Source organism: Agromyces sp. Soil535 (assembly GCF_001428255.1).
Lineage (GTDB): Bacteria > Actinomycetota > Actinomycetes > Actinomycetales > Microbacteriaceae > Agromyces.
The window spans coordinates 115069-171808 of the sequence record NZ_LMRW01000028.1 but is presented as its reverse complement, the minus strand read 5'-3'; the positions used below and the strand labels follow the sequence as shown (position 1 = coordinate 171808).

Annotated in this window: 54 protein-coding genes and 1 tRNA gene (2 of these 55 running past the window's edge); 25 read left to right on the top strand and 30 right to left on the bottom strand. The window is 70.3% G+C overall.

The features are described 5' to 3' along the window. Nucleotides 1-867, top strand: the 3' portion of a protein-coding gene (locus ASG80_RS21485) for a beta-propeller fold lactonase family protein (RefSeq protein WP_056734600.1). Its footprint begins 171 nt before the window's first position; 867 of the gene's 1038 nt are visible here — the last part of the coding sequence; its start codon lies off the left edge, out of view; the stop codon is at nt 865-867. Between the two features lie 263 nt (nt 868-1130). On the opposite strand, the gene ASG80_RS21480 is transcribed toward ASG80_RS21485, so the two are convergent. The 4 genes from ASG80_RS21480 to ASG80_RS21465 form a co-directional block, all read right to left on the bottom strand. Further along, nucleotides 1131-2051, bottom strand: coding sequence for a CHAP domain-containing protein (locus ASG80_RS21480; RefSeq protein WP_156402008.1), 921 nt, complete (start codon nt 2049-2051; stop codon nt 1131-1133). Between the two features lie 134 nt (nt 2052-2185). Next, on the bottom strand, nt 2186-2683 hold the full coding sequence (locus tag ASG80_RS21475; RefSeq protein WP_056734596.1) for an HNH endonuclease: 498 nt from the start codon (nt 2681-2683) through the stop codon (nt 2186-2188). A 359-nt stretch (nt 2684-3042) separates the two neighbouring features. Then, entirely contained in the window at nt 3043-3903 is an 861-nt protein-coding gene (locus ASG80_RS21470; RefSeq protein WP_056734595.1) for a C40 family peptidase, read from the bottom strand. A 208-nt stretch (nt 3904-4111) separates the two neighbouring features. After that, entirely contained in the window at nt 4112-4804 is a 693-nt protein-coding gene (locus tag ASG80_RS21465; protein WP_056734593.1) for a metal-dependent transcriptional regulator, read from the bottom strand. Nucleotides 4805-4873: 69 nt separating this feature from the next. Here ASG80_RS21465 and serC point away from each other — a divergent pair, with 69 nt between their 5' ends. Further along, a complete protein-coding gene (gene serC / locus ASG80_RS21460; RefSeq protein ID WP_056734591.1) occupies nt 4874-5989 on the top strand; it encodes a phosphoserine transaminase in 1116 nt (371 codons plus the stop codon). A 5-nt stretch (nt 5990-5994) separates the two neighbouring features. After that, nucleotides 5995-6261 (top strand): DUF2530 domain-containing protein, encoded by a 267-nt coding sequence (locus ASG80_RS21455; protein WP_056734589.1) that lies wholly within the window; start codon nt 5995-5997, stop codon nt 6259-6261. Here the strand turns inward: ASG80_RS21455 and ASG80_RS21450 are convergent. Together ASG80_RS21450 and ASG80_RS21445 are read right to left on the bottom strand one after the other, a co-directional pair. Next, nucleotides 6237-7094, bottom strand: a complete 858-nt coding sequence (locus ASG80_RS21450) for a DUF3027 domain-containing protein (protein ID WP_082590843.1) — start codon at nt 7092-7094, stop codon at nt 6237-6239. The genes ASG80_RS21455 and ASG80_RS21450 overlap by 25 nt on opposite strands. Continuing rightward, nucleotides 7087-7467, bottom strand: coding sequence for a cold-shock protein (locus ASG80_RS21445; protein WP_056734587.1), 381 nt, complete (start codon nt 7465-7467; stop codon nt 7087-7089). The genes ASG80_RS21450 and ASG80_RS21445 overlap by 8 nt, the downstream gene beginning before the upstream one ends. Nucleotides 7468-7577: 110 nt before the next feature. Between ASG80_RS21445 and ASG80_RS21440 the strand changes: the two genes are divergently transcribed. The 5 genes from ASG80_RS21440 to ASG80_RS21425 all read left to right on the top strand — a co-directional run bounded on the left by ASG80_RS21440 (nt 7578) and on the right by ASG80_RS21425 (nt 12528). Further along, a complete protein-coding gene (locus ASG80_RS21440; protein ID WP_056734585.1) occupies nt 7578-7853 on the top strand; it encodes a hypothetical protein in 276 nt (91 codons plus the stop codon). A 10-nt stretch (nt 7854-7863) separates the two neighbouring features. Beyond that, on the top strand, nt 7864-9729 hold the full coding sequence (locus tag ASG80_RS21435) for a helicase-associated domain-containing protein (protein WP_056734584.1): 1866 nt from the start codon (nt 7864-7866) through the stop codon (nt 9727-9729). Nucleotides 9730-9795: 66 nt separating this feature from the next. Further along, on the top strand, nt 9796-11439 hold the full coding sequence (locus tag ASG80_RS21430) for a DNA repair helicase XPB (protein ID WP_056734582.1): 1644 nt from the start codon (nt 9796-9798) through the stop codon (nt 11437-11439). Nucleotides 11440-11515: 76 nt separating this feature from the next. Then, a complete protein-coding gene (locus ASG80_RS23805) occupies nt 11516-11683 on the top strand; it encodes a hypothetical protein (protein ID WP_156402007.1) in 168 nt (55 codons plus the stop codon). A gap of 242 nt (nt 11684-11925) precedes the next feature. Further along, nucleotides 11926-12528, top strand: coding sequence for a dihydrofolate reductase family protein (locus ASG80_RS21425; RefSeq protein WP_056734579.1), 603 nt, complete (start codon nt 11926-11928; stop codon nt 12526-12528). A 52-nt stretch (nt 12529-12580) separates the two neighbouring features. Here the strand turns inward: ASG80_RS21425 and ASG80_RS21420 are convergent, their stop codons facing one another. The 3 genes from ASG80_RS21420 to ASG80_RS21410 are packed head-to-tail and all read right to left on the bottom strand — an operon-like array spanning nt 12581 to nt 15434. Then, entirely contained in the window at nt 12581-13309 is a 729-nt protein-coding gene (locus tag ASG80_RS21420) for a pyrimidine reductase family protein (RefSeq protein ID WP_162256664.1), read from the bottom strand. Continuing rightward, nucleotides 13306-14181, bottom strand: coding sequence for a dihydropteroate synthase (gene folP / locus ASG80_RS21415; protein ID WP_056734575.1), 876 nt, complete (start codon nt 14179-14181; stop codon nt 13306-13308). The genes ASG80_RS21420 and folP overlap by 4 nt, the downstream gene beginning before the upstream one ends. Continuing rightward, nucleotides 14178-15434 (bottom strand): NAD(P)/FAD-dependent oxidoreductase, encoded by a 1257-nt coding sequence (locus tag ASG80_RS21410; protein ID WP_056734573.1) that lies wholly within the window; start codon nt 15432-15434, stop codon nt 14178-14180. Before ASG80_RS21410 ends, folP begins: the two co-directional genes overlap by 4 nt. 87 nt (nt 15435-15521) lie before the next feature. Here ASG80_RS21410 and ASG80_RS21405 point away from each other — a divergent pair, with 87 nt between their 5' ends. The 3 genes from ASG80_RS21405 (at nt 15522) to ASG80_RS21395 (ending at nt 18510) form a co-directional block, all read left to right on the top strand. Then, entirely contained in the window at nt 15522-16214 is a 693-nt protein-coding gene (locus tag ASG80_RS21405) for a response regulator transcription factor (RefSeq protein ID WP_056734571.1), read from the top strand. Nucleotides 16215-16245: 31 nt separating this feature from the next. Beyond that, nucleotides 16246-18093, top strand: coding sequence for a HAMP domain-containing sensor histidine kinase (locus ASG80_RS21400; RefSeq protein ID WP_056734569.1), 1848 nt, complete (start codon nt 16246-16248; stop codon nt 18091-18093). Between the two features lie 126 nt (nt 18094-18219). Next, nucleotides 18220-18510, top strand: coding sequence for a WXG100 family type VII secretion target (locus tag ASG80_RS21395; protein ID WP_056734566.1), 291 nt, complete (start codon nt 18220-18222; stop codon nt 18508-18510). Nucleotides 18511-18600: 90 nt separating this feature from the next. Here the strand turns inward: ASG80_RS21395 and groL are convergent, their stop codons facing one another. From groL to ASG80_RS21370, 5 genes are all read right to left on the bottom strand, one after another. After that, the gene (groL, locus tag ASG80_RS21390) at nt 18601-20220 is read right to left on the bottom strand and encodes a chaperonin GroEL (protein ID WP_056734565.1); all 1620 of its coding nucleotides are present in this window, start codon (nt 20218-20220) and stop codon (nt 18601-18603) included. Nucleotides 20221-20425: 205 nt separating this feature from the next. After that, the gene (locus ASG80_RS21385; RefSeq protein ID WP_082590841.1) at nt 20426-21481 is read right to left on the bottom strand and encodes a DUF3048 domain-containing protein; all 1056 of its coding nucleotides are present in this window, start codon (nt 21479-21481) and stop codon (nt 20426-20428) included. Between the two features lie 189 nt (nt 21482-21670). Beyond that, nucleotides 21671-21874: a cold-shock protein gene (locus ASG80_RS21380; RefSeq protein ID WP_056734561.1), complete on the bottom strand. Its 204-nt coding sequence runs from the start codon at nt 21872-21874 to the stop codon at nt 21671-21673. A gap of 207 nt (nt 21875-22081) precedes the next feature. Further along, a complete protein-coding gene (locus ASG80_RS21375; RefSeq protein ID WP_056734558.1) occupies nt 22082-22627 on the bottom strand; it encodes a LytR C-terminal domain-containing protein in 546 nt (181 codons plus the stop codon). A 28-nt stretch (nt 22628-22655) separates the two neighbouring features. Continuing rightward, nucleotides 22656-22955, bottom strand: coding sequence for a DUF3263 domain-containing protein (locus ASG80_RS21370; protein ID WP_056734679.1), 300 nt, complete (start codon nt 22953-22955; stop codon nt 22656-22658). Between the two features lie 194 nt (nt 22956-23149). Between ASG80_RS21370 and msrB the strand changes: the two genes are divergently transcribed. Next, on the top strand, nt 23150-23551 hold the full coding sequence (gene msrB / locus ASG80_RS21365; RefSeq protein WP_056734557.1) for a peptide-methionine (R)-S-oxide reductase MsrB: 402 nt from the start codon (nt 23150-23152) through the stop codon (nt 23549-23551). Nucleotides 23552-23553: 2 nt separating this feature from the next. Beyond that, nucleotides 23554-24108 (top strand): nitroreductase family protein, encoded by a 555-nt coding sequence (locus ASG80_RS21360; RefSeq protein ID WP_056734554.1) that lies wholly within the window; start codon nt 23554-23556, stop codon nt 24106-24108. A 96-nt stretch (nt 24109-24204) separates the two neighbouring features. Here ASG80_RS21360 and ASG80_RS21355 read toward each other — a convergent pair. Both ASG80_RS21355 and ASG80_RS21350 read right to left on the bottom strand, forming a co-directional pair. After that, nucleotides 24205-24277 (bottom strand) — tRNA-Thr (locus ASG80_RS21355). 73 nt (nt 24278-24350) lie between these two features. Further along, nucleotides 24351-25280: a thioredoxin domain-containing protein gene (locus tag ASG80_RS21350; RefSeq protein WP_056734552.1), complete on the bottom strand. Its 930-nt coding sequence runs from the start codon at nt 25278-25280 to the stop codon at nt 24351-24353. 269 nt (nt 25281-25549) lie between these two features. Between ASG80_RS21350 and ASG80_RS21345 the strand changes: the two genes are divergently transcribed. Then, nucleotides 25550-26650, top strand: a complete 1101-nt coding sequence (locus ASG80_RS21345) for an ABC transporter ATP-binding protein (protein WP_056734550.1) — start codon at nt 25550-25552, stop codon at nt 26648-26650. A gap of 97 nt (nt 26651-26747) precedes the next feature. Further along, on the top strand, nt 26748-28064 hold the full coding sequence (locus ASG80_RS21340) for a DUF4032 domain-containing protein (protein ID WP_056734548.1): 1317 nt from the start codon (nt 26748-26750) through the stop codon (nt 28062-28064). Between the two features lie 34 nt (nt 28065-28098). Here the strand turns inward: ASG80_RS21340 and rlmB are convergent, their stop codons facing one another. From rlmB to ASG80_RS21320, 4 genes are all read right to left on the bottom strand, one after another. Then, nucleotides 28099-29124, bottom strand: a complete 1026-nt coding sequence (rlmB, locus tag ASG80_RS21335; RefSeq protein ID WP_056734546.1) for a 23S rRNA (guanosine(2251)-2'-O)-methyltransferase RlmB — start codon at nt 29122-29124, stop codon at nt 28099-28101. Then, nucleotides 29121-30545, bottom strand: coding sequence for a cysteine--tRNA ligase (gene cysS / locus ASG80_RS21330; protein ID WP_056734544.1), 1425 nt, complete (start codon nt 30543-30545; stop codon nt 29121-29123). Before cysS ends, rlmB begins: the two co-directional genes overlap by 4 nt. A gap of 64 nt (nt 30546-30609) precedes the next feature. Further along, nucleotides 30610-31854 carry a 2-C-methyl-D-erythritol 4-phosphate cytidylyltransferase gene (gene ispD / locus ASG80_RS21325; RefSeq protein ID WP_056734542.1) on the bottom strand — a complete coding sequence of 415 codons (1245 nt, stop codon included), beginning with the start codon at nt 31852-31854 and terminating at the stop codon, nt 30610-30612. A gap of 70 nt (nt 31855-31924) precedes the next feature. Then, complete coding sequence (locus tag ASG80_RS21320) at nt 31925-32407, bottom strand: CarD family transcriptional regulator (RefSeq protein WP_056734541.1); 483 nt, start codon at nt 32405-32407, stop codon at nt 31925-31927. Between the two features lie 162 nt (nt 32408-32569). On the opposite strand from ASG80_RS21320, the gene ASG80_RS21315 reads away from it, so the two are divergent. Then, a complete protein-coding gene (locus ASG80_RS21315; protein ID WP_056734539.1) occupies nt 32570-33052 on the top strand; it encodes a hypothetical protein in 483 nt (160 codons plus the stop codon). Nucleotides 33053-33080: 28 nt separating this feature from the next. Here the strand turns inward: ASG80_RS21315 and ASG80_RS21310 are convergent, their stop codons facing one another. Next, on the bottom strand, nt 33081-33761 hold the full coding sequence (locus ASG80_RS21310) for a response regulator transcription factor (RefSeq protein WP_056734537.1): 681 nt from the start codon (nt 33759-33761) through the stop codon (nt 33081-33083). Next, the gene (locus ASG80_RS21305; protein WP_082590839.1) at nt 33758-35053 is read right to left on the bottom strand and encodes a cell wall metabolism sensor histidine kinase WalK; all 1296 of its coding nucleotides are present in this window, start codon (nt 35051-35053) and stop codon (nt 33758-33760) included. Before ASG80_RS21305 ends, ASG80_RS21310 begins: the two co-directional genes overlap by 4 nt. 187 nt (nt 35054-35240) lie before the next feature. On the opposite strand from ASG80_RS21305, the gene phoU reads away from it, so the two are divergent. Beyond that, a complete protein-coding gene (gene phoU / locus ASG80_RS21300; protein ID WP_056734534.1) occupies nt 35241-35900 on the top strand; it encodes a phosphate signaling complex protein PhoU in 660 nt (219 codons plus the stop codon). 72 nt (nt 35901-35972) lie between these two features. On the opposite strand, the gene ASG80_RS21295 is transcribed toward phoU, so the two are convergent. After that, nucleotides 35973-36719 (bottom strand): phosphoglyceromutase, encoded by a 747-nt coding sequence (locus tag ASG80_RS21295; RefSeq protein WP_056734532.1) that lies wholly within the window; start codon nt 36717-36719, stop codon nt 35973-35975. A gap of 308 nt (nt 36720-37027) precedes the next feature. On the opposite strand from ASG80_RS21295, the gene ASG80_RS21290 reads away from it, so the two are divergent. Next, nucleotides 37028-43132, top strand: coding sequence for a ThuA domain-containing protein (locus tag ASG80_RS21290; protein WP_056734531.1), 6105 nt, complete (start codon nt 37028-37030; stop codon nt 43130-43132). A 64-nt stretch (nt 43133-43196) separates the two neighbouring features. On the opposite strand, the gene ASG80_RS21285 is transcribed toward ASG80_RS21290, so the two are convergent. The 4 genes from ASG80_RS21285 to ASG80_RS21270 form a co-directional block, all read right to left on the bottom strand. Beyond that, nucleotides 43197-44276 carry an aromatic acid exporter family protein gene (locus ASG80_RS21285; RefSeq protein ID WP_056734529.1) on the bottom strand — a complete coding sequence of 360 codons (1080 nt, stop codon included), beginning with the start codon at nt 44274-44276 and terminating at the stop codon, nt 43197-43199. Beyond that, the gene (locus tag ASG80_RS21280; protein ID WP_056734526.1) at nt 44273-45430 is read right to left on the bottom strand and encodes a folate-binding protein YgfZ; all 1158 of its coding nucleotides are present in this window, start codon (nt 45428-45430) and stop codon (nt 44273-44275) included. The genes ASG80_RS21285 and ASG80_RS21280 overlap by 4 nt, the downstream gene beginning before the upstream one ends. Then, nucleotides 45430-46038, bottom strand: coding sequence for an FABP family protein (locus ASG80_RS21275; protein WP_056734525.1), 609 nt, complete (start codon nt 46036-46038; stop codon nt 45430-45432). The genes ASG80_RS21280 and ASG80_RS21275 overlap by 1 nt, the downstream gene beginning before the upstream one ends. A 139-nt stretch (nt 46039-46177) precedes the next feature. Next, nucleotides 46178-46492, bottom strand: coding sequence for a hypothetical protein (locus ASG80_RS21270; RefSeq protein ID WP_056734523.1), 315 nt, complete (start codon nt 46490-46492; stop codon nt 46178-46180). A 77-nt stretch (nt 46493-46569) separates the two neighbouring features. Between ASG80_RS21270 and ASG80_RS21265 the strand changes: the two genes are divergently transcribed. The 7 genes from ASG80_RS21265 (at nt 46570) to pstB (ending at nt 54645) form a co-directional block, all read left to right on the top strand. Next, a complete protein-coding gene (locus ASG80_RS21265) occupies nt 46570-47262 on the top strand; it encodes a response regulator transcription factor (protein WP_056734521.1) in 693 nt (230 codons plus the stop codon). A gap of 45 nt (nt 47263-47307) precedes the next feature. Further along, nucleotides 47308-49482, top strand: a complete 2175-nt coding sequence (locus ASG80_RS21260) for an RNA degradosome polyphosphate kinase (protein WP_056734519.1) — start codon at nt 47308-47310, stop codon at nt 49480-49482. Next, nucleotides 49479-50414: an NUDIX hydrolase gene (locus tag ASG80_RS21255; RefSeq protein WP_056734517.1), complete on the top strand. Its 936-nt coding sequence runs from the start codon at nt 49479-49481 to the stop codon at nt 50412-50414. Before ASG80_RS21260 ends, ASG80_RS21255 begins: the two co-directional genes overlap by 4 nt. 198 nt (nt 50415-50612) lie before the next feature. After that, nucleotides 50613-51704: a phosphate ABC transporter substrate-binding protein PstS gene (gene pstS / locus ASG80_RS21250; RefSeq protein ID WP_056734515.1), complete on the top strand. Its 1092-nt coding sequence runs from the start codon at nt 50613-50615 to the stop codon at nt 51702-51704. 100 nt (nt 51705-51804) lie between these two features. Beyond that, nucleotides 51805-52743: a phosphate ABC transporter permease subunit PstC gene (gene pstC, locus ASG80_RS21245; RefSeq protein ID WP_056734514.1), complete on the top strand. Its 939-nt coding sequence runs from the start codon at nt 51805-51807 to the stop codon at nt 52741-52743. Further along, entirely contained in the window at nt 52743-53843 is a 1101-nt protein-coding gene (gene pstA / locus ASG80_RS21240) for a phosphate ABC transporter permease PstA (protein ID WP_200952652.1), read from the top strand. The genes pstC and pstA overlap by 1 nt, the downstream gene beginning before the upstream one ends. Before the next feature lie 22 nt (nt 53844-53865). After that, nucleotides 53866-54645 carry a phosphate ABC transporter ATP-binding protein PstB gene (gene pstB / locus ASG80_RS21235; protein ID WP_056734513.1) on the top strand — a complete coding sequence of 260 codons (780 nt, stop codon included), beginning with the start codon at nt 53866-53868 and terminating at the stop codon, nt 54643-54645. A gap of 3 nt (nt 54646-54648) precedes the next feature. Here pstB and ASG80_RS21230 read toward each other — a convergent pair whose 3' ends face one another. The 3 genes from ASG80_RS21230 to ASG80_RS21220 all read right to left on the bottom strand — a co-directional run. Continuing rightward, entirely contained in the window at nt 54649-55536 is an 888-nt protein-coding gene (locus ASG80_RS21230; RefSeq protein ID WP_056734512.1) for an aminodeoxychorismate lyase, read from the bottom strand. 250 nt (nt 55537-55786) lie between these two features. Then, a complete protein-coding gene (locus ASG80_RS21225; protein WP_056734511.1) occupies nt 55787-56425 on the bottom strand; it encodes a hypothetical protein in 639 nt (212 codons plus the stop codon). 10 nt (nt 56426-56435) lie between these two features. Further along, nucleotides 56436-56740: the 3' portion of a hypothetical protein gene (locus ASG80_RS21220; RefSeq protein WP_156402004.1), read on the bottom strand. Its footprint extends 163 nt past the window's final position; only the last 305 of its 468 coding nucleotides appear in the window; the start codon falls outside the window, past its right edge; its stop codon occupies nt 56436-56438.

The window sequence follows — 56740 nt, the reverse complement described above, 5'->3', positions numbered from 1 at the left end:
GCAACGGGCATGCTCGGCATCGTGCACGAGCAGGCCGACGGCCTCGTCTCGACGTGGACCATCGAGGATGACGTGGTGAGCGCATTCGGAGCGCCGGCCCGAACCGGCGCCGGCGACCCGTGCCATCTCGTCTTCGATGAGACCGGCGGGTGGATCTTCGTCGCGAACTACTCGGGCAGCCGCCTCTCGGCGCACCCGGTGGCTTCGGACTCGTCGACCGCACTCACGGCCGACTTCGACGGCTCCGGCCCTGATCGCCACCGGCAGGAGGCGTCGCACCCGCACCAGGCCGTGATCGACGTCGCCCGCGACCGCCTGCTCGTGCCCGACCTCGGGGCCGACCGGATCCGGGTCCTGAGCCTCGCGGGACTCCCCGCAGAGCTCGCCCATGACGGTGCCGACGACATCGCGCTGCACGCCGGCGCCGGACCACGCCATCTCGTCGTCTCGGGCGACCTCGCGATCGTCGCGAACGAGCTCGACCGCACGGCGAGCATCGTCGACCTCACTGCGGGCCTCGAACTCGCCCCGTTCCCCGTCGACGCCTCGGTCGAGGCGCGCGGCCTCGGGCTCTCCGCCATCCGGCTCACGCGCGACGGCATCGTGCTCATCGGCGACCGCGACGCCGACGCGCTCGTCGCCCTCCGGTTCGACGCCGACGCACGCACACTCGAGCACGTCGCCTCGGTGCCGACCGGCGGGCGGCATCCGCGCGACCTGCACGTCACGCACGACGAGCGGTTCGCGCTCGTGGCCGACCAGGGCTCCGACTCGATCGCGGTCATCGCGCTCGATGGCGGCGTGCCGACCGAGGTCCTTGCGACGCTCGAGACACCGGCGCCGGCGTGCCTTGCGCGGATGCCATAACGACACGGTCGGCGGCTGCGGGTGGAGCGCTGCTCAGTTGTAACCGAGGACGACGATCGCGGAGGTCGTCGGCGCAAGCTCGTCGACGAACCCGATCTCTTCGAGTCGTGCCTCGTCCAAGGGGTGCGTCATCGCGGTCACCTGCTCCTTTGTGGAATGGGGTCCCACGTTACCGGCAGGGCGGCGACGGGGTCACTGTCCGACTCGTCCAACAATGCATGCAGAAGTCGCCACGCTGTCGACAACGACCGGCACAGCCCCCATCAGACGGGCGGGTAGAGGTACAGCGCCGACCCCGCCGGAATGGTCCGCACGTGGTACGAGTGGTCGCTGTTCTGGTTGTACTCCTCGATCGTGACGGTCCCGTCGGCATTCACCGCCTGCACGTACGCGACGTGGTTGTAGGGGAACCATGCGACCGACCCCACGATCGGCGTGTCGCTCGTGGCGCGACCGCGGGCCACCCATTCGTCGGCCCACGAATAGGCGCTCCCCGACGCGAGGTTCGACCAGTCCCACTTCCACGGCGCTGAAGTGACCCCGGCGTCACGGTTCAGGCGCCAGGCGACGAAGTCGACGCACTCGCGGAAGTAGTAGCGGAGCGGCGAGAGGCCGCCGCCGTAGTCGTCGGGGGTCTCGTTCCACCACGGGTAGTCGTCGCCCTCGGCCTGCTGGGCTGGAATGTAGTAGGCGCCGTCGCTGCTGCCCGGCAGCGAGGCGGCCTCGGCCTCCTCAGCGGCGCGGTCGATCTCCTCCTTGGTCGTCACGGCGAACGCGTCGCTCGAGAGCGGTGCGCCGCTCGCGAGGGCCGAGACGTCGACGTCCTGCGCCTCGGCGACCGAGAGACTGAAGACGCCGGATGCCTCGAAGCCGCCGCCGCCCGGCATCAACGCGTAGGCGGGCAGGGCGACCGTGCCGACGATCGCGGGCACCACGAGCACGGTGGCGAAGACACGAGCAGGGCCGTTGCGCCGCGTGCGGTGCGGCGCGGTCACGACGGCCCGGGCGCCATCGCCCGATGGCGCGCGGCGTGCAGGTGCGACCGGCACGGATGCCGCGGCATCCGCTCGATCGGAGCGCGTTCGGCGCTTCGGCTTCGAGGAGGGTCGACGGGAACGGCCGCGGTCGGCCTCGCGCCGTTCCGAGCGTGTGAGCTCGTGGACGCCGTTCTCGTCACCGTGCAACAGCTGAACCTCCGGACCCCGTCGGAGGCCGCAGTGCAGCCCGGAACGGGTTGGCTTCATTGGTCGTCGCGGAGGTCGGGCCCTCCGGACTCGTTCCACCATAGGGCACGCCCGCGGCGCTTGTCACGAACCGGTCAGGCCGCCATCGCGAGGTACTCGTCCCACTGGGGCAAGGGCCGCTCGAATCCGCGGACGATCCAGCTGCGCCCCTGGGGCATCCGGGGTGTGAACCGCAGCTCCCAGCCCATCTCGGCCGGCGTGTGGTCGCCCTTGGTGTTGTTGCAACGCAGGCAGCACGCCACCAGGTTCTCCCAGGTGTCGCGGCCGCCGCGCGAACGGGGCAGCACATGGTCGATCGTGGCCGCAGAACGGGCGCAGTACGCGCACCGGTGCTCGTCGCGCCGCAGGACCCCACGACGGCTCACGGGCACCACGTGCACGCGCGGTGTTCGCACGTAACGGGTGAGCACGATGACGCTGGGGCGTTCCCACGAGCCGCTCGCGGCGCACACCGGATTGCCCTCCTCGTGGAGGATCACGGTGGCCTTCTGGTTCATGACGAGCAGCAGGGCGCGTTTGAACGAGACGACGGCGAGGGGCTCATATCCGGCGTTGAGCACGAGTGTGCGCATGGAGTGCCTTTCGATCGGTGCTGGATGGCTTCCAGCCGCGTGAACGGATCGACGCGCCGAGCGCACGACGGCAGACCGGCGGGGAGGACGCAGCCGAGCTCGCACGACCCCGGAAACGAGGAACGGGCACCGTCATGATGACGGTGCCCGTTGGCGCGTTCGCGCGGATCATGCTCTGCTGACTACTGCGCCGTTGGTGGAATTGCGCGCGCGCACCCGTGGAATGGGTGCTGCGCGTCTCGGCCATCGGCTTCCCCTGCCCGGTTCTCGGATCGTCAGGCTACAAGGCTAAGGCAAGAATGGCGCACCGGATGCCTCCGGCGCGCCATTCTTGCGTCGCGTTACGCGATGTTCACAAATCAGATGCCGATGCGCACGATGTAGTAGTCGCTCGTCCAGATCGGCTGGACCCGCACGGATGCCCCTTCATACGGCGCGTGCAGGATCATGCCGCTGCCGGCGTAGAACCCGTCGTGGCCGTCCATGATGACGAGATCCCCGGGCACGGCGTCGGCCTCGGAGATGACGGTGCCCATGGCGCCCTGCCCCGAGGACGAGTGGGGCATGCTGACGCCGAACTGGGCGTAGACGTACATGACGAAGCCCGAACAGTCGAAGCCGGCGGGGGTCGCACCGCCGTAGACGTATGGAACGCCGATGTATTGCGTCGCGACGTTGTAGACGCTCGCGAGGTCGAAGTTCGGGTACGGCGGGTTCGCGAGCAAGTCGCTGACCGACGGGCCGCTGTACGAGGCGGCGTACGAGGCCATCTGCGCTTCGGCGGCCTGGCGGGCGGCTTCGGCGGCCGCGGCGGCCGCGGCGGCCTCGGCTGCGGCGCGGATCTCCTCGCCGGTCGTCGCCGAGAACGCGTCCTTCGTGACCGGGGCGGCGATGACGTCGTCGGTCACCTCGACCGACTGGGCCTGTGCCTTGGTGAGCTTGGTCTCGGCCGAGGTGCCGAACTGCGGGCCCTCGCTGCCGGGCGCGAACGCGTAGGCGGGGATCGCCAGCGTGCCGACGAGGCCGGCCGCCATTGTCATCACGACGACGTTCGCGAGCCCGCCGCGCCTGAGGCGGCGCGTGGACGGGAGCGGTGCCGCTGAGACCTTCGCGGCGAGGTCGGTGGATCGGGTTGCCGGGGCCTTCGGGGCGACGATCGCCTTCGAGGCGACCCTTCGGCCGGTATTCCTGGTGGGACGCTGCCGGGAGAGTCGAGCCAAAACGAATACCTCCGCCGCCCACGACCGGTGATGTCGTCCCACCTGATGCGCGCGCGGGCGCTTCACGGGTTCCGGATCGAGCGGTGGGCACCGGGGGGGAATCTCGATCCTGTTCCACCGACTGGCTTCGTGCCGGCGGACTCGATCGAGGATACGCGAGGGCAGGCCGAATGTCACATTCTGATCACGGTGTGGCCGTGATCAGGGATTATTCGGCGACGAAGATGTGGCCTGCGACCTCGCTCGGCAGCTCGAGGCCGCCATCGACGCCCTCGACCTCGACGAGCACGTAGGCGCCGGAGTGGCTGAACACGGCGGTCGCGCCGGGCACGACGCCGGCCTGCTTCAGCTGCCCGAGCAGCTCGGGATCGAACTGCACGGGCTCGCCGAGGCGGCGGACCACGCCGCGCACCGGCTCGTCGCTCTCGGACACGGCGTCGAGCACGCGCACGACGCCCGCCATGAACGGGTCGGCCGGCGGCAGGCCGAGCTCCTCGAGCCCGGGGATCGGGTTGCCGTACGGCGATTCACGCGGTTGGCCCAGCAGCTCGATGAGCCGGCGTTCGACCTGCTCGCTCATCACATGCTCCCAACGGCATGCCTCGTCGTGCACGTACTCCCAGTCGAGCCCGATGATGTCGGCGAGGAGCCGCTCGGCCAGCCGGTGCTTGCGCATGACGTGCACGGCCTTGCTGCGACCGGCGGGGGTGAGCTCGAGGTGGCGGTCGCCCGACACGACGACCAGTCCGTCGCGCTCCATGCGCGCGATGGTCTGCGAGACCGTGGGCCCGGAGTGGCCGAGACGTTCGGAGATGCGGGCGCGCAGCGGCACGATGTTCTCCTCCTCGAGGTCGAGGATCGTGCGGAGGTACATCTCCGTCGTGTCGATGAGATCGGTCACCAGAAGCCCTCCCTGTCGAAGCCCGTCATCAAGCCTAGCGGCCACCGGCCCCTCGCTAGACTCGGTCGCATGCCGAGCCTCGTGATCCCCAGCGACCTCCTGCCCGCCGACGGACGTTTCGGCTGCGGCCCGTCGAAGGTCCGGCCCGAGCAGCTCGCCCATCTCGAGGCCGAGGGACCGCGACTCCTCGGCACCTCGCACCGTCAGGCTCCCGTGAAGGACCTCGTCGGCCGCGTGCGCACCGGGCTCGCCGAGCTGTTCGCGCTGCCCGAGGGCTATGAGGTCGTGCTCGGCAACGGCGGATCCACCGCGTTCTGGGATGCCGCGGCATCCGGCCTCATCGACCGGCGCGCGCAGCTGTGCTCGTTCGGCGAGTTCGGGGCCAAGTTCGCCAAGGCGGCCGGCGCGCCGTGGCTCGAAGCGCCCGACGTGCGCGCGGCCGAGGCGGGAACACGGTCGAACCCCGAGCCGGTCGAGGGCGTCGACGTGTACGCGTGGCCGCACAACGAGACGTCGACGGGCGTCATGGCGCCCGTGCGCCGGGTCGCGGGCGACGCGGGCGCGCTCACCGTCATCGACGCGACGAGCGCGGCGGGCGGCGCCGCCGTCGACCCGTCCGAGTTCGACGTCTACTACTTCGCGCCGCAGAAGAACTTCGCCTCCGACGGCGGCATCTGGTTCGCGCTCTTCTCTCCGGTCGCGATCGAGCGCGTCGAGCGCCTCGCCGAGGGCGACCGGTACATCCCCGAATTCCTCTCGCTGAAGAACGCCCTCGACAACTCGCGCCTGAACCAGACCCTCAACACGCCGGCGCTCGCGACGCTGCTGCTCATCGAGAGCCAGCTCGAGTGGATGAACGGATCGGGCGGCCTCGCCTGGGCCGACGCACGCACCCGCGAGTCCTCGTCGGTGCTGTACGACTGGGCCGAGCGCACTGCGGTGGCCACGCCCTTCGTCGCGGATCCGGCCGACCGCTCGCAGGTCGTCGTGACGATCGACTTCGACGCGTCGACGGATGCCGCGCGCATCGCGTCGATCCTGCGCGAGAACGGCATCGTCGACACCGAGCCGTACCGCAAGCTCGGACGCAACCAGCTGCGGGTCGCGACCTTCACGGCGATCGAGCCCGACGATGTGCGTGCGCTCACCGCCTCGATCGACTACGTGCTCGAGCGGATGGACTGAGCCGCGTGCGACTCTGGCTGAGCGATTCGGAGCGTCGCCCCGATCCGGAGCCCGCCCGGGCCGACGCTCGCAAGGCCGTGCTGGTCGGCACGGCGGCGTGGCTCGTCGCGCTCGTCGTGACGCTCGTCTTCCGCACGCAGCTCGAGGAGGTCGGGCTCGGCTGGCTCGTCTGGGCGGCGCTCACCGGCGTCGTGCTCGGCGTCATCGGCCTCGTGGTGGTGCAGCTGATCCGGCGCCGGATCGCCCGTCAGGGAGTCGGCTCGGCGGACTGATCGTCGGGCGAGTCGGCTGCGTCGTCCCGCTCGTCGTCGGAGTCGTCCTCGTCGGCGTCGTCCTCGTCGGCGTCGTCGGAGTCGTCCTCGTCGGCGTCGTCCTCGTCGGCGTCGTCGGCGTCGTCCTCGTCGGCGTCGTCCTCGTCGGCGTCGTCCTCGGCGTCGTCCTCGTCGTCGTCGTCGGCCGAGTCGTCGAGTGCGTCGATGTCGATCCCGTCGAACTCGTCGTCGCCGTCGTCGTGGCCGAACGCGGCATCCAGCTCCGCGTCGTCGTCGAGGTCGGCGTCGAGATCATCGTCGTCGTCGAGATCGTCTTCGTCCCCGTCGAGGTCGTCATCGGCGACGCCGTCACCCTCGCCGTCGAGGTCTGCGTCGTCGTCACCGCGTGCACCCTCATCGTCGCCCTCGCCCGCCGCGGCCGCCGCGGCGGCCGCCGCTTCCTGCGCCGCACGGTAATCGGCGAGACGCTCCGACCACGGGATCCACTCGGGCGCGAGGAGCGCGGCGTCCCCGGGCATCAGCTCGGTCTCGAGCACGGTCGGCTCGCCGTCGTCGACGCGGGCGATCGTGACGCTCCAGCGCCAGCCCGGGTATCCGGCGAGATCGGCGGCGAACAGCAGGGTGAGCACGTGCTCGTCCTCGACGAGGTGCCCCACGACCGACCCGACCGACTCGGCGGGCGTGACTTGGAGGAGCGCCTTGCGCGCGAGGTCGACAGAGTCGAGCAGCACCGCGTCAGCCTCGAAGACGGGCGCGGGGGCATCCGTCGATCCGGCCGTCTCGGCGGCCTCCGCCGGCTCGACCGTCTCGACCTGCTCGGAACGCTCAGACATCCAGATCGTCAGCCACCTTGCGCAGCACCGCGACCACCGTGCGCGCCTTGGACCTGTCGGGGTAACGACCGCGCCGCAGGTCGGCGCCGATGCCGTCGAGCACCTTCACGACGTCCTCGACGATGATCGCCATGTCGTCGGCGGGCTTGCGGTTGATCTTGGCGAGGCTGACGGGTGCCTCGAGCACGCGCACGGAGAGGGCCTGGGCGCCGCGCTTGCCCTGCGCCACGCCGAACTCGAGACGGGTGCCCGCACGCACGGTCGCGCCGGCGGGAAGAGCGGACGCGTGGAGGAAGACCTCCTGGCCGTCATCGGAGCTGATGAAGCCGAATCCCTTCTCCTCGTCGTAGAACTTGACCTTGCCGGTGGGCATCGTGTGAACCTCGCTCGCATGTATCGGGACAGGCCGAATCGGGCGCCCGTCCACGGTCCAGTCTAGGAGTCCGCGAGACCTGCGTCGGCCCGCTGCCCTATTCTGGTGAGGTGAGCGACTCAGGCCCCATCACCCAGCACCGTGCCGAGCGCGTCCTCGCCTACATGTTCGTCGGCATCGTGGCAATCTCGATCCTCGCCTTCGTCGCGGTCATGATCGGCACCTTGGCCGGCGCCGGCGCGAACGACGGATTCAGTCAGGGCATCTGGCCGGCCGTCCTCACGCTGCCGCTGTTCGGGTTGCCGATCGCGTTCCTCCTGCTCATCGCGCTGCTCATCGTGAGCGGCGTGCGCCGCGCCCGCGCGGGCCGGGCCGGGTCGAGCTGACCGGCGGCCGATGCTCGAGCTCGCTGCACGACTCCGCGGGCTGCCGCGACAGGAACTCGCGTCGGCATTGCAGTCGCGCGAGTTCGACGCCGGCGGCGTGCGCGACCTCTTCGACCTCGCCGAGGTGCTCCTCGCACCCGACTCCCTCGACTACGCCCTGACCCGGCTCGACCGACGCCACCTCGCGGTGCTCACGACCGCGTCATCGGTCGCCGACGAGCACGGCGACGCCCTGGTCGTCACCGTGCATGCCGAACTCGTGCAGCTCGGGGCCTCCGCCGAGTTGTCGGATGCCGCGCCGGCACTGCTCGACGAACTGGCCGGGGCCCTGCTCGTGATGCGAACCGACAACCGCGTGCACGTGCCCACCGCCGTGACGGCGCGCATCGCCGTGCACACGCCACGCGACATCCCGCCCGTCGACGAGCTCGCGGCACCCGCCCCTCCCGTGCTCGTGGGCGTCGACGACGTCGACCGGAGCCTCCTCGAGAGACACGCGGCCGAGACCGCATACGCCACCGTGGCGGCGACCGCCGAACTGCTCGCCGAACTCGGCACCCAGCCCGCCCGTGAGCTCGCCAAGGGCGGGCTCGCCCTTCCCGACTCGAAGCGGCTCGCCGAGTCGAGCGGCGCCGCGCTCGAAGCGCTCCCGCGCCTGTTCCACCGCGCCGACGAGGCCGGACTGGTCGTGCGCGACGGGGCGTTCTGGCTCGAATCCGACCTCGGCGCCGAGTGGACGCAGCAGAGTGCCGCCGCGCGCTGGCGCCGGCTCGCGCAGTGCTGGCGCGATCGGATCCCGACGCCGCTGCGCGAGCTCGTGGCGCGCCGAAGCGAGACCCTCACCGCCACCGACCTCCGCGACGACGTCCGCTGGTTCTACCCGGCGGGCGGGCGATGGATCGACGAGGCGCTCGACCGGCTCGTCGACGACGCCGAGTCGCTCGGGCTCGCCGTTGCCGGCGAGCCGATCGAGGCCGGCCGGCTCGTGCTCGCCGGCGACATCGACCGAGCGGCCCGCACGCTCGCGGCCCACTTCCCGGCCCAGGTCGACAAGGTGTACGTGCAGCACGACCTCTCGATCGTGTCCCCCGGGCCGCTCGAGCCGGGGCTCGACGCCCGACTGCGCGGGTTCGCCGACGTCGAGGGCCGCGACCTCGCCTCGACGTACCGAGTGAGCGCGGCATCCGTGAACCGCGGGCTCGCGGCCGGCGAGTCGTCGGAATCGATCCTCGAGTTCCTCGGCCGACTCTCGCTCACCGGCATCCCGCAGCCGCTCGCCTACCTCGTCGCGGAGGCCGCAGCCCGATTCGGCTCGGTGCGGGTGGCGGCCGCCGACGAGGGGGACGCGCCGGCGCGGGCCGCGATCCGCTCGGACGACGAGCAGCTCGTGCGCACCCTCGCCGTCGACCAGTCGCTCGCCTCGATCGGGCTCCGGCAGACCGGACCTCACCGCCTCCTGTCGCGGTTCATGCCCGATGTCGTGTTCTGGGCGCTGTCGGACGCGAAGTACCCCGTCGCCGCCGAGGACGCGAACGGCGACATCATCCGGTTGCGGCGGCACCGGCTGGCACCCGCACCGCCCCCGCCGCCGAAGACCGACCCGATCGCGGCCCTGCTCGACCGCGTGCTCGCGACCGGCGACGAGGGCGCGACCGAGCAGGCCTGGCTCGCACGTCAGCTCGAGGCCGCCGCACGCGCGAAAGAGACCCTGACCGTCACGGTGCGGATGCCGGGCGGGCAGACGGCCGATTACCTGCTCGCGCCCGCGAGCGTCGCGAACGGCCGCCTGCGCGCCCGCGACCGCAAGGCGGACATCGAGCGCACCCTGCCGCTGTCGGCGATCGCCGCGGTGTCGCCAGCGCCCACGAACGTCTGACGACGCGAAGGCCCGGAAATGGCCTTCGCCTCCAAGGTCCAGCGCGCGGGCGTAGACTCGAACGCTATGTCAGACGGCCCCCTCATCGTGCAGAGCGACCGCACCGTGCTTCTCGAGGTCGCGCATCCGCTCGCAGAGGACGCGCGGCACGACCTCGCGGTCTTCGCCGAACTCGAGCGCGCACCCGAGCACGTGCACACCTACCGCATCACCCGGCTCGGACTCTGGAACGCCAGGGCGGCCGGTCATGACGCGGAGGACATGCTCGGGACGCTCGAGCGCTACGCGAAGTTCCCGGTGCCGCAGACCGTGGCCGTGGACATGCGCGAGACCGTCGCCCGGTACGGTCGCCTCATCGTCGACCGCACCGATGACGGTGCGCTCCGGCTCCACTCGTCCGACATCGCGGTGCTCACCGAGGTGGCCGGCGCGAAGCGCATCTCGCCGCTGCTGACCGAACGCATCGACGACCAGAGCTTCCTCGTGGCGGCATGGGCGCGGGGCGCCCTCAAGCAGGAGCTCGTGAAGCTCGGCTGGCCGGCCGAGGACCTCGCCGGGTACACGCCGGGCACGCCTCATCCGATCGACCTCGACCAGGCCGACTGGCACCTGCGCGACTACCAGCAGAAGGCCGTCGACAACTTCTTCGACGGCGGATCGGGTGTCGTCGTGCTGCCGTGCGGCGCCGGCAAGACGCTCGTCGGCGCAGGGGCGATGGCGACGGCGAAGACCACGACCCTCATCCTCGTGACCAACACCGTCTCGGCCAGGCAGTGGCGCGATGAGCTGCTGCGGCGCACGAGCCTCACGGCCGAGGAGATCGGCGAGTACTCCGGCCAGGTCAAGCAGGTGAGGCCCGTCACGATCGCGACGTACCAGATCCTCACCGCGAAGCGGAAGGGCGAGTACGCCCACCTCGCCCTGCTCGACGCCCTCGACTGGGGCCTCGTGGTCTACGACGAGGTGCATCTGCTGCCCGCGCCCGTGTTCAAGCTCACGGCCGAGCTCCAGGCCCGCCGCCGCCTCGGCCTCACGGCGACCCTCGTGCGCGAGGACGGCCGCGAGGGCGACGTGTTCTCCCTCATCGGCCCCAAGCGCTTCGACGCACCCTGGAAGGAGATCGAGGCGCAGGGCTTCATCTCCCCCGCGGCGTGCTTCGAGGTGCGCATCGACCTGCCCCAGTCCGAGCGGCTCACGTATGCGGCATCCGCCGACGACGAACGCTACCGCCTCGCCGCGACCGCACCCGCGAAGCTCGGGGTGGTGAAAGAGCTCGTGGCCAAGCACGCCGGCGAGCGGATCCTCGTGATCGGCCAGTACCTCGACCAGATCGACGAGCTCGCCGACGCGCTCGGCGCACCCCAGCTCACCGGCGCGACGCCCGTCGACGAGCGGGAGCGGCTCTACCAGGAGTTCCGCGAAGGCAGGACCCCAGTGCTCGTGGTGTCGAAGGTCGCGAACTTCTCGGTGGACCTGCCCGAGGCGACCGTCGCGATCCAGGTGTCGGGCTCGTTCGGCTCGCGGCAGGAGGAGGCGCAGCGCCTCGGACGCCTCCTGCGCCCCAAGGAGTCGGGCCTCTCGGCGAACTTCTACACGCTCGTCGCGCGCGACACCGTCGATCAGGACTTCGCCCAGAACCGCCAGCGCTTCCTCGCCGAGCAGGGCTACAGCTACACGATCCTCGACGCGCACGCCCTCGAAGCCGCCTGACACTCGTACCCGGCGATCGTCGACATTCGGTCGACGGAACCCGCAAATCGTCCTAGCCTGAGTGCCAGGGAGATCGGTGATCGCGTTCTACCAGGTGGGCTATGGCATCGCCGCCTTCGGCACCGGTCCCCTTAGGGACGCCGGCATGGGCTTCCCCGCGCTGTTCGCAGGCACCGCGGTGGTCGCGGTGCTCCTGGGAATCGGGTCGTTCCTCCTCACCCGCGCGGGTCGACCGCGGTCGTAGGCCCTCAGGCCTCGGCACGCGCGAGCTCGGCGAACGCGGACGCCTGGCCTGGGGCGCGGGATGCCGAGGTGCTGCTCGTGCAGCTCGTCCATGAATCGATCCCAGAACTCGGGGCCTCCGCGCTCGAGGAGCTCGGCGCACACCGCGAGCGGGTGGCTCGCGGGCAGGTGCCGAACGCCCCACGACGCGCTAGCGTCACCAATTGCAGAATGCGATCCGTTTGACTCGAGCAAGGAGCCAGCATGTCCCTCGTCACCTGCGACCTCTCCGTCTCCATGGACGGCTTCGCCGCCGGCCCCGGCCAGACCCGCGAGCTGCCCTTCGGCACCATCGAGCACGACCGCCTGCACGACTGGATGTTCGACCCGGAGGCCGAGGCCGAGAACAGGGCCGAGATCGACGCCATCGTCGATGCCGGCGCCTTCATCATGGGCCGCCACATGTTCGGCCCCGACCGCGGCGAGTGGGACCTGGACTGGCACGGCTGGTGGGGCGAGAACCCGCCGTACCACCGACCCGTCTTCGTCCTCGCGCATCGCGAACGCGCCGACCTGCCCATGGAGGGCGGCACGACCTTCCACTTCGTCACCGATGGCATCCACGCCGCACTCGAACGAGCCCGCGCGGCGGCGGGCGACCGCAACGTGGCGATCGCGGGCGGCCCGGGGACGGTCAACCAGTTCCTCGCAGCCGGGCTCATCGACGAGCTGCGCGTGCACGTGACGCCGACGATCATCGGCGCGGGCGAGCGCCTGTTCGATGGAGTGCCCCCAGCCGCGTTCGAGCAGGTCTCCGCGCGCAGCACGTCGATCGTGACGCACCTCGTCTACCATCCCGTACGCTGACCCGTGCGCTGATCGGCAGCGATCGCCGAGCCGGAATGCCTCGGCTCGCGAGCTATCCGTGCACGGTACGCTCACGTGCGTAGCGCAGCAGGAGCAGGTCGCCGGCGGGAATCGCGTGCACGAGCCGCATCGGCAGCTCGACCTCGGGCGCGCCCCGGACGATCCGCCCCGCTTCGCCGGCGACGAGCATCGGGCTCAGGCTGAGGCAGAGCTCGTCGACGAGGTCGGCCTCGATGAGCGAGCCGAACAGGTGCGGTCCGCCCTCGCAGAGCACCTGCGGCAGGCCCGCCCCGGCGAGCGCGTCGAGCATCGCGCGGGGGTCCACCGCCTCGTCGCCGCACACGAGCACGTCGGCCGCGTCGGCGAGGGCCCCTCGGCGTTCGTCGGGCGCGCCGGCGTGGGTCACCACGATCGGGCGCTCCACGGCTCGTGCGAAGAACGGATGCGTCGGGTCGAGGTCGAGCCGCGACGAGACGACCGCGATGCGGGGCTGGGGTGCGAGCCCGTGCGACCGCCGCCACGCGGCATCCGACTCGCCGACGCGCAGGCCGCCGTACCCCTCGACCCTCACCGTGCCCGCGCCGATGAGCACGACATCGGCGAGCGTGCGGAGCACCTGCATCGCCAGCCGGTCGCTCTCGTCGCCGAGTCCGCCGCTGCGCCCCTCGACCGTCACGGCGCCGTCGAGGCTCATGACGAAGTTCATGCGCACCCGCGGAGTCGTACGGTCCGGCAGGTCGTAGGCCGCGAGGAGCATGTCGCGATCGACGGCCGCGCTCATCGGTTGTGCTCCAGGAACACCGGCTCGCGCCATCCCTCGATCGCCTCGATCATGCGCATCGCGTCGACGGTCTCGCGCACGTTGTGCACCCGAACGATGCGCGCACCCTGCAGGACGCAGTACACGGCGGCGGCGAGGGACCCCTCCACGCGCTGATCGCGCGGGCGCCCGAGGCTCTCGCCCACGAAGTCCTTGTTCGACAGGGCGACGAGGGTCGGATACCCGAGTGCGGTGACCTCGCCGAGCCGCCGCGTGAGCGCGAGCGAGTCCAGGGTGTGCTTGTTGAGGTCGTGTCCGGGGTCGACGACGATGCGGTCGGATGCCACGCCGCGGGACTCGGCGAACGCCACTCGTCCGCGGAGGAACGCGACCACCTCGTCGACCACGTCGCCGTACCTGGGCGACGGATATGGCGTGCGCGGCGCGGCGAGGCTGTGGGTGATGATGACGGTCGCCCCGACCTCGGCGACGACGTCGGCCATCGCGGGGTCGTGCAGCCCCGTGGTGTCGTTGATGACGTGCGCGCCGGCCGCGATCGCCGCCCGCGCGACGTCGGGGTGGAACGTGTCGACCGAGATGACCGCACCCGACCCGGCAAGGGCCGCGACCACCGGCACCACGCGGTCGATCTCCTCCGCCACCGGGATCGCCGGCCCTGGGGCGAACTTGGCCCCGCCGATGTCGACCCAATCGGCGCCGTCGGCGATCGCGCGTTCGGCGGCCGCGACCGCTGCACCGACCGAGTCCGTGCGGCCGCGGTCGTAGAACGAGTCGGGCGTGCGGTTCACGATCGCCATCACCGCGACCTGCCGGGAGAAGTCGAACTCGCGGGAGCCGATGCGGCGCACGGCGCCGCCCAAAGGCTGGTTCACGTGGCGTCCCCGGCGAGCGCGTCGAGCGGCACGCCCGGGTCGGCGAGCTCCTCGCGCGAGACGACGCGCTCCGAGCGGATGAGCCGCTGCACCGCCTCGTTGACGTCCCAGACGTTGACGTTCATGCCGGCGACGACCCTCTCGTCGGCGAGCCAGAACGCGATGCATTCGCGCCCGGCAAGGTCGCCCCGCACCACCACCTCCGCGTCGGCAGCGAGCTCGCCGTAACCGGAGTACTCCATGCCGAGGTCGTACTGGTCGGTGAAGAAGTACGGGATGTCGTCGTAGACGACACGCTCGCCCGCGATGGCGCGACCCACGAGCTGCCCGCCGTTGAGCGCATTCGCCCAGTGTTCGACGCGCAGCCAGTGACCGAGGCGGGGATTCCACGAGTTCGCGACGTCGCCGGCGGCGAACACGTCGTCGGCGCTCGTGCGGAACCCGGCATCCGTCACGATCCCATCGTCGACGGTCAGGCCCGCGGATGCCGCGAGCTCGGTGTTCGGCGTGGCGCCGATGCCGAACAGCACCAGGTCAGCGGGGATCTCCTCGCCGGTGCCGAGCACGACGCCCGTGACGCGCCCGCCCTCCCCGGTGAGCGACGCGACGCCGGTGCCCATGCGCATGTCGACGCCGTGCTCCTCGTGCAGCCCCAGGAACATGGCGCCGAGCTCCGGCCCGATGGCGGATGCGAGCGGCACCTCGCCGCGCGCGAGCACCGTCACGTCGTTGCCGTAGCCGCGCGCGGCCGCGGCGGTCTCGAGGCCGATCCAGCCGCCGCCGACCACGACGACGCGCCGGTCGCCCGATCGGAACGCGGTGCGCAGCCTCGTGGAGTCGGGCAGGCGGCGGAGGGTGTGCACGCCGCGGAGTCCGGCTCCGGGTCCCGTGAACCGGCGCGGCGACGAGCCGGTGGCGAGCAGGAGCCGGTCGTAGCGCAACGTCTCGTCGGCGGCATCCGCCCCAGCCGTGGTCACGGTGTGCGCGGACGTGTCGAGGGCCGCGGCCCGCACGCCACGCCGCACGTCGATGTCGTTGGCGCGGTACCATGCGGCGTCGTGCGGATAGACCACGCCCGCGGCATCCGCACCGGTGAGGTACCCCTTCGACAGCGGCGGCCGCTCATAGGGCAGCCGACGCTCCTCGGCGAGCACGACGACCTCGCCGTCGAAGCCGGACTGGCGGAGCGACTCGGCGGCCCGCGCCGTCGTGAGCCCGCCCCCGATGAGGACCACCCGTTCGCGTGACGCCATAGCCCAAGTGTTCCACCGCCCGCACTGGATCGGCGACCCTCGATGAACATTCAGGAAAGTTCCAGCCGATGCGCAGAGAATGTCCACATGAGCGATGGACCACGCATTCTCATCGTCGACGACGAGCCCAACATCCGCGACCTCCTCACGACGAGCCTGCGCTTCGCCGGATTCGCCGTGCGCGCCGTCGGCAACGGCGCCCAGACCATCTCGGCCGTTCTCGAGGAGGAGCCCGACCTCATCATCCTCGACGTCATGCTGCCCGACATGAACGGGTTCGGCGTGACCAAGCGACTCCGCTCGGCGGGGTACACCGCGCCGATCCTGTTCCTCACCGCGAAGGACGACACCGAGGACAAGATCACCGGTCTCACGGTCGGCGGCGACGACTACGTCACGAAGCCGTTCAGCCTCGACGAGATCGTGGCGCGCATCAAGGCGATCCTGCGTCGCACCATGCATGCCGAGGAGGACGCGGTCATCCGCACCGGCGAGCTGACCATGGACCAGGACACCCACGAGGTGCTCGTCGGCGACGTGCCGGTCGAGCTCTCCCCGACGGAGTTCAAGCTCCTGCGCTACCTCATGCTGAACCCCAACCGGGTGCTGTCGAAGGCGCAGATCCTCGACCACGTCTGGGAGTACGACTTCAACGGCGACGCCGGCATCGTCGAGAGCTACATCTCCTACCTCCGCCGCAAGCTCGACCAGCACTCCAACGAGCCGCTGATCCAGACGAAGCGAGGATTCGGGTACATGCTGAAGTCCTCCAAGCCCTGACTCAGGCTTCGCCGCCTAGACTCGGCCCGCCATGCACCAGACGATTTCCGAGCGGTGGAACCGCATCTCGCTGCGCACCAAGATCACCGGGGTGACGGTGCTGATGCTGACGCTCGGGCTCCTCGTCTCAGGCATCGGCACTGCGGCGATGCTGCGCTCCTACGTCGAGGAGCAGACGAAGGGCAAGCTCGAAGCCATCGCATCGGGTGACATGATGAAGTACTTCACCGACGAGGGCGAAGAGGCGAACGCGGGCACCGATCTGGACGACCTCGGCTTCCGTCCGACCGACGACGTCTTCGTGGCGCTCTACGACGATCGCACCGGCGAGTTCGTGAACCACAACTGGCGCGATCGCCCCCGCTCCGAGTTGCCGGCGTGGCCGGCCACCCTCACCGCTGCGACGGTGAACGCGAAGAACGCGGGCGGCTACCAGGTGTTCACCCTTCCCGACGACGCCGGCAACCCGACCTTCCGGGCCGTCGCGGCGTTGATGACGGCGGACCAGCACGGCAACTACGCGCCGATCATCATCGCGATCTCGTCGAAGGACACCGAGCGGCTGCTCGCCGTGTACCTCACGATCTTCCTCGGCTTCGGCCTCGGCGTGGTGCTCATCGGCGCCCTGCTCACCCGCATGCTCGTGACGTCCACCTTCATGCCGTTGCGCGAGGTCGAGCGCACCGCCGCCGCGATCGCCGACGGCGACTTCAGCCAGCGCCTCGGCGGCGCCACGCCGAACACCGAGGTCGGCCGCCTCAACCGTTCGCTCAACACGATGCTCAACCGCATCGACCGGGCGTTCCGCGACCGCGCGCGCACGATCGAGCAGATGCGGCGGTTCGTCGGCGACGCCTCGCACGAGCTCCGCACGCCGCTCGTGTCGGTGCGCGGCTACGCCGAGCTCTACCGCATGGGCGCACTGCAGACCTCCGACGAGGTCGCGCAGGCGATGGACCGCATCGAGAAGGAGGCCATCCGCATGGGCGGCCTCGTCGAGGACCTCCTCGCCCTCGCCCGACTCGATGAGGCGAAGCCGCTGGAACTCGCCGAGGTCGACCTCGTGCCGCTCGCACGCGACGCCGCACTCGACGCGATGGCGGCCAACCCCGGTCGCACGATCACCGTCATCGCGCCCGAGGAACCAAGCGCTGCGGTTGCGGCGAGCTCGCCATCACCCGATCTCGAGGTCGAGCTCGAGCTCGAAGCCGACCGTCCGGTGACCGGCGCGATCTCGTTCGCGGGTGCCACGCTCGCGCGGCTCCGCGGACGTCGCCTGCGCGGCGAGGCGCTGACGCCGAGTGCGTCACGGCGCGGCTCGGGGCCGAGGGCGGGCGCAGCGGCATCCGGCTCGCGACGCGGACAGTCGGCGAAGGCGCGGGCCTCCGCTTCCGACGCCGCCGTGACGACGGTCGCCGCCATGGACCCGCAGGAGTCGCCGTCCACGGCGACCGTCACCGCGCCGGCGACCGCACCCGTGCGACGGGCCGTGGTGCTCGCTGAGGAGAACAAGATCCGGCAGGTCATCACGAACCTGATGGCGAACGCGATCCGCTTCACCACGGACAGCAGCCCCCTCGAGATCCGCGTGTCGATCGACGATGCCGCCGAGCGGGCGATGGTGGAGGTCGTCGACCACGGCGACGGCATCCCGCCGCAGATCCGCGAGAAGATCTTCCAGCGGTTCTGGCGTGCCGACACCTCGCGTACGCGCGAGACCGGCGGGTCGGGCCTGGGACTCGCGATCGTGTCGTCGATCGTGGCCGCGCACAACGGCGCCGTCGACGTGGTGGAGACCGCGGGCGGCGGTGCGACGTTCCGCGTGTCGCTTCCGCTCGCGGGCTCGTCGGCCGCGCCGCAGCCGATCTCGGCGGGCTGAGCCGACCGACTCGTCCTCACCATCGCGCATCTCGCGGATGCCGCTCAGCGGCGCGCCCACCGTCGGCTGTCCGCAGCTCGACACGACCTACGGTGGACGCACGTATCGAGCGAAGGGACGACCCGAATGACCACGTACCACGTCGACGCCGCGCAGGTGTCCGCCGCCACCCAGACCGTGCAGGGCACCATCGGCCGCATCCAGGCCGAGGTCGGCTCACTCCTCGGCCAACTCACCGGGCTGCAGTCGTCGTGGTCGGGCCAGGCCTCGACCGCGTTCCAGGGCGCGGTGTCCGAGTGGCGGACCACGCAACTGCACGTGGAGCAGAGCCTCGCGCAACTCAGCCATGCGCTCGGCATCGCCGCGACCCAGTACGCCGACGCCGAACAGGCCAACGCGCGGCTCTTCCTGCGCTAGCGACTGGGTGCGCAGAACACGACGATGGGCGCCTCCCGAAGGAGACGCCCATCGCGTGGATCGCGGCCGAGGCCTGGGATCGTGTGTGGACTAGAAGTCCATGCCACCCGTCGGGTCGCCGACCGGAGCCAGGTTCCGCTCGGGCTTGTCGGCGACGACGGCCTCGGTCGTGAGGAAGAGGCCGGCGATCGACGCGGCGTTCTGCAGCGCCGAACGGGTCACCTTGGCAGGGTCGATGATGCCCTGCGCGAGCAGGTCGCCGTACTCGCCGGTCGCGGCGTTCAGGCCGTGACCGTCGGGCAGCTCTGCGACCCGGTTCGCGACGACGCCCGGCTCCATGCCCGCGTTGAGGGCGATCTGCTTGAGCGGCGCCTCGATGGCGACCTTCACGATGTTCGCGCCGGTCGCCTCGTCGCCCGTGAGCTCGAGCGTGGCGAACGCCTTCTTGCCGGCCTGGATGAGGGCGACGCCACCACCGGCGACGATGCCCTCCTCGACGGCGGCCTTCGCGTTGCGAACCGCGTCTTCGATGCGGTGCTTGCGCTCCTTGAGCTCGACCTCGGTGGCCGCGCCCGCCTTGATGACGGCGACGCCGCCGGCGAGCTTCGCGAGGCGCTCCTGGAGCTTCTCACGGTCGTAGTCCGAGTCCGTGTTCTCGATCTCGGCGCGGATCTGCGCGACGCGACCGGCGATGGCCTCGTGGTCGCCCGCGCCCTCGACGATCGTGGTCTCGTCCTTGGTGATGACGACCTTGCGAGCCTGGCCGAGCAGGTCGAGGGTAGCGTTCTCGAGCTTGAGGCCGACCTCCTCGGAGATGACCTGGCCACCCGTGAGGATCGCGATGTCCTGCAGCTGCGCCTTGCGACGGTCGCCGAAGCCGGGAGCCTTGACGGCGACCGACTTGAAGATGCCGCGGATCTTGTTCACGATGAGGGTCGCGAGCGCCTCGCCGTCGACATCCTCGGCGATGATGAGCAGCTGCTTGCCCGTCTGGATCACCTTGTCGACGATGGGGAGCAGGTCCTTGATGTTCGAGACCTTGCCGTTGACGATCAGGATGTAGGTGTCTTCGAAGACCACTTCCTGGCGCTCGGGGTCGGTGACGAAGTACGCCGACAGGTAGCCCTTGTCGAAGCGCATGCCCTCGGTGAGCTCGAGCTCGGTGCCGAAGGTGTTCGACTCCTCGACGGTGACGACGCCCTCCTTGCCGACCTTGTCGATGGCCTCGGCGATGATGGCGCCGATCTGATCGTCGGCGGCGGAGATCGACGCGGTCGCGGCGATCTCCTCCTTGGTCTCGATCTCCTTGGCGGCCTTCAGCAGCTCGGCGGAGACGGCCTCGACGGCCTTCTCGATGCCGCGCTTCAGCAAGATGGGGTCGGCGCCGGCGGCGACGTTGCGGAGGCCCTCGCGCACGAGCGCCTGAGCGAGCACGACGGAGGTGGTGGTGCCGTCGCCTGCGACGTCGTCGGTCTTCTTGGCGACCTCCTTGACGAGCTCGGCGCCGATCTTCTCGTACGGGTCGTCGAGCTCGATCTCCTTGGCGATCGACACGCCGTCGTTGGTGATCGTGGGGGCCCCCCACTTCTTCTCGAGCACGACGTTGCGGCCGCGCGGGCCGAGGGTCACCTTGACCGCGTCGGCGAGCTGGTTGAGTCCACGCTCGAGCCCGCGGCGGGCCTCCTCGTTGAAAGCAATGATCTTTGCCATGTGTGTCTCTCGTCCCTTCTCGGACGTCTCAAAGATTCGTTGGTTTAGCACTCAAATCGAGTGAGTGCTAAGACGATTCTGGCACTCGACCGTCACGAGTGCAAGCGAGCGCGGATGCTGGCGGCCGCGGTGCTTCCCATGTTCGCCGAACGCGTCAACGTCGCCGGATGCCGCGCGGCCGCGGCCGAGGCGCGGCGAACCGCCCTCACGGCGCGAACGCGGCGGATCCCTCATTGGGGACGAGCTCGACCCACGTGTTGCCCGGCGCCAGTCGGAGCGCACTGCCGTCGTCGGCAGTGAGCACGATGGGAGCGCCCCCGTCCTGCTTCGTCCACGTGCCGTGCGCGGTCTTGCCCGCCACGGAGACCCATGCCTCGCCCGCACCCCGCAGCACGGTGAGCGGCACCTCGTCGTACGGCCACTCGATCCCGACGCGCAGGGTGACCAGGTTCGTCGCGCGTACCCGCTCTCCCGACGCCTCGAGGTCGGGCTGGCCCTCCTGCGAGCGCAGCCAGGCGTACGTCGTCGGGTCCCACTCCCACGACGGATACCGGCCATCGGAGAACACGAGCTCGATGCGCGACGTCGGCGCGGCGGCGAGCGCCGGCGCCGCCAGCGGGTCGGCGGTACCGTAGGCGAACTGCACGGGGGGCGGTGCAAGGGCGGCGTTCGAACCGACCGCCTCCGCCGCGGCGAGGATCACGTCATGAGGCCCGGGTCGATCATCCGCACGCTCGAATAGGCCCGACTCGTCGAAGTCGAACACGAGGTTCACGAGCCCGGTCTCCATCATCAGGTTGATGAAACGCTCCTGGCCGCCCGAGTAGGCGATGATGCCGCCGAACGGCGACGCGATGTCGGGGTCCATGGGCCGGATGGATCGCACCGGCCCCACGGCATCAGGCACGTCGGAGTGCCAGATCACGACGTAGCGGGTGAGGCCGCCCTCCACGAGCTCCTCGAACACGATGTCGCTGCGGTTCAGGCCGATCTGCGGTCGCGCGTCTTCGTGGTTGTCGATCTTCACCGCGATCGACGGATGCTGCGGTCCTGCGCCGTCCACTCGCGTCCCGCGCAGCGGCGCGAACGCGATCGCGATCGGCCCTTCCCCCTCGGCGACCGGGCGCGGGGTGGCGGTGGGCGTCGAGACGATCAGGTCGACGGAGGCGGCGTCGCACCCCGCAAGGAGCAGGGCGGCGGCTGCCAGCGCAGCGAAGGGTACGCCCCGCCGCACCGGGGCCGATCCGGCCCGCCGCCCCATGAGGCCATGGTACCGATCGCGCGCGGGATGCGGCAGTACGGCGCGCCACCCGGCATCGCCGCTCCGGCGACCGCGTGCGCGCCGGAGCGGCTGGCGACGCGGGCGCCGGATCGCTGCGCGAGGCGAAGCCGCCGGACACGATGTGCGAACGCGCCGCCGGCTGACCGGCGGCGCGTTCGAGCTCGTGGTCTAGGCGGGGCGCACGGCCTCGGCCTGCGGCCCCTTGGAGCCGGTGCCGACCTCGAACACGACCTGCTGGCCCTCCTCGAGCACCTTGTAGCCCGCCATGTCGATCGCGGAATAGTGGACGAAGACGTCCTGCCCTCCGCCTTCGACGGTGATGAACCCGTAACCCTTCTCAGCGTTGAACCACTTGACGGTTCCGTTCGCCATGCGTTGCTCCCAAGTTGCCGTATGTCGATCAGCACGTGCCTGTCGCCTGTACCGGGCCCCCTCGTATCGTGCTGACAGGGCACCGCTGGCGGCACCGGGCGTTCACACGGGATAGAGCGACCAATTCCAGATACTAACGACGTGCCGTCGCGGCACAAGAGGCTCCACGCAAGGAAATGTCGCAGAATGGCAACGATTCGGCTGCGATCAGCCGCCGGTGGCCGCCGCATAGTCGGAACCGACCACGAGCACGAGCGGCGTGCCGATCGCGGCGAACTGTTCCGACAGCCGCACGTCCGCCTCGGGGATGGCCGCGGCGACGCCGCGAGCGGCGCCCTCGAGATCGGCGGTGGCGTAGTACACGACGGTCTCGGTGAGGGTGTCCTCGCTCGCGTTGGCGGTGGTGCCCACGGGGATGCCCGCAGCGGTGAGCGCCTCGCCGGCCCGGGCCGCCAGGCCGGACGTGGTCGTCCCGTTCAGCACGGTGACCGGAATGTCGGGCGCGACCGTCGGCGCAGCCGTCACGACGGGTGTCGGCGTCGGCGTGGCCACTCCGGCGTCTCCGAAGTTCAGCCGGTCGTTGAAGGCGATCACGCCGCCGATCCCGGCCGCGGCGAGCACGACGGTGGCGAGGGCGGCCCACCCGAACGCCACCCAGCCGGCGCCTTTGCGAGCCGGCGCACGATGGGCCCCCACCCGCTCGATGCCGTGCGGGATGGAGTCGAATCGATCGCGGGGGAACTTCTGCGCCATGGGTCCAGTCGTCGGGTCGGGGCCGCGCTCAGTCGAGCGGACGGCCGATCGAGAGCGAACGACGCGCCCGCGTCGCCGCGCGCGCCTCGCGCATCCGCTGCAGGCGCTTGACCAGCATCGGGTCATGTCGGAGCGCTGCTGGCGAATCGATGAGTTCGCCGAGGATCCGATAGTAACGGGCGGCCGAGATGCCGAACTCGTCACGGATCGCCTCCGCCTTGAGGCCCGCCTGCTGCCACGCACGGCCCTCGAACGCGAGCACGCGCCGTGCGCGTTCGTCGAGGCCGGCCTCGCCGTCGTCGCGGGTGGGCACTCGCTCGGCGCTCATGCTTCCTCCCGTCGCGCGGCCGGTCGCCGCCTGCAGCACATCCTAGGGACACGTCGCCGTGAGGGAGCCGAGCGCCGCGGCGTGTGCGTCGCCGGTCCATGGAACACGGGGCATCCGTCACGCGTTGTATGGCGTGCAGGAGGACCTGCGACGATGGTGGCGGGCCACCGCGGCACCCGACGGAAGGAGCGCCCATGGCGTATCGCGTGAACAGGACCGACGAGCAGTGGCACGCCGAGCTGGGCGACGACCGCTACGCCGTGCTCCGCGAGGCGGCCACGGAGCGCCCGTGGACGGGTGAGCTCCTCGACGAGGAGCGGTCCGGCGTCTACGCCTGTGCGGCGTGCGGCGCCGAGCTCTTCAAGAGCGGGACGAAGTTCGACTCCGGCTGCGGGTGGCCGAGCTTCTACGAGTCCGTGCGACCCGAGGCGGTCGAGCTCATCGAGGACACGTCGCTCGGGATGCTCCGGACCGAGGTCCGGTGCGCGAACTGCGGTTCGCACCTGGGGCACGTCTTCCCCGACGGCTTCGGCACGCCCACGGGAGACCGCTACTGCATGAACTCGATCGCCCTCGACTTCACCCCGGAGTCCTAGCGTTGGCGACCGCGCTCGACGCCGCGCTCGCGAGGCGGTCGGCGTCGAAGGTGACGGATGCCGCGCCAGACGACCGTGCACTGCTCGAGCTGCTCGAGGGCGCGTCGCGCGTGGCCGACCACGCGTCGCTCCGGCCCTGGCGGGTGATCGCACTGCGCGGCGCGGCGCGGGAGCGGCTCGGCGCAGCCCTCGCTGCGGCGGCGGGCGCGGAGGGTGATGACGCACGGAAACTGGCGGGAAAACCCCTTCGCGCCCCGCTGCTGCTGGCTGTCGTCGTGGTGGCGACGCTCGACCACGCCAAGGTGCCCGAATGGGAACAGGAGGCGTCCGCCGCCGGCGTCGCGCACCTGCTGAGCCTGCTCCTCGACGAGGCGGGCTGGGGCGTCATGTGGCGCACGGGGCCGTACACGCGGCATCCGCTCGTCGCCGAGATGCACGGTCTCGGGCCGCACGAGCGCCTGCTCGGCTGGCTCTACGTCGGCGGCCTGCCGGGGGGCCGACGGCCCGACCGCCGCACCGACCGGATCGCCGCGTCGCGCCTGACCACGCTCGACTGACGGCCTCCTGCTGCGACGGTGCGGCCTCGGGCTGCGGCATCCGCGCTCGGAGTCTCGGCAGAGAGCCGGTATAGAGCCGGTATAGAGCCGGTATAGAGCCGGCTGCGGGACTCGAACCCGCAACCACCGCTTTACAAGAGCGGTGCGCTACCAATTGCGCCAAGCCGGCCAGAGGCGGAGCCTCCCCGACATCCTACCGACAGCACGAAGGCCCGGCACGGGGCCGGGCCTTCGTGGTCGCGCTACTGCGCCGGAGTCGGGGTGGGCGTCGGCGTGGCCTCGGAGTCGTTGAACGTCGCGCTCGTCGCCTGGAGCACGAACGCCTGGAACTCCTGCGGGTCCTCCAGCGAGCCGCCGTACTGCTGGCCGTTCACGAGCACGGTCGGGGTGCCCGTGATCGACGGCACCTCGGAGTTCGGCACCGGCTCGGTCAGCGCGCGGTTCGTGGCGTCCCGCAGCCACGACTTGAACTGCTCGTCGTCGATGCACTGCTCGATCGTCGAGACGCTCGAGACGCCGGCCTCGTCGGCGAGCGCCTTCAGCTCGTCGTTGGTGAGGCCCTCCGTGCCCTCCTCGGGCTGGTTCTCGAAGAGGATCGCGTTGAAGTCGAAGAACGAGTCGGGTGAGGAGTCGGCCACGCAGGCCGCCGCATTGGCGGCCCGATCCGAGTATCGCGTGCCCGCCGACTTGTTCGAGAGGATCGCGATGGGGTGCACCTCGAGCGTCGCGGCTCCCGACTCCACCATCGTGCGCAGCGAATCCGAGTTGGTCGCCTCGAACTGGCCGCAGAACGGGCAGAGGTAGTCGATGTACATGACGATGTTGGCGACCTCGCCGCTCTCGTCGGGCACGGTCGAGGTGGGCGTCGCACCGGCGGCCAGGGCCGGCGTCTCGACGGCCACGATGCCGCCGTCCTCTCCGGCGGTGAGCACGATGCCGTCGCTCGCCATGTTCTGCGGGCCCGGGCCGTCGGGCTGCACGTTCTGGAAGATGAGCACGCCGATCAGGGCCGCCACGGCCACGACCGCCACGATGATGCCGCCCTGGATGAGGACCTTGTTGCGACGCTCCCGCTTCTTCTGCTCCTCGCGGAGGATCCTGGCCTTCTCTCGCGCAGCCTCTCTGCGTTCGTTACGGGATGGGCGTGGCTGATTCGATCCGCCGTAGGTCATCGATGGTCACTCCGGTCGCTGTGGGTGCGCGCGCGGTATGCATGCGAACGCACCAACGATAGTAGGAAGCGTGTCTGGGAATCACCCAAGCGGATGCCGCATGCGTGCCGCGTCCGGCATGGGAGTCCGCCAGACGTGGGAGCGCGCTCACCCGACGAGCGTGCTGCGGCGGCTCGCTCGCGTGCGATACTGAGTTGGCGTCGAGGTCGACGCATTCCATTCACTACGGATCGTCCGGCACGTACCTGCCGGTGAAGGAGAACAGAACCATGGCATCAGTCACGTTCGACAAGGCCACCCGCCTCTATCCGGGCGGCACGCGTCCGGCGGTCGACAAGCTCGACCTCGAGGTCGCAGACGGCGAGTTCCTCGTGCTCGTCGGCCCCTCGGGCTGCGGCAAGTCCACGTCCCTCCGAATGCTCGCGGGCCTCGAAGAGGTCAACGAGGGCAACATCTTCATCGGCGACCGCAACGTCACCGACGTGCCGCCGAAGGACCGCGACATCGCGATGGTCTTCCAGAACTACGCGCTCTACCCCCACATGACCGTTGCCGAGAACATGGGCTTCGCGCTCAAGATCGCCGGCGTCGGCAAGGAGGAGCGCGCGGCTCGCGTGCTCGAAGCCGCGAAGCTCCTCGACCTCGAGCCCTACCTCGCCCGCAAGCCGAAGGCGCTCTCGGGCGGCCAGCGGCAGCGCGTCGCCATGGGCCGCGCGATCGTCCGCCAGCCCCAGGTGTTCCTCATGGACGAGCCGCTGTCGAACCTCGACGCGAAGCTCCGCGTGCAGACCCGCACCCAGATCGCGTCGCTGCAGCGCCGCCTCGGCGTCACGACGGTCTACGTCACGCACGACCAGGTGGAGGCGCTCACCATGGGCGACCGCATCGCCGTGCTGAAGGATGGCATCCTGCAGCAGGTCGGCACCCCGCGCGACCTCTACGCGAAGCCCAACAACGTCTTCGTCGCCGGGTTCATCGGCTCCCCCGCGATGAACCTCTTCCACGCCGACCTCGTCGAGGGTGGCGTGAAGTTCGGCACCGCGACCGTGCCGGTCGACCGCGAGATCCTCGCTGATGCGAGCAGCGCGATCGCCACCATCGGCGTGCGTCCCGAGGACATCACCGTCTCGCCGCACGAGGGTGAGGGCCTGGCGGTCGAGGTCGACCTCGTCGAGGAGCTCGGCGCCGACGGCTACCTCTACGGCCACTCGACGGTCGAGGGCAAGCGCACCGACATCGTCGCCCGCGTCGACGGCCGCATGCACCCGAACGCCGGCGACAGGGTGTACCTCACTGCCACGCCGAACCACGTGCACCTCTTCGACACCGAGTCGGGCGAGCGCCTCAGCGACAAGGCCGTGGTGATCTGACGCGCCCCGATCGCACGGAGGATGCCGGTCGGGCTTCGGCCCGGGCGGCATCCTCCGTTTCTGCGCACCCGATCAACCGCGGCTACGCTGAACCACGATGAGCGGCTCACTTTCGATCACCTCGGCCATGGCCGATCCGGCTCTCCTCGACCTCCCGTGGGAGCTGCCACTCGAGGCGTGGCCGAACGACACGATCGCGGCCCTGCCGAAGGGCATCTCCCGCCACCTCGTGCGTTTCGCCCACCTCGCGGGGCATGTCGTGGCGATCAAGGAGACCACGGCCGAGATGGCCAAGGGCGAGTACGAGATGCTCCGCCGGCTGCAGCGGCTCGAGATCCCCTGCGTCGAGCCCGTCGCGGTGATCACGAACCGCACGGATGCCGAGGCCGAGCCCCTGAAGCCCGTGCTCGTGACGCGCCACCTCCGGTTCTCGCTCCCATATCGCGCCCTGTTCTCGCAGACGCTGCGCCCCGACACGGCGACGCGGCTCGTGGACGCGCTCGCGGTGCTCCTGGTGCGCCTGCACATCGTGGGCTTCTTCTGGGGCGACGTGTCGCTCTCGAACACGCTCTTCCGCCGTGACGCCGGCGCCTTCGCCGCCTACCTCGTGGATGCCGAGACGGGCAAGCTCTACGAGGGCGGGCTCTCCAACGGCCAGCGCGAGAACGACCTCGAGATCGCCAGGGTGAACATCGCGGGCGAGCTGCTCGACCTCGAGGCGGGCGGCCGCGTCGCGGACGAGCTCGACCCGGTGCGCATCTCGAGCGGCATCGTCGAGGCGTACCGCAGCCTGTGGAAGGAGCTCACGGGTTCGGAGTCGTTCTTGACCGCGGAGCGTTGGCGCATCAACGAACGCGTGAACCGCCTGAACGACCTCGGCTTCGACATCGAGGAGCTCGCGATCCGCACGGATGACACCGGCACCACGGTGCGCATCCAGCCGAAGGTCGTCGACGCGGGCCACCACCAGCGGCGGCTCCTGCGTCTCACGGGCCTTGACGCCGGCGAGAACCAGGCGCGGCGGCTGCTGAACGACCTCGACTCCTACCGTGCGGCCTACGGCAAGGCGGACCTCGACGAGGAGATGGTCGCCCATGAGTGGCTCATGCGCGTGTTCGAGCCGGTGGTGCGGGCGATCCCCGTCGACCTGCGCGGCAAGCTCGAGCCGGCGGAGGTGTTCCACCAGCTCCTCGAGCATCGCTGGTTCATGGCGCAGCAGGCGGGCCACGACATCCCACTCGCCGAGGCGGTCACGTCCTACGTGAACTCTGTGCTGCGGCACCGCCGCGACGAGGCGACCGTGATCGGCCCGCCGACGGGCTCGACCACGACGATCGATGTGATCCCGCCCGACACGTCGGCCATCGCCGTCGTCGACCCCGACGACGAGCAGGATTGGCGCCTCAAGGTCTGACCCGCGAGGCGGGTCTCGATACGTGCCTTCGGCGCTACTCGCCCGGCGATGGGGTGGCGCGGAGCTTCGAGATCTCGTAGAGGGTGACGGATGCCGCGATGCCCGCATTCAGGGACTCGGTAGACGACTCGATCGGGATCGCGACGATCGCGTCGCACGTCTCGGCGACGAGTCGCGAGAGCCCCTTGCCCTCGCTGCCGACGACGATCACGATCGGACGGTCGGCCCACGTGAGTCCGGGAAGCGACACGTCGCCGTCACCGTCCAGACCGAGCACGAAGACGCCGCGCTCCTTGAGCGCCTTCAGCGTCTGCGTGAGGTTCGGCGCCATCGCGACAGGCACGCGCGCCGCGGCGCCCGCCGACGTCTTCCACGCCGCCGAGTTCACGCCGACCGAGCGCCGCTGCGGCACGATCACGCCCTGGCCGCCGAACGCGCCCGTCGACCGGAGGATCGCCCCGAGGTTGCGCGGGTCCGTGACGCCGTCGAGCGCCACGAGCAGCGGTGTCTCGTCGCGGGCGAGCACCTGGTCGAGGAGCTCGATCGGGTGGGCGTACTCGTAAGGCGGCACCTTGAGCGCGAGGCCCTGGTGCACGCCGCCCTCCCCGGCGAGGCGGTCGAGCTCGGGCCGCATGACCTCGAGGATGGGGATGCTGCGGCTGGTGGCGATCTTCATCGCCTCCTTCACGCGGTCGTCCATCTCGACGCGGGCGGCGACGTAGAGCGTGGTCGCGGGGATGCGGGCGCGCAACGCCTCGACGACCGAGTTGCGGCCGGTCACGATCTCGGACTCGTCGCCCGACTTCGCGCGGCGGGACGCACCGGAGGCGCCGCGAGGCTGCCCGGCGACCCTGCCGCCCGGCTTGCCCTTGCCGCCGGACGCGGCATACCGCTCCTGTGCGGCCTTGCGCTGGCCGGCCGGATGCCAGGCGCGGTCCTCCGCCTTCGGCGTGGGGCCCTTGCCCTCGAGCGACTTGCGGCCGTGACCGCCGGTGCCGACCTGCTTGTTCTTGCCCGCCTTGCGCACTGCGCCGGCGCGCGGCTTGCCGCTGCCCTTCATGATCCGAGGCTCCAATGCGTTCCGGTCTGGCTGTCTTCGATGGTGATGCCCGCTGCGGCCAGCTCCGCGCGGATCCGGTCCGCCGCAGCGAAGTCCTTGGCTGCGCGGGCGGCCTGGCGGTCTTCGACGAGGCGGGTGACGAGGGTGTCGAGCGCGGATGCCTCGGGCGCGGCATCCGGCGCCCAGTGCTCGTCGCGCGGGTCGATGCCGAGCAGCTCGACCATGGCGACCACCTGGCCGTGCAGCGTCGCCGCGTCGTGCAGCTCCTCGGCGTCGAGCGCCTGGTTGCCCGCGCGCACGCTGTCGTGCAGCACCGCGAGCGCCTGCGGGACGCCGAGGTCGTCGTCCATGGCCGCGGCGAACGCGTCGGGGATGACGGGGCTGCCGACACCGGCATAGCGCGTGCCCGCGAGGCGGCGCTCCACGCGCACGAGGAAAGCGCGGATGCGGTCGACCGCCGCCTGCGCCTCCATGAGCGAGGTCGGTGAGTAGTCGAGCGTCGAGCGATAGTGCGCCGCGCCGAGCAGGTAGCGCACGGCGAGGGGCGTCGCGAGCTCGAGGAGCTCATTCGCGTAGACCGAGTTGTTGAGCGACTTCGACATCTTCTGGCCGCCGACGTTCACGAGCCCGTTGTGCACCCAGTAGCGCGCGAAGGCCTGGCCGGCCGCGGTCGACTGCGCGAGCTCGTTCTCGTGGTGCGGGAACCGCAGGTCGAGGCCGCCGCCGTGCAGGTCGAACTCCTCGCCGAGGTACCGTGACGCCATGGCCGAGCACTCGATGTGCCAGCCGGGGCGGCCGAGGCCCCACGGCGAGTCCCACGAGGCCGACGCCGGCTCCTCGGGCTTGCGGCCCTTCCAGAGGGCGAAGTCGCGCGGGTCGCGTTTGCCGCGCGGATCGGCGTCGGCGGCTGGCTCCATGTGGTCGCGGGACTGGCGGGTGAGCTCGCCGTATGCGGCCCAGTCCGCCGTGTCGAAGTACACGTCGCCCGAGGCGTCGGGGGCAGGGTACGCATGGCCGAGCTCGATGAGCCGTGCGATGAGCTGCTGCATCTGCTGCACGCTCGCCGTCGCGCGGGGCTCGTAGGTGGGCGGCAGGATGCCGAGCGACGCATACGCCGCCGTGAACTCGAGCTCGACGCGGTACGCCAGTGCCCACCATTCCTCGGTGCTCGAGTCCTCCTCCTGCGCAGCCGCGAGGATCTTGTCGTCGATGTCGGTGACGTTGCGCACGAAGACGACGTCGTAGCCGCGATAGGAGAACCAGCGGCGCAGGATGTCGTAGACGAGCGCGCTGCGCAGGTGCCCGATGTGCGGGCTCGACTGCACCGTCGGTCCGCAGACGTACATGCCGACGCGTCCTTCGCGGAGGGGCACGAAGTCACGCAGGGCCTGGGCCTTCGAGTCGTAGAGTCGCACGGTCACCCGCCAAGCCTACCGGCGCGACTCCACGATGACGCGGCGGCCGGCATGAGCGCCGCGGCTGCGCTCAGGCGGGGACCACGAGCGCGGTCGCGATCGCGGCGATGCCCTCGCCACGACCCGTGAAGCCCAGCGCATCGGTCGTGGTCGCGGCGACGCTCACCGGCGCGCCGAGGATGCCGGAGAGGAGCGCCTCGGCCTCAGCACGCCGCGGTGCGAGCTTCGGACGGTTGCCGACCACCTGCACCGTGACGTTGCCAACCACGAATCCCGCGTCCCGCACCAGCCGGAGCGTCTCGGCGAGGAACACCTCGCCGTGTGCGCCCTCGAACCGCGGGTCACCGGTGCCGAAGACCCCGCCGACGTCGCCGAGTCCAGCGGCCGCGAGCAGCGCATCGCAGATCGCGTGGCTCGCGGCGTCGCCGTCGCTGTGGCCCGAGAGCCCGCGCTCCCCCGGCCAGTGCAGGCCGGCGAGCCAGAGCGGAGTGTTCGGGTCGTCGGCGAACGCATGCACGTCGGCGCCCGTGCCGATCCGAGGCGTGCCGCCGCGTTCAGGGCCGTCGGGCGGAGCGGCGGCACGCGCGGGGTCGGGGTCGGGGCCGCTGCCGCGAGCGGCGCCCGCGCGCTCGCCCACGAGCGACTCGGCCCGCCGCAGGTCGGCGGGCAGCGTCACCTTGAACGCCCGCGTGTCACCCGGAACCACGTCGACCGCGAGCCCTGCGGATGCCGCGAGCGCCGCGTCATCCGTGAACTCGATCGTTGCGGCGGCATACGCCGCGTCGAGGGCCGAGCGCGGGAACCCCTGCGGCGTCTGCACCGCGGCGAGCTGCGCGCGGTCGACGGTCTCGAGCACGCGCCCGTGCTCACCGACCCGCTTGATGGTGTCGACGACGTCGAGCGCGGGGATCACGCCGCGGTCCCGCGACCGCACGGCGGCGACGACCTCGTCGAAGAGGATCGACGGCGTGAGCGGCCGTGCGGCATCGTGCACGAGCACCGTGTCGACGACGCGCGGCAGCACGGCGAGACCCAGCGCCACCGACTGCTGCCGGGTCGCGCCGCCCGCGACGACGTCGAGCGGAGCGGATGCGGCCGCGGCCACGGCCTCGAAGTGCGTGCGCGTCTCGTCGACCCGGTCGGCCGGCACCACGACCACGACATGCGGCGTCTCGCGCATGCCGAGCACGGCATCCAGTGCGACGCCGAGGATGGAGCTCCCGCCGAGGGGGACGAACGCCTTGGGCTCTTCGTGCCCGAGTCGCGTGCCGCTGCCCGCGGCGACGACGATGACGGCGACCGTTGACGCGCTCATGGGTCGAGCGTATCGCGCCGCACCGGACCCGGCGCCGACGGCGTCATCACCGCCTCGAGCAGGCGCGCAGCTAGGAGGCGAGCACCTCGTCGAGGACGGTCGAGGCCTGCTCCTCGTCGGTCTTCTCGGCGAGCGCCAGCTCGGAGATGAGGATCTGGCGGGCCTTCGCGAGCATGCGCTTCTCGCCGGCGGAGAGGCCGCGGTCCTGGTCGCGGCGCCAGAGGTCGCGCACGACCTCGGAGACCTTGATCACGTCGCCGGAAGCGAGCTTCTCGAGGTTCGCCTTGTAGCGTCGGGACCAGTTGGTGGGCTCCTCGGTGAAGGGAGCGCGCAGCACTTCGAAGACCTTGTCGAGGCCCTCCTTGCCGATGACGTCGCGCACGCCGACGAGGTCGACATTCTCAGCCGGAACCTCGATGACGAGGTCGCCCTGCGTGACGTTCAGCTTGAGGTAGAGCTTCTCTTCACCTTTGATGATCCGTTTCTTCACTTCGGTGATCGTTGCGGCTCCGTGGTGGGGGTAAACGACGGTTTCGCCAACCTCAAAAAGCATGAATATATGTCCTTTCGGCAACTCTCAGGATATCACATCGCCGATCGTGCTAAGGTTCGCCGCCCCTCCCGGAGGCGGTGTGCGCCGTAGGCTACACTCGGACTCGATCCCTACGCGCGCGCCGGAAAACGGCCCGCGCGCACGCACGCACTTGGAGGTTCTGTGAAGGCGCGTCTCGCGGCATCCGCTGCTCTGGCCCTCGGTCTCGCACTGGGCGCGAGCGGCTGCTCGATGCTCACCTACCAGGCGACCACGGAGCACTACACCGCGAGCGACGGCGTCTCTGCCGACGTCGGCGACCTCGAGCTTCGCAACGTGCTCGTCGTGAGCGACGACGGCGAAGACGGCAACCTCGTGATGACGGTCGTCAACAACGGCGACGACGACGTGGAGCTCGGCGTCCAGTTCGGCGTGGGCGGCAGCGACACCACGACCATCGAGATCGAGGCGGGCTCCACGGTGGCGCTCGGCGTCGACGACGTCGAGGGCATCGACGTGCTCGAGCCGGTCCTGCTCGAGGGCATCGATGCCGAGGTCGGGGGCCTCCTCCCGATGTACTTCCAGTACGGCGACGCCGAGGGCATCGAGAAGCAGGTCCCGGTGCTCGACTCCCGCCTGTCCGAGTACGCCGACCTGGCGCCGTAGGCCGGCGGCCTGAGGTCGCAGGTCCCGCTCAGGCCTCGAAGCGGTAGCCGAGTCCGCGCACGGTGACGAGCTGCACCGGCTCGGAGGGATGCTGCTCGATCTTCGACCGGATGCGCTTGATGTGCACGTCGAGCGTCTTGGTGTCGCCGAAGTAGTCGGACCCCCAGACGCGGTCGATGAGCTGGCCGCGGGTCAGCACGCGACCCGGGTTGCGCATGAGCAGCTCGAGCAGCTCGAATTCCTTCAGCGGCATGGGCACGGGCGTGCCGTCGACCTCGACGGTGTGCCGATCGACGTCCATGCGCACGCGTCCGCCCTCGAGGATCGCCTCGTCGAAGTCCTCCACCTCGATGCGACGCCGGAGCACGGCCCGGATGCGCGCAAGGAGCTCGCGCGTGGAGTACGGCTTCGTGACATAGTCGTCGGCGCCGAGCTCGAGGCCCACGACGATGTCGATCTCGGAGTCCTTGGCCGTGAGCATGATGATCGGCACCGTCGACCGGGTACGGATCTCACGGCACACCTCGGTGCCGGGCAGGCCCGGGAGCATGAGGTCGAGCAGCACCATGTCGGCGCCGTGCTGGTCGAACGCGGCGATGGCCGACGGGCCGTCGGCCGCGACCTCCACCTCGTAGCCCTCGCGCTCGAGTAGGAAGCTCAGCGGGTCGCTGAGGGCGATCTCGTCCTCGACGAGCAGGATGCGGGTCACGTGGGATCTCCTCGGTCGGGGATGGCGACGCGGGTCGCCGGTTCGGCGGCGGCGGTCCTTCGCCGCGCGCCGCGATCGGACTTCCTGGCGGATGTCGCTGCGCCCGGCGAAGCGGCAGGCTCGCGTGCGGCGCCGTCGCCGCCCCCCGACTCGGGCGTGGACTCGGGCGCGACCTCGGCGAGGGGGAGGCGGACCATGAAGGTCGATCCGCGACCGGGCTGCGACCACACGCGCACGTCGCCGCCGTGGTTCTGCACCGTGTGCTTCACGATGCTGAGCCCGAGGCCCGACCCGCCCGTGTTGCGGGAGCGCGCCTGGTCGACGCGGTAGAAGCGTTCGAAGATGCGCTCGAGGTCGTCGCTCTCGAGCCCGATGCCCTGGTCGGTGACCGCGATCTCGACGGCGCCGCCATGCACCCTCACGCCCACCCCGACACGGCCGCCCTCGTTGGAGTACGCGATCGCGTTCGAGATGAGATTGTGCACGGCGACGACCATGAGGGCGCGATCGCCGTACACCTCGGCCTTCGACGAGGCGCGCACCGCGATCTCGACGTGCTTCGCGGCGGCGACGACCCGGTTCTGGTCGACGGCGGCGGCGACGACCTCGTCGACGCGCACCAGCACGTCGGGCCGCAGGGCGTCGCGCGCCTGCAGCCGCGAGAGCTCGATGACCTCGCTCGTGATGTGCGCGAGACGGCTGGCCTCGACCGTGAGCCGGCCGGCGAACCGCCGCACCTGCTCCGGCTCGTCGGCCGCCTGGTCGAGCGCCTCCGCGAGCAGGCTCACCGACGCGATCGGGGTCTTCAGCTCGTGGCTGATGTTCGCGACGAAGTCGCGGCGCACCTCGTCGAGGCGGTGCGCCTCGGTGCGGTCCTCGGCGAGCAGCATGATGAAGCGGGTGCCGAGCCGGGCCACCCGCACGCGCAGCCGGATGGTGGCCTCGCCGAACGGCCCGCGCGCCACGCCGATCTCCTGCGCCACCGGCTCGCCGGTCCGGCGGACGGATGTCACGAGCTCGACGAGCTCGGGGTGCGCGAGCTGCTGCTGGCGCACGAGGCCCAGCGCGAGCGCCCCGGGCGACGCCTTCAGCACATTGTTCGAGGGGTCGAGCACGACGCCGGCGGACTCCAGCACCTCCAGCACCTGGTCGATGCCGTCGGGAATGGTCGGCGCGACCACCCGCGCGGCGTTCGAGCCCCGCCGTTCGGCCATGTGCAGCACGATCATGAAGGCGGCACCGAGGAAGATGCCGAAGGCCAGTGCCGTGAGCACCAACCACATGGAGTCCATGGCTTCACCATAACCAGTCGCGAAGGCAGCTCCGTCCGCGGGGCAGCCGTCCGGGAGTAGGTTAACGAGTGTTCAGGCCTCCGGCACCTGTTGTTCACCTGCCGCGGGGAGGATGTCCCGGGGCCGGATCGTACCGGTGCGCCCGCGTGCGCTTCGGCGTGGGACCGAGCAGACAAGGATTTCGTACATGCGTGAGGTGTTCCAGCAGGAACTGCGCGAGGTGCAGGACCGACTCGTGGAGATCGCCGAGCTCGTCGCCATCTCGATCGAGAAGGCGACCCGGGCGTTCAACGAGTCCGACGTGAGCCTCGCAGAGGAGGTGATCGCCGAGGACCCCCGCATCGACCAGGCCACGGTCGCGCTCGACGAGCTCGCGATCACGATCCTCGCGCGGCAGCAGCCGGTCGCCCGCGACCTCCGCATCGTGGTGAGCGCGCTGCGGATCAGCGCGTCGCTCGAGCGCATGGGCGACCTTTCGACCCACATCTCGCAGCTCGCGCGCTACCGCTTCCCCGACAAGGTGGTGCCGAAGTCGCTCCGCTCCACGTTCGCCGACATGGGCGCACTCGACGTCGAGATCGCGCAGAAGCTCACGACGCTGCTCCGCAGCGAGGACGTGCAGGTCGCCGAGGACATCCGCAACGAGGACGACAAGGTCGACGCGCTGCACCTCTCGGTGTTCGACAAGGTGCTCGGCGAGAAGTGGAAGGGCGAGGCGGTCGACACCGTCGACGCCACGCTCGCGAGCCGGTACCACGAGCGCTTCGCCGACCACGCCGTCGCGATCGCGAAGATGGTGCAGTACCTCGCGACCGGCGACTGGGACCCCGTGAAGTCGGCCGTCTGAGTCCGCACGGGCCGGACGCAGCGAAGGGCGGGGGATGCGACATCCCCCGCCCTTCGTCGTGAGCCGGTTCGGCTACTTCCTGCCCTGCGCGGCCACGGCCGCCGCGCCCGCGGCCGCCGCCTCGGGGTCGAGGTACCGGCCCGGAACGAGCGGCATGTAGTCGTCGCCGAGCTCGTAGACGAGCGGGATGCCGGTGGGGATGTTGAGCTCCGCGATGTCCTCGTCGGAGATGCCGTCGAGGTGCTTCACGAGTGCGCGCAGCGAGTTGCCGTGCGCGGTGACGAGCACCGTCCCGCCCGCGGCGAGGTCGGGGATGATGCCCTCCTTCCAGTACGGCAGCATGCGGGCGATGACGTCCTTCAGGCACTCGGTGCGGGGAAGCTCGTCATCGGAGAGGTTCGCGTAGCGGGGGTCGCCGACCTGCGACCATTCCGAGTCGTCGGCGAGCGGGGGCGGCGGCACGTCGAAGGACCGGCGCCACAACTGGAACTGGTCGGGGCCGTACTTCTCCAGCGTCTCGGCCTTGTCGAGGCCCTGGAGCGCACCGTAGTGGCGCTCGTTCAGCCGCCATGAACGACGGACGTCGACCCATGCGCGATCCGCGACGTCGAGCGCGATGTTCGCGGTCTGGATGGCCCGCGTGAGCACCGACGTGTGCTGCACGTCGGGCAGGACACCCTGCTCGAGGAGGAGTTCGCCCGCGCGCCTCGCCTCCTCGCTCCCGAGTTCGCTGAGTCGAACGTCGACCCAGCCGGTGAACAGGTTCTTCTGGTTCCATTCGCTCTGGCCGTGGCGCAGCAGCACGAGGGTGTGAGGCATGAGACAAAGCCTAACCGCGGCGGCATCATCGGTCGTGATGCGAGCCGTCGCCGGGTCAGGGCTGGTCACCGCCCATGCGGGCGTACCCGTGCCGATCGCCGAAGGGCCTCCCCTTCGATTCCATCCATCATTCCTCAGGATTCGACAGTGCTTTGCGCATGATTCTCCCAATGCACGACGTGATAAGGCAGGCAATTTTCAACTTTTGCTTGACGGACACCAAAAGTCGCCTCTAGGTTCAGGACCGGACTCGCGTCGGCTCGATCGATGAACGCACCCATCCGGCATTTGAAACCAACGGAGGTCTCATGCTCACCCAGCTTCACCGGTTCGCGGCCCGGCTGGTCGCCGGATCACTAGCGGCGCTGCTCGCCGTCGGCGTGATGGTCGGCACCGCGGCCCCGGCCCAGGCGCACGACGGCCACGGCCACGTGCTCATCTTCACGAAGACCACCCAGTTCCGGCACACGGACGCGATCGACAAAGGCACGCCGTTGATCACCGCCGCCCTCGAGGCGGAGGGGATCGCCGTGACCCACACCGAGGACTCGACGATCTTCAACGACACGGATCTCGCGGGATTCGACGCGCTGATCATGTTCCAGGCGTCGGGCGACCCGTGGAACGCCGACCAGAAGGCGGCACTCGAGCGGTACCAGCAGGCGGGCGGCGGCATCGTGGCCATCCACAACGCCACCGACATGCGCGGCAACTACCCATGGTGGGACGAGCTCGTGGGCTCGCTGATGCCCGGCCACGCCGCCACCGGCACCGACCCCGGGCAACCGGGCACGGTGAGGATCGAGGACCGCACGCATCCGTCCACCGCGCATTTCGGGGAGAGCCGCTGGGAGCGGTCCGACGAGTGGTACAACTTCTCGAACAACGTCCGGGGCACCGCCCACGTGCTCGCATCGATGGACGAGTCGACGTACGACCCGGGCAGCAACGCCATGGGATACGACCACCCCATCTCGTGGTGCAAGCCATACGACGGCGGTCGCGCCTGGGCGACCGCGATGGGGCACTTCGGGTCGCACTTCGAGGAGCCCGCCCTCATGCAGCACATCGTCGGAGGCGTGAAGTACGCCGCCGGACTCGCCGAGGGCGACTGCGGTGGCACCGTGTGGAGCAACTTCGAGAAGGTCGCGCTCGACCAGAACACATCTGCGCCGTTCGCGATGGACATCGCCGACGACGGGCGCGTCTTCTACACCGAACTCGTGCGCGGTCAGATCCGCGTGTGGGATCCCGCCACGAACGCCGTCAGCACGGCGCTCGAGCTCGACGTCTACTCGGGCGGCGAGGACGGACTGCTCGGCATCGCGCTCGATCCCGGCTTCACCCAGAACGGGCGCCTCTACGTCTACCGTTCACCGAACGCGCCGGACAACACCGATCCCTCGAGCTTCCTGAGCCGCGTCTCGCGGTTCACCATGGTGGACGACGTCATCGATCCCGCGACGGAGGAGGTCATCATCGAGGTGCCCGCGCGCCGCCTGCCCGACGAGCCCGGTCACACCGGCGGCGCTCTCGACTTCGACGCCGACGGCAACCTGTACCTCAGCGTCGGCGACGACGTGAATCCCCACTCCGAGCCCTCGGGAGGTTACGCGCCGCTCTCGACTCGACCCGGCACCTTCCACGACGCCCGGGAGACCTCGGCCAACACGAACGACCTGCGGGGCAAGCTCCTGCGCATCACGCCGAACCCCGACGGCCCGGGCTACACGGTTCCTGAGGGGAACCTGTTCTCCGAGGCGGACGACACCGACGACAAGACGCGACCCGAGATCTACGCCATGGGCTTCCGAAATCCCTTCCGGTTCTCGGTCGACCAGGAGACCGGCTGGGTGAGCCTTGCCGACTACTCCCCCGACAACAACAACGACGCTCCGACGACGCGCGGTCCTGCCGGCATCTCCGAGTGGAACCTCATCAAGAGCCCCGGCAACTACGGCTGGCCGCTCTGCATGGGGGACAACGAGCCCTTCCGCGAGGTCGACTACGCCGCGGACCCGGTCACCGTCGGCGAATTCTTCGACTGCGCGAATCCGGTCAACGACTCGCCGCGCAACACGGGGCTCACGGCACTGCCCCCCGCGCGCGCCGCCGACATGTGGTACGGCTACAAGCGCTCCTCGGTGCCCGAGGTCATCCCGCAGGGCGGTGGCCTCGCCCCCATGGGCGGACCGGTGTACCACTACGATCCCGACCTCGTGTCCGACACGAAGTTCCCCGCCTCGTACGACGGCAAGCCGTTCTTCTACGAGTGGGCTCGGAACAAGATGTACTCGATCCAGCTGAAGGACCCCGCGGCAGAGAACGGTTCGCAGGTCGAGAAGGTCAATGCCTTCCTGCCGCAGGAGCAGTTCCTGGCCCCGATCGACTCCAAGTTCGGTCCCGACGGCTCACTGTACGTCCTCGATTGGGGCGGCGGATTCGGGCGCGACAACCCCAACTCCGGACTTCACCGCGTCGACTACATCTCCGGCTCCCGGTCGCCGATCGCCCGGATCACGAGCGACAGGGACTCCGGCCCAGCGCCGCTCGCCGTGGCATTCGACGGCTCGGCCTCGTCCGACCCCGAGAACGCCGAGCTCGCCTACGCGTGGGACTTCGACGGCGACGGCACGGTCGATGCGACGACCGCCCAGGCGACGCACGCCTACGAAGCCGACGGCGTCTACGACGCACGACTCACGGTGACCGACCCCGACGGCAAGACCGGCACCACCACGATCCCCGTCACGGTCGGCAACACCCGGCCGCACGTGGAGTTCTCGCTGCCGCCGAACGGTTCGTTCTTCGACTTCGGTGACGAGCTCTCGTGGGAGGTCGCGGTGACCGACCCCGAGGACGGAGCGGTCAACGGTGACGACGTCATCATCCAACCCGCGCTCGGGCACGACGACCACGCCCACCCGACGACCCCGTTGAGCGGATTCACGGGCAGCACCGAGACGAGCCTCGGCGGTCACGCGCCCGACGAGGACATCTTCGTCGCGATCGACGCCCGGTACACCGACGGCGGCGGCGGCGAGGGCGGTGCGAATCCCCTCACCGGATCGCAGACGACGCTCGTCTTCCCCAAGGTGAAGCAGGCCGAGTTCTTCGATGCGTCGGCCGGAACGACCACCGCACCGAGCCGCGATGTCGAGGGAACCGACGGCGACCTGGTGGTCGTCGGCGGGGACGGCGCCTGGGCGCGCTTCGAGCCGGTGAACTTCCACCGCATCGACTCGCTCGCGCTCCGGGTCTCCGCAGCGGCGGCGGGGGGCGCCATCGAGTTGCACTCGGGTGCCGTCGACGGCGAGCTGCTCGCGACCGCAACGGTTCCGGCGACCGGTTCCACGCGCTTCACCGACGTGGTCGTCGACGTGCGCGGGTTCCCGCAGGCGACGCTCGACCTCTACGTGGTCTTCCGCGGCGCCGAGATCAAGCTCAACTTCCTCGAGGCGATCGGCCGGGGCTCGTCCCCGGCGACGTCGCCGTCGGTCGCCATCACGGCGCCGCAGCAGGACGTGCAACTCGAGCCAGGCCAGGACGTGACGGTCGAGGCGGATGCCGCCGACGCCAGCGGCGACGTGTCGCAGGTCGAGTTCTTCGTCGACGGCGCTTCGATCGGGATCGACGACACCGCACCGTACTCGGCGACGTGGGCAGGGCCGCAGGAGGGCCTGTACGAGCTCACCGCGGTCGCGACGAACGCCGCGGGCAGGTCCACGACGTCCCGCGTCGTGCTGGCGCAGGTGGGTGAGCTCTTCGGCGACCTCGTGCCGTTCTCGAACGCCGACGGCGTCTTCGAGCGCATCGGGGACGGCCGGTTCCGCATCACCGGGGCCGGCGACGACACCTGGCAGGGCGTGGACGAGTACTCGACCCTCTACGCGCCGACGGGCGGCGACGAGGACTGGGAGGCGGTCGTGCGCATCGACGCGCAGCAGAACACGAGCGGCTCGGCGAAGGCGGGCATCATCGTGCGCAACGACGTGACGATGCCGGGCGTCTCGCCCGGCTACGCCATGGTCGGCATCCGCCCCAGCAACGGCGTCGAGTTCCTCGCCGACCCCGACGGGAACGGACAGCTGAACACCTCGACGGCAGGCGGCACGACGAGCTATCCCGTGTGGGTGAAGCTGAAGCGTGCCGGCTCGGACTACACGGCGTACTTCTCCAAGAACGGCACCTCCTGGACCCAGGTCGGGGGGACGGTCAACCTGGCCGGCGCCGCCACCACCCAGGACGTGGGCATGTTCATGGTGTCGCACGCCGCTGGCGCCGGAACGGTCGACTTCGCGGACTTCGCGATCGACACCGACCCGCAGGAACCTGAGCCGACAGTGCCGCTCGAGCCGCTGGTCTGCCCCACGGCGCCCCTCTCCGATGAGTTCGACGACCCGGCGATCTCACCGTACTGGGCGCTGCGGGCCGACCCGTCCAAGCCGATATCACAGTCCGGCGGCACTCTGAACCTCCCGGTCACCTCGGGCGACATCAACGAGGCATCCACCGGTCCGGTGAGCTTCGCAGGCAAGCCGCTGCCGGCCGGCGCATGGGAAGCGACGACGAAGATCACGCTGGCGCATACGTCGCACTGGCAGTGGGCCGGGCTCGTGGTGCACCAGAGCGACGACGAATACAACAAGCTCGCCTTCGTACGCAACCAGAGCGGTGGACGGTTCGTGGAGTTCCAGAGCGAGACCGCAGGCGCCCGAACCACCCCTGCTGCTCCAGCTCTGCCGAGCGACTTCCCGTCGACGATCCACCTCAAGCTGACGAGCGACGGAACGACGCTGACCGGCGCCTACTCGACGAACGGCGAGTCGTGGATCGCGCTCAACGGACAACTGCAGCTCAAGCAGAATGCCCGAATCGGGATCATGGCCGCCGGCGACCTGGGCTCGACCCCGGTCACGGCGAAGGCGGACTGGTTCCGGTTCAGCCCCGAGCCGACACCTGGCGATGCCGCTGCTCCCGGCGACGAATTCGACGGCGACACGGTGGACGGCTGCCGTTGGAGCCGGAGCGTGCGCTACGACTCCAACCACCTGGACGTCGCCGACGGACACCTGAAGATCGAGACCCAGCCCGGCGACATCAACGGCACCAACCCCGTGTCCCCGCACAACTTCATCCTCGCGGAGGCGCCCGAGGGCGACTGGGTGGCGACGACGAAGTTCAAGGCCCCCCTGCTGCACCGCTGGCAGCTGGCCGGCCTGTTGATGTGGGCCGATGACGACAACTACCTCAAGGCGGACGTCGTCGCCTACAACAGCGCCGGATCCGGGCTCGATCTCCGGGCAGAACTGGCCGGCGAAGCGGCTGCCGCGGGCATCGGACATCGCACGATCGACATCGCGAACTCCTCCGAGAGCGGGTACTGGTACATCCGGGTCACCAAGACCGGATCCGTGTACACGGCCGAGGTGAGTGACGGCGGCGTGAACTGGGCGCCGATCGGCGACGCCGGGATCACGTTCGATCAGCCGCTGCGCGGCCTTGGCCTGATGGCGATCGGTCCCCAGCAGGAGGAGCCCGTGGTCGTGGAGTTCGACTCCTTCCAGCTCGACGTCGAGCAGCCGGACACCACGGCGCCGGCCACCAGCCTCACGTGGGCTCCCGCCGAGGCGGACGGCGCCGACGGCTGGTACCGCACGACGCCGACGTTCACCCTCACCGCGTCCGACGCCGACGGCTCGGGCGTGGCATCCACGGAGTACGCCATCGGCGACGGAACGTGGACGGCGTACGAAGGCCCTGTCGCTCCGCAGGGCCAAGGCGAGATCGTCGTCTCCTACCGTTCGACCGACCAGGCGGGCAACGTGGAGGCGAGCGGGTCCGGCATGGTGAAGGTCGACACGGTCGCACCGGTTTCGACGGCCACCACGGAGGAGGTGGACGGCGGGGTCCGCGTCGGCCTCGTCGCCGTCGACGACACGTCCGGCGTGGCCGAGACGGAGATCCGCGTCGACGGTGGGGAGTGGACGGCGTACGCGGAACCGATCCTCGTGACCGGAGCCGGCGAGCACACCGTCGAGTACCGATCCGCCGATGGCGCCGGGAATGTCGAGGCCGACCAGTCGGCCGTGGTGACAGTCGGTGGGGACCCGGCTCCCGTCGACCTCCGGCTCACGACCAGCGCGGCGTCGCAGTGCATCGATGGCACCGCCCACGTCGCGGTGTACGCGAAGAACACCGGCAACACGTGGGCCGACATCCGGCTCACGACCCGGTGGGGCACGCACTCGGTGGAGCGGGTCGCACCGGGTGCTGCGGTGTACCAGCTCTTCGACACGGGATCGGCGAACGTGAAGAAGGGCACCGCGACGGTCGTCGCCTCCCACTGGGACGGCACCCACGCGTACGAGGTCACGCAGAGGCCCGCCTACGAGAAGTCCACCTGCAAGTAGGCGCGCATGACGGCCGCGGCCCGGGCAGCACCGCTGTCCGGGCCTTGGCCGTCCGCGCCGGGGCTCAGTCGGCGGGCAGCAGCGACCGCGCCGCGTCGAGCTCGAGACCCGTCGACGTGAGCAGGTCGACGAGGTAGGGCCGCAGCGCGGCGATCGTGTTCCGGTCGCCGACAGGACCGCCGGGCAGGATCGCCACGGGATCGAGATGGCGCGCGATCTCGGCGAACGACTCCCGGGCTACCGGCTGGGCCGACACGTCGCGCAGGGAGTCGGCGAGCGGGCCGAGCGCCACGGCGAGGCGTGCGTGCAGGTCGGCGACCTCGGGCCGCGGCCGAGCGTCGCGCAGCACCCACTCGATGCGTCGCGCGATGATCCGGAGGTTTCTGGTGGCGAGATCGAGCCCCGCGAGCATCGCGCGCTGGCGCTCCAGGTCGAAGCGCGAACGGTGCACGATGGGCGACACGCGCGCGATCGCGAGACCCGAATCCACCGAGGCAGTCCACGCCTCGACGAGCGGTTGGGTCGCCCGGGCCCGCGAGAGCGCTCGCCCCGCGACATCCGTGCTCCCGGATCGCAAGGCGTCGGCGAGTTCGCCGAGCACCGCGACGTGCTCGTCGATGAGCCGCCTGCCTTCGCGCCTGGCGGCGCGCAACGGGTCGCGCGGGATGATCGCGGTCGCGGCAAGGGCGAATGCGCCGCCGACGACCGCGTCGAGCGTGCGCACGAACGGCCCGCCGTCGGGAGCGGGCACGAGCATGACGAGGGTGCACTGCACCGCGGCCGCGATCGCGAACGCGGCGTTCGCCGACGCGAGCCTCGCGACGGCGAGCGTCAGGGCGAGCGCGACCGCGTACTGGAGTACGCCCGCACCGAATGCGAGGAGCAGCACCTCGGCGAGCGCGATGCCGAGCGTCATGGCGATCACGGTCTCGAGCACCCGGATCGGCCGGGCGTCGCGCACGAAGCCGAGTGCGGTGATCGCCACGATCGCGGCGATCAGGGGCTCTTCGTGACCGAGCACGTAGCGGGCGAACGCGTATGCGGCCACCGCCGTCGCCGTGATCTGCAGGATCGCGGGCACCGAGTCGCGGAGCCGGATCGAGCCGGCCGCGAGACGCGCGCCGAGCCCGCCGGCCGCGCTCACTTCCGGACGCCGAGCCTGGGCAGTCTCGGCACGTCGACGGCCGCACCGGCGTCGGCCGGCACGATCTCGACCTGCGCGGCGGCCACGTCGGTGCCGTGGCTCTCGACGATGAGCGGGAGGTCGGCCGGTACCGCGCGCTTCACGACGGCGAGCGCGACCGGGCCGAGTTCGTGGTGCATCGCGCTCGAAGTGACGTGACCGACGTTGCGGCGTTCGGGCGCCTCGCCCTCGGCCGGCTCGGGACGCACCTTCTCGCCCACGACGATGTCGCCCGGAGCGGGCAGCACGGTGTCGCTGCCGTCGAGGTGCAGCAGCACGAGCCGGCGTGGCGGGCGCCCGAGGTTCAGCACCTTCGCCACGGTCTCCTGGCCCTTGTAGCAGCCCTTGCCGAGGTCGACGGCGCTGCGAAGCCAGTCGAGCTCGTGCGGGATGGACTTCTCATCGACCTCGGTGGCGAGGCGCGGCCGCCATGCCGCGATGCGCAGCGCCTCGGCCGCGAGCGAGCCGGCCGCCTGCGCGCGGCCGGCACGCACGGCCGCCGCCGCGTCGGCGAGCGCGGCGCGGGGCACGATGCGCTCGATCCAATGCCAGGCGGATGCCGGATGGCCGGCGTCGGGCGCGTACCGATGTGCGCCCGGGGCGGGCGACGCCCACGGATCGGTCCAGTCGAGGGGCACGCCGTTCGCGAGGAACGCGGGCGCCGCGGCATCCAGCGCGGTCGTGGACATCGCGCCGAGCACCGCGAAGTCGGCCGAGCGGTCGGCCACCTCCACCCGGAGCATGAACCGCATGCGGTCGAGCCACGCGGCCAGCGGCGCGGCATCCGACCCCTCGACGGCGAGCCAGGTGGTCTCGCCGTCGTCGACGACATGCACGACGTGCTCGATGCGGCCCGACGCGTCGAGGAACAGCGCCTCCGCGGAGGCCCCCGGCGCCAACCGGTCGAGCGCCTGGCTCGCCATCGAGTGCAGCCAGCTCAGCCGGTCGGGACCGGTGACGGTGAGTACGCCGCGGTCGGAGAGGTCGACGATGGCCTCGCCGCGCTCGAGCCGGCGCTGCTCGACGATCGGGTTGCCGTAGTGGCCGGGCACGCCCGCGTCGACGCCCTCTGCGGGCACCGCCGCATCGAGCGCGAGGAACGGCGACGCAGCCATCAGTCGACCTTCGCCAGGCGTGCGGACGCGTGGGTGCGCAGGTCCTGGCCGAGTGCGGCGATGTCCCACGCCCAGAGCAGGTGGCCCTCCACGAGGCCGTAGAGCCGCGTCGCGGCCGCGTACTCCTTCGCACCGGCGGTGCGCATGACGGCATCGGTGGCGAGGTCGATGCGCGGGCCCTTGACCTGCCCGAGGTAGAGCTCGGCGACGCCGCCCGGGTGCACGAGCGACACCTCGAGGTCGAACCCGCCGTCGGCGTTGCGCAGTGTCTCGACGGACTGGGCGTCGGGGTAGCGGGGCTCGCCGACCGCCGGGAGCAGCGCGGGGCCCGCGTCGCCCTCGCCGAGCTCGCGCTCGATGCGCCAGTACCCGGTCTCAGTGGCCAGCGGCTTCGGGTCGCCGCCCGGCTCCTCGGCGAAGAGCCACGTGTACGACGTGTAGTTGAGGTGCGGCATGCCGTCGTGGCTGAAGCTCACGCGCTGCCCGAACTCGTGGGTGATCGACCCGTCGCCGACCTTGTAGTCGATCACGCCCGAACCCTCCCAGACCCCGATGAGCCAGGAGAGCGGGACGAGCTCGGCCGGAAGGTCGACGGGAAGCTCGATCATCTGTTCAGCGCTGCCCCTTGAAGAGCTTGTAGACGACGACGCCGCTGATCCACGCGATCGCGAGGCTCGCGAGCCCGAGCAGGCCGATGAAGAGGAGTTCGAGGGCGAGCAGCTGCGACATGCCTCCGAGTCTACCCGCTCACCCGATGGCGACGGGCGCGACCGCCAGCGCCGCGAGGGCCACCACCACGGCGGCGCCGGCCACACTCGCGCTCGCCCGCGTCACGAACCCGCCGGGGCGCCGCGAAGCCAGCTGGGCGATGAGCGCGCCGAGCACGGATGCCGCGAAGACGATGCCCAGCGCACCGTACACGCCGAGCATCGTGGTGTCGCCGAACCAGTCCTCGGTGCCGGTGTACGCGAGCCAGACGACGACGATCGCACCGGCCAATGCGATGGCCCAGACGAGCACGATCCCGGGCCAACCGCCGCGCGTCTCCGAACCCGCCTTCATACTCTCCCCGTTCAGCCCGCGCGCCCGGTGTCCGGCGTCACGTAGTATTGACCGCACCTTACTACTGGAGGGTGTGCGTGGCGCAGCTGCTGATCCTGTCGCCGGCGGCCAACGATGATGTTCTCCCGGCGCTGTCATTACTGACTCACCGAACGCGGGTCATCCCGGCTTCGCCTGAGCAGCTGGTCAGAGCGCCCGAATCCGATCTCGTGTTCCTCGACGCCCGCACGAACCTCGCCGGCGCGAAGGCCCTCTCGCAGATCCTCCGCACCACCGGACTCTCCGTGCCGCTCATCCTCATCGTCACCGAGGGCGGGCTCACGGCCGTGACGCCGGACTGGGGCATCGACGACGTCGTGCTCGTCGACGCAGGCCCTGCCGAGGTCGACGCGCGCATCCGCCTCGCCCTCGGGCGGGCGCAGTCGACCCAGCCGTCCGAGCGCATCCAGACGTCCGGCGTCGTCATCGACGAGGCCAGCTACTCGGCCAAGGTCCACGGCCGCACCCTCGACCTCACGTACAAGGAGTTCGAGCTCCTGCGGTTCCTCGCGGCGCATCCGTCGCGCGTCTTCACCCGCGAGCAGCTGCTCAGCGAGGTGTGGGGCTACGACTACTTCGGCGGCACGCGCACCGTCGACGTGCACGTGCGGCGGCTCCGCGCCAAGCTCGGCGACCTCGACAGCCTGATCGGCACGGTGCGCAATGTCGGCTACCGCTTCAACGTGCACGAGGACGACGACCAGGGCGCGCCGACCGTCACCGCACGTTAACGCGGCACTCACCGCGGTCGCCGACCCGAATGGCATGATGAGGGGATGACCGACAGCGCCCTCGACGAAGACCGCACCGCGAGCGACTTCGACGACGACTTCGAGCCGTTCGACATCGAAGGTGCGCCCGAGCTCCTGGCCGAGCGCTATCTCGACCGCGAGCTCAGTTGGCTGGCCTTCAACCAGCGGGTGCTGGAGCTCGCCGAGGATCCGCGCCTGCCCGTGCTCGAACGGGCGAACTTCCTCGCGATCTTCGCGTCGAACCTCGACGAGTTCTTCATGGTGCGCGTCGCCGGCCTGAAGCGCCGCATCGTCACGGGCCTCGCCGTGCCCACCAACGTGGGGCGGGCGCCGCTCGACGTGCTGAGCGACATCTCGAAGAAGGCGCACGAACTGCAGGAACGGCATGCGGCGGTGTACCAGGAGTTCGTGAAGCCCGCGCTCGCCGAAGCCGGAATCCGAATCGTGACGTGGTCCGAGCTCGGCGAGGGCGAGGTCGAGCACCTCCACGACTACTTCTCACGGCGGATCTTCCCCGTGCTGATGCCGCTCGCCGTCGACCCGGCGCATCCGTTCCCGTACATCTCGGGGCTCTCGCTCAACCTGTCGGTGCGCGTGCGCAACAGCCGCACCGGCCGCCAGGAGTTCGCCCGCGTGAAGGTGCCGCAGATGCTGCCGCGGTTCGTGCGGGTCGACCCCGACGAGTCGATCGAGCACGCCCGCTACATCACGCTCGAGGAGCTCATCGCGAACCACCTCGGCGACCTCTTCCCCGGCATGGAGATCGTGGAGCACCACGTCTTCCGCGTCACGCGCAATGAAGACGTCGAGATCGAGGAGGACGAGACCGAGAACCTCATCAAGGCCCTCGAGAAGGAGCTCCTGCGGCGCCGGTTCGGCCCGCCCATCCGGCTCGAGATCTCGGACGACATGGACGAGGTGACCCTCGGCCTGCTCGTGCGCGAGCTCGACGTCACCGAGCAGGAGGTCTACCGGCTGCCGGCGCCGCTCGACCTCGGCGGCCTGTTCGACCTCGCTCGCCTCGACCGTCCCGAGCTGCACTACCCCACGCACGTGCCGACCACCGCACCGCAGCTGCTGCCGTCGGAGTCGAACCTCAGCGCCGACGTCTTCGCCGCGGCCTCACGCCAGGACGTGCTGCTGCACCACCCCTACGAGTCGTTCGCGACGAGCGTGCAGGCGTTCCTCGAGCAGGCGGCGGCCGACCCCGACGTGCTCGCCATCAAGCAGACGCTCTACCGCACGTCGGGCCAGAGCCCGATCGTCGAGTCCCTCATCGATGCCGCGGAGTCGGGAAAGCAGGTGCTCGCCCTCGTCGAGATCAAGGCGCGATTCGACGAGCAGGCGAACATCAGCTGGGCGCGCAAGCTCGAGAAGGCGGGCGTGCACGTGGTCTACGGCCTCGTGGGCCTGAAGACCCACTGCAAGCTCGCGCTCGTCATCCGCCAGGAGAAGGGCGGCCTGCGGCACTACAGCCACATCGGCACGGGCAACTACAACCCGAAGACCAGTCGCATCTACGAGGACCTGGGCCTCCTGACCGCCGACGACCAGGTCGGCAAGGACCTCACGCGGCTGTTCAACGAGCTCTCGGGCTATGCGATCGAGAAGAAGTTCAAGCGCCTCCTCGTCGCCCCGCTGCACCTGCGCAAGGGGCTGCTCAAGCTGATCGCCACCGAGACGCGCAATGCGGAGGCCGGCCGGCCGAGCGGCATCCGGATCAAGGTGAACTCCATCGTCGACGAGGCGATCATCGACGCGCTCTATCGCGCCTCGAACGCCGGCGTCCCCGTGGACGTGTGGGTGCGCGGCATCTGCAGCATGCGCCCGGGCATCGAGGGACTCAGCGAGAACATCAGGGTGCGTTCGATCCTCGGGCGGTACCTCGAGCACTCGCGCATCTTCTGGTTCCTCAACGACGGCGACCCGCAGGTGTACATCGGCTCGGCCGACATGATGCACCGCAACCTCGACCGCCGGGTCGAGGCGCTCGTGCGCCTCACCGATCCCGGCCACCTCGTCGAGATCGGCGCGCTGTTCGAACAGGCGATGGACGACCGCACGAGCTCGTGGCATCTCCACGGCGAGGGCGAGTGGACCCGGCGCTCGGTCGACGAGGCCGGGCATCCGCTCGAGGACATGCAGGCCAGGCTCATGCAGCGGATCGGACAGCGCACCCGTACGGGGACGCGGCGTTGACGACGGCGATCTACGCTGCCGGCGCGGTCTGCTGGCGGCTCATCGACGGCAAGGTGCACGTGCTGGTGGTCCACCGAACGGTGTACGGCGACGTCACCATCCCCAAGGGCAAGGTGGACCCAGGCGAGTCGTTGCCGCGCACCGCGGTGCGCGAGATCGCCGAGGAGACGGGACTCGAGGTCTCGCTGGGGGTTCCGCTCGGCGTCTCCCGCTACCCGCTGCCGAGCGGTCGCGAGAAGATCGTGCACTACTGGGCAGCGGAGGTGAGCGAGAAGGCCGTGCAACGGTCGACGTTCAAGCCGAACGCCGAGATCGCGGCGCTCGAGTGGGTCACCGTGAAGCGGGCGCGCGGCTACCTCAGCTACGAGCCCGACGTCGAGATCCTCGACAACTTCGCCAAGCTCGTCGACCAGGGCGTCACGAGCACCTTTCCGCTGATGCTCGTGCGCCACGGCAAGGCGATCGGGCGCAGCGGCTGGAAGGGGCCGGATGCCGCGAGGCCGCTCGTGCAGCGGGGCGTGCAGCAGGCGGCGGGTCTCGCCGACACCCTCACGGCCTGGGCTCCGAGGCGCATCGTGTCGTCGCCGGCGGTGCGCTGCGTCACCACCGTTGCGCCCCTCGCGGCGGCGACGGGCATCGACATGAAGCGCGACGTGGGCATCAGCCAGGACGCGTGGGAGTCCGGCCACGACGAGGTGCGGCGCGTGGTCGGCAAGCGCGTGCGCGCCGGCAAGTCCGCGGTGATCTGCAGCCACGGCCCGGTGCTGCCCGACATCGTCCGCGAGATCGCGCTCGCCACGGGCACACCACTCGGGTCGTACGTGACGGATGCTGCGGGGCTCGAGGCCGGCGCGTTCAGTGTCGTGCACCTCTCGGCAACGAACTCGGGCTCCGGCATCATCGCGATCGAGACGCACGCGCCGAGGGCCTGACGCATCTCGTCATGCCCTCGGCGCGTCATGCCCTCTGCGCCTCCCCGGAGACTCCCAGCCGCGGCATCCGCAGCCGACAGCGCTCGTTCACCTCCCGTTTACCGTCGTGGCGGAAGCTCGTAAGGCGCGCGTCTTAGCGTCGCAGGCGGGTCGGCACCGGCCCCAAACCCTGCTATCCAACCCCCGGAAGGGAATCACGTGAACCTCAAGCGTTTCGGCGTGCCCGCCGTCATCGCCGTCACCGCGGCGATCGCGCTCAGCTCCTGTGCTGCGAACGAGGGCGGCGCCGCCCCCTCGGAGTCGGCCTCGTCGCTCTCGGGCAACCTCGTCGGCGCCGGCGCGTCCTCGCAGGACGCCGCCCAGCAGGCCTGGATCGCCGGCTTCCAGACGGCGAACCCCGACGTCACGATCGACTACGACCCCTCGGGCTCCGGCGCAGGCCGCGAGACGTTCCTCGAAGGCGCCAGCGACTTCGCGGGCTCCGACCGCGCGTTCGACGACGAGGAGATCGCCGCCGGCGGTTTCGCCAAGTGCGCCGCGGACACCGACATCGTCGAGCTCCCGCTCTACATCTCGCCGATCGCCGTGATCTTCAACGTCGAGGGCGTCGACACGCTCAACCTCGACGCGGCGACCATCGCGGGCATCTTCGCCGGGAGCATCACCAAGTGGAACGACCCGGCCATCGTCGCGCTGAACCCCGACGCGACCCTGCCCGACCTGGCGATCACGCCGGTGCACCGCTCCGACGACTCCGGCACGACCGAGAACTTCACCGACTACCTCGGCGCGGCCGCGCCCGACGTGTGGACGTACGAGGCTGACGGCGTCTGGCCGTTCGAGGGCGGAGAGGCCGCCCAGGGCACCTCGGGTGTCGTCGACGCGGTGACCAACGGCACCGGCACCATCGGCTACGCCGACGCGTCGCGCGCCGGTGACCTCGGCACCGTCGCGGTGCAGGTCGGCGACGAGTTCGTCGAGTTCTCGCCCGAGGCCGCAGCGGCCATCGTCGACGCCTCGCCCGAGGCCGAAGGCCGCTCCGAGGGCGACATCGCCATCGAGATCGACCGCACCTCCGAGGAGGCCGGCGTCTACCCGATCGTGCTCGTGAGCTACCTCATCGGCTGCCAGGACTACGACGACGACGAGAACGTCGAGCTCGTGAAGTCGTACTTCTCGTACATGGCCAGCCCCGAGGGCCAGGACGTCGCGGCCGAGGCCGCCGGCTCCGCGCCGATCTCGGACGCCCTGCGCGAGCAGGTCACGGCTGCGATCGACTCGATCCAGTAGTAGGTTCGTGCCCGACCCCGAAAGTTCTCATGGAACGCGACGGGGTCGGGCACGGCCATGTGTCCCATCCACTCCCATCTGAACCCGAGGATCACGCCAGATGAGCACCGCACCCACCGCCATCAAGGCGAAGCAGCGCCCGGGCGATCGGGTCTTCTCCGGCTCCGCCGTCTTCGCCGGGTCCATGATCCTCGTGACGCTGGCCGCGGTCGCGATCTTCCTCATCGTCCAGAGCCTTCCTGCGCTCATCGCGAGCCACGAGGACGCCTCGATCCTCCCCGAGAACTTCTGGTCCTACGTGGGCCCGCTCGTGTTCGGCACCGTGTGGGCGGCGTTGCTCGCACTCCTGATGGCGGTGCCCGTGTCCATCGGCATCGCGCTCTTCATCTCGCACTACGCTCCGCGACGCCTCGCCTCGGCGCTCGGCTACATCGTGGACCTGCTGGCAGCCGTGCCGTCCGTGGTGTTCGGCCTCTGGGGAATCGGCGTGCTGGCCCCGGCCGTGCAGCCGGTCTACTCCTGGCTCGTCGACAACCTCGGCTGGTTCCCGCTGTTCGCGGGGCCGGTCTCCGGCACCGGCCGCACGATCCTCACCGCCGCGATCGTGCTCGCGGTCATGGTGCTGCCGATCATGACCGCCATCTGCCGCGAGGTCTTCCTGCAGACGCCCGTGCTGCACGAGGAGGCGGCGCTCGCGCTCGGCGCAACCCGCTGGGAGATGATCCGCACCGCGGTGCTGCCCTTCGGTCGCTCCGGCATCGTCTCGGCAGCAGTGCTCGGCCTCGGCCGCGCCCTCGGTGAGACGATGGCGGTCGCCATGGTGCTCTCGGCGACCGGCGTCGTGACGTTCCAGCTCCTCACGTCGGTGAACCCGTCGACGATCGCCGCGAACATCGCGCTCAGCTTCCCCGAGGCGTACGGCATGAACGTGAACGTACTGATCGCGACCGGCCTCATCCTCTTCATCGTGACCTTCGCGGTCAACGCCATCGCCCGCTGGATCGTCAGCCGCCGCAAGGAATTCTCGGGAGCCAACTGATGACCATGACGACCAAGCCCGAGACTCCCACTTCGACCGCGACTCCCATCGAGAACTCGCTCACGGCGGGCCGCCTGCCGAGGCCTGCACCATGGATCATCCTGGGGGCAGCCATCGCCGTGTCGACGGCTATCTTCGGCGTGATGGCACTCGCGGACGGTGCCGGGTTCAACTGGGGCGCGGCACTGCTCGTCGGGGCGCTCCTGTACATCCCGGCGATCTGGCTCTTCTCGATGCTCGTCGAGGGTCGCCGTCGCGCGATGGACCGCCTCGTCACCGCGCTCGTGACCGGCGCCTTCGTCCTCGCGATGATTCCGCTCATTTCGCTTACGATCACGGTGATCACGTACGGGCTCAACCGCTTCGACGCCGAGTTCTTCACGAGCTCGATGCGGAACGTGACCGGCGAGGGCGGCGGCGCGCTGCACGCCATCGTCGGCACGCTCCTCATGACGGGCACGGCGGCGATCATCTCGATCCCGATCGGGCTCATGACCTCGGTCTACCTCGTCGAGTACGGGAGGGGCCAGCTCGCACGCGGCATCACGTTCCTCGTGGACGTCATGACCGGCATCCCGTCGATCGTCGCCGGCCTCTTCGCCTACGCGCTGTTCTCGATCTTCCTCGGCCCCGGCACCCGCACCGGCATCGCGGGCGCCGTCGCCCTCGCGGTGCTCATGATCCCCGTGGTCGTGCGCTCGAGCGAGGAGATGCTGCGCCTCGTGCCGAACGAGCTGCGAGAGGCCTCATTCGCGCTCGGCGTTCCGAAGTGGCTCACCATCGTGAAGGTCGTGCTCCCCACCTCGATCGCGGGCATCACGACCGGCGTCATGCTCTCGATCGCCCGCGTCATCGGCGAGACCGCGCCGCTGCTCATCGCGGCCGGCTTCACCCAGAGCATGAACTGGAACCTCTTCGACGGTCGCATGTCGTCGCTGCCGGTCTTCGTCTACACGCAGTACGCGAACCAGGGCAACCCGCCCGAGGCCTACCTCGACCGCGCGTGGGCCGCCGCGCTCACGCTCATCCTGATCGTCATGGCGCTGAACCTGATCGCCCGACTCGTCGCCCGCTTCTTCGCCCCGAAGTTCGGCCGCTGACCCTCCCCCAGTAAGGAAATCCGTGTCCAAGCGCATCGAAGTACGCGACCTCAACGTCTACTACGGCAAGTTCCTCGCCGTGGAGGGCGTGAGCCTCGAGATCGAACCCCGCAGCGTCACCGCGTTCATCGGCCCGTCGGGTTGCGGCAAGTCCACGTTCCTCCGCACCCTCAACCGCATGCACGAGGTGATCCCCGGCGCGTACGTCGAGGGCGAGGTGCTGATCGACGGCAACAACCTCTACGACCCCGAGGTCGACCCCGTGCTCGTTCGCCGCCAGGTCGGCATGGTCTTCCAGCGGCCGAACCCGTTCCCGACCATGTCGATCAAGGAGAACGTGCTGGCGGGCGTGAAGCTCAACAACAAGCGCATCTCGAAGTCGGACGCCGACGGCCTGGTCGAGAAGTCGCTCCTGGGCGCGAACCTCTGGAACGAGGTCAAGGACCGCCTGGACCGTCCCGGCTCCAGCCTCTCGGGTGGCCAGCAGCAGCGCCTCTGCATCGCCCGCGCGATCGCGGTGGCCCCCGAGGTGATCCTCATGGACGAGCCGTGCTCCGCGCTCGACCCCATCTCGACGCTCGCGATCGAGGACCTCATCGAGGAGCTGAAGCTGCAGTACACGATCGTCATCGTGACCCACAACATGCAGCAGGCGAGCCGGGTCTCCGACCGGACGGCGTTCTTCAACATCGCGGGCACCGGCAAGCCCGGCAACCTCATCGAGTACGACGACACCACGGCGATCTTCTCGAACCCGTCGGTGAAGGCCACCGAGGACTACGTCTCGGGCCGCTTCGGCTGATCGTCAGTCGCGGGGGCTGAGCAGGTACGCGTTGAGCTCGCGCGTCTCGTCGGCGTCAAAGGGCACCGGACGGCCGTCGAGCTCGGTGATGCCGGCCGCGAGCCGCACGCTGGACACGAGCCACGCGGCATCCGCCGTCTCGAGCTCGGCCACCGGGATGTCGCGGTACTCGGCGCGGCGACCGGATGCCTCGAGGTGCTCGAAGAGGCTCTTCTGGGTCGTGCCGTGCAGGATCGCACCCGAGGGCGCGGGAGTCGACCAGGCTTCGCCGTGGCGCAGGATGACACTCGACGTCGGCCCCTCCATGACGTAGCCGTCGCTCGTGACGAAGATCGTGTCGTCGGCTCCGCGGCGCTTCGCCTCGCGGAGCGCCGCCATGTTCACCGCGTAGCTCAGGGTCTTCGCGCCCATCAGGAGCCAGGGCGCGCGCTCGGCGGTGCCGCGGGCGTAGCCGCGGTCGAGCGTCACCACTCGGATGCCGCGCTCCCGCGCCTCGCTGAAGTCCGCGGCGCGCTCGACGTGCAGCCAGGCCGTCGGCGCCGGCCCGTGCTCGACGCCCCTGCTCAGCACGAGCTTCAGCGCGAACTCCCCCGTCGCCGGGAGCGCCGCGACGGCGCGTGCGATCGCGGCCTCCCACTGCGGCAGGTTCGGCTCGGGCAGCTCGCAGATGCGCGCCGAGTTGCGCAGCCGCTCGAGGTGCGGGCGCGCCTCCTGCGCGTGCCCGTCGACCACGCCGACGGTCTCGAAGATGCCGTCGCCGCGCTGGGTCGACAGCTCCCCCACCCGGAGCGCAGGCGCCGAGGCGTCGACCTCGCGGAACGTCTCGTCGAGCCTCGTGCCGGTCGCGTCGGCGGGCAGGGGTTCGATGAGGAGCGTGAGGGTCTCGGGCATGCTCCGATGCTACGCGGCGCGGAGCGGCGGATCGGTCACGCACGTCGAGGGACGGAGCGCCCATCGGCTCCGCCGCGGACGGACCAGAGCGCACCGGGCATGAGAATACCGGGCATGAGAATACCGGGCCGCAGAACGCCTCTCGGCGCGAGGCCGCTCGGAGCGGCGAATATTGGAGCCCGGGGTTACTGCGGCCCGGCACACCCAGTCTAAACGAGGCGCGGGGGTGGTTCATTCCCGCCCCCGGGGCTCAATCGAGCGAGTCGCGGCGCCAGAGCCGCGCGCACGACGCGAACTCGTCGGCGAGCTGCGTGAGGCGCAGTGCGCGCTGCGTGAGCTCGCCGGGCCGATCGGGGTGGACGGCGTCCGAGGCATCCGCATCGTCGGCGAGGCTCGCGAAGCCCGCCGCGACCACCCGTGCGAACGCGGCCGCCCGCTCGAGGGCGACGGCGAAGTCGCCGGCGAACACTCCCTGCAGGATGCGGTCGGCGAGCTCCTGCACCTCCGCGGGACCGGCCGGCACGGGTGCGCCCGCGACGACCTGGTCGATGGTGTGCGACACCTCGGTGCCGCGCTGGAACGCGAGGCTCACCCCGAGCGGGTCCTGCCGGATCAGCGTGCGCAGCAGGTAGACCCGCCAGAGGGCGCCGGGCAGGCTCTTGGCCGACGCGTGCGACCACAGCTCGGCGATCGCGTCGATGCCGTGTTCGTCGGTGTACGTGACGAGTCGGGCGACGACGGCCGGGTCGGGGTCGGCCCGCACGCGCGACAGGATCGCCGCGGCGGTGTCGTGTGCGACGCGGCTCAGGTGCGCCGGATCCTCCGCCCCGAGGAAGCCCTCGAACATGCCGGGCGGGAAGCGCGTGGGTCGGTGGTAATCAGAAGCCATCCCGGAAAGGCTACTCTCTGGTGCTGTGCACGCGAAGCATGAGCGCCGTGCGCCAGTCATCGCCCATGCGCTCGTAGGTGACCCTGGCATGGCAATTGCGGCAGCGCACGTCGCACTTCGCGATCTCGGCGCTGACGCGCGCCCACGAGTACGCCGCCTTCGCGAGTTTCATCACCTCGGCCGACTTCTCGGTGCCACCGCGATGATCGAAGTCGAGAACGCGGATGTCGCGCTCGCCGCAATCGACGCAGGAATGGTCGAGCAGGTACTCTCCGATTCGCTTGATATGAGCGGCGCGCGTCTTCGCGACTTGTG

Coding starts and splice junctions, on each gene's coding strand:
- ASG80_RS21475 (WP_056734596.1), bottom strand. CDS start 2,683: ATGCGCACACTCGTGCTCAACGCCGGATATGAGCCCCTCGCCGTCGTC.
- serC (WP_056734591.1), top strand. CDS start 4,874: ATGCCGAGCCTCGTGATCCCCAGCGACCTCCTGCCCGCCGACGGACGT.
- ASG80_RS21450 (WP_082590843.1), bottom strand. CDS start 7,094: ATGTCTGAGCGTTCCGAGCAGGTCGAGACGGTCGAGCCGGCGGAGGCC.
- ASG80_RS21445 (WP_056734587.1), bottom strand. CDS start 7,467: ATGCCCACCGGCAAGGTCAAGTTCTACGACGAGGAGAAGGGATTCGGC.
- ASG80_RS21435 (WP_056734584.1), top strand. CDS start 7,864: ATGCTCGAGCTCGCTGCACGACTCCGCGGGCTGCCGCGACAGGAACTC.
- ASG80_RS21430 (WP_056734582.1), top strand. CDS start 9,796: ATGTCAGACGGCCCCCTCATCGTGCAGAGCGACCGCACCGTGCTTCTC.
- ASG80_RS21425 (WP_056734579.1), top strand. CDS start 11,926: ATGTCCCTCGTCACCTGCGACCTCTCCGTCTCCATGGACGGCTTCGCC.
- ASG80_RS21420 (WP_162256664.1), bottom strand. CDS start 13,309: ATGAGCGCGGCCGTCGATCGCGACATGCTCCTCGCGGCCTACGACCTG.
- ASG80_RS21410 (WP_056734573.1), bottom strand. CDS start 15,434: ATGGCGTCACGCGAACGGGTGGTCCTCATCGGGGGCGGGCTCACGACG.
- ASG80_RS21405 (WP_056734571.1), top strand. CDS start 15,522: ATGAGCGATGGACCACGCATTCTCATCGTCGACGACGAGCCCAACATC.
- ASG80_RS21400 (WP_056734569.1), top strand. CDS start 16,246: ATGCACCAGACGATTTCCGAGCGGTGGAACCGCATCTCGCTGCGCACC.
- ASG80_RS21395 (WP_056734566.1), top strand. CDS start 18,220: ATGACCACGTACCACGTCGACGCCGCGCAGGTGTCCGCCGCCACCCAG.
- groL (WP_056734565.1), bottom strand. CDS start 20,220: ATGGCAAAGATCATTGCTTTCAACGAGGAGGCCCGCCGCGGGCTCGAG.
- ASG80_RS21385 (WP_082590841.1), bottom strand. CDS start 21,481: ATGGGGCGGCGGGCCGGATCGGCCCCGGTGCGGCGGGGCGTACCCTTC.
- ASG80_RS21380 (WP_056734561.1), bottom strand. CDS start 21,874: ATGGCGAACGGAACCGTCAAGTGGTTCAACGCTGAGAAGGGTTACGGG.
- ASG80_RS21375 (WP_056734558.1), bottom strand. CDS start 22,627: ATGGCGCAGAAGTTCCCCCGCGATCGATTCGACTCCATCCCGCACGGC.
- ASG80_RS21370 (WP_056734679.1), bottom strand. CDS start 22,955: ATGAGCGCCGAGCGAGTGCCCACCCGCGACGACGGCGAGGCCGGCCTC.
- msrB (WP_056734557.1), top strand. CDS start 23,150: ATGGCGTATCGCGTGAACAGGACCGACGAGCAGTGGCACGCCGAGCTG.
- ASG80_RS21350 (WP_056734552.1), bottom strand. CDS start 25,280: ATGACCTACGGCGGATCGAATCAGCCACGCCCATCCCGTAACGAACGC.
- ASG80_RS21345 (WP_056734550.1), top strand. CDS start 25,550: ATGGCATCAGTCACGTTCGACAAGGCCACCCGCCTCTATCCGGGCGGC.
- ASG80_RS21340 (WP_056734548.1), top strand. CDS start 26,748: ATGAGCGGCTCACTTTCGATCACCTCGGCCATGGCCGATCCGGCTCTC.
- rlmB (WP_056734546.1), bottom strand. CDS start 29,124: ATGAAGGGCAGCGGCAAGCCGCGCGCCGGCGCAGTGCGCAAGGCGGGC.
- ispD (WP_056734542.1), bottom strand. CDS start 31,854: ATGAGCGCGTCAACGGTCGCCGTCATCGTCGTCGCCGCGGGCAGCGGC.
- ASG80_RS21320 (WP_056734541.1), bottom strand. CDS start 32,407: ATGCTTTTTGAGGTTGGCGAAACCGTCGTTTACCCCCACCACGGAGCC.
- ASG80_RS21305 (WP_082590839.1), bottom strand. CDS start 35,053: ATGGACTCCATGTGGTTGGTGCTCACGGCACTGGCCTTCGGCATCTTC.
- phoU (WP_056734534.1), top strand. CDS start 35,241: ATGCGTGAGGTGTTCCAGCAGGAACTGCGCGAGGTGCAGGACCGACTC.
- ASG80_RS21295 (WP_056734532.1), bottom strand. CDS start 36,719: ATGCCTCACACCCTCGTGCTGCTGCGCCACGGCCAGAGCGAATGGAAC.
- ASG80_RS21290 (WP_056734531.1), top strand. CDS start 37,028: ATGCTCACCCAGCTTCACCGGTTCGCGGCCCGGCTGGTCGCCGGATCA.
- ASG80_RS21280 (WP_056734526.1), bottom strand. CDS start 45,430: ATGGCTGCGTCGCCGTTCCTCGCGCTCGATGCGGCGGTGCCCGCAGAG.
- ASG80_RS21275 (WP_056734525.1), bottom strand. CDS start 46,038: ATGATCGAGCTTCCCGTCGACCTTCCGGCCGAGCTCGTCCCGCTCTCC.
- ASG80_RS21270 (WP_056734523.1), bottom strand. CDS start 46,492: ATGAAGGCGGGTTCGGAGACGCGCGGCGGTTGGCCCGGGATCGTGCTC.
- ASG80_RS21260 (WP_056734519.1), top strand. CDS start 47,308: ATGACCGACAGCGCCCTCGACGAAGACCGCACCGCGAGCGACTTCGAC.
- pstC (WP_056734514.1), top strand. CDS start 51,805: ATGAGCACCGCACCCACCGCCATCAAGGCGAAGCAGCGCCCGGGCGAT.
- pstA (WP_200952652.1), top strand. CDS start 52,743: ATGACCATGACGACCAAGCCCGAGACTCCCACTTCGACCGCGACTCCC.
- ASG80_RS21230 (WP_056734512.1), bottom strand. CDS start 55,536: ATGCCCGAGACCCTCACGCTCCTCATCGAACCCCTGCCCGCCGACGCG.
- ASG80_RS21225 (WP_056734511.1), bottom strand. CDS start 56,425: ATGGCTTCTGATTACCACCGACCCACGCGCTTCCCGCCCGGCATGTTC.